Origin of the sequence: Cellvibrio sp. ARAG 10.3 (assembly GCF_051846955.1) — a bacterium.
Taxonomy (GTDB): Bacteria; Pseudomonadota; Gammaproteobacteria; order Pseudomonadales; family Cellvibrionaceae; genus Cellvibrio.
This window is the reverse complement of the sequence record NZ_JBPYCU010000009.1, coordinates 1-57,671: the sequence shown is the minus strand read 5'-3', so window position 1 is coordinate 57,671 and position 57,671 is coordinate 1. Positions and strand designations below refer to the sequence as shown.

Below are 57,671 nucleotides of genomic sequence, written 5' to 3'. Positions count from 1 at the left end.
ACAAGCGTTTTTCATTTAAAGAAAGTAAACAATGAAACCTTCTTCTGCAGCCCTTACATTCGTTGCTATAACGATAATATATGTTGGGGTTCTGCTGTTTCTTGACCTTTCTAGTTTTTCCGGTGTGCGGGATATGTTGCAACTATTCCCTTTCCTGGTGACATTGGCTTTCTGTTCGTTCCTGTTGCGTTACTTGCGTTGGTACTGGTTGCTCTGGCGAGCGCAATGTACCATACCATTCTGGGAAGGATATTTATGTTATTTGTCTGGCTTTGCTTTTACTGCTTCTCCTGGAAAAGTAGGGGAGCTGGTAAGAGTCCGATACTTACTTAATCACAATGTGCACCCATCGGTTACGATATCTGCTTTCATTTATGAAAGAGCACTTGATCTATTGGTTGTGCTATTAATCGGATCATTAGTCGCTTTAGTCTTTGATTTTTTTGTATGGATTGCTATTTCTATTGTGCTAATCATTGTCGCTATTATTTTTGTTGTACGTTATCCGCATTTTCTACGGATGATAGTATTTTTTTTGAGGCGGTTTGGGTTTAAGCGTTTATCAATCTTGATGCGCTTGTTTACGAAAGGCATTCGAGGCATTAGTCGATGGTTGACATTTAAAGACCTTGCGGTCTCTTTGATATTGGGAGCGACAGCCTGGTTAATTGTTTCATTATCTTTTGTTTGGCTACTAAATCATATTGGTGAAGGCTTGCCGATCTATACGGCTATCTCTATCTATCCCGTCGCGATGCTCGTTGGTGCATTATCTATGCTGCCAGGTGGTATAGGTACGACAGAAGCAGCGATCACTTTTCAGCTTGTGTTCTACGGGGTGTCTACTGTTATGGCCGGGTTACTGGCTATCTGCATAAGGATATCAACTCTATGGTTTGCAATAATCTGCGGAATGCTCTCCTTAATAGCTCTTGAGCTTAAATCGATGCCTCAAAAAGAACTTCCACATTGATGCTGAGAAATATATGAGATGTCGGAAGCCTTTTCTCGAAGCGTTCCCACCATAATGGAGAATTTTTAAGTCTGGCAAAAAGATGATTTTTCCTATTTTCCGGAGGCGGATGGAAAGATCAAAATCTTCAAAATACATAAAGTACGTTGAATCAAACCCTCCTATTTTTTTTAAGTGCAGGGTCCTGCAAAACATAAAACAGCCGCTGGCAAGTTCTATTTCATATGGCGTGTCGGTTGGCATGACATCTCTGTACTCATAACGCTTCATATCTTTTTCAAAAACTCGCTCAAGAAAGCGAAGCTTTAAGGCCCTGGCTAGCAACACGTGGAGTTGAGGTGCACGTTTTGCGAGGAACAGCATGTTGTTATTTTCATCTGTTGCATTTGGTGCAAGAAGGACAACGTCAGGATGAGCTTCCATGTACTCTACAGCTAGACCCAAATTATTAGGAGCTAAGGTCACATCCGGATTAATAATCAAATGAAAAGTGGAATTAACCGCATTGATTGACAGATTATGGCCGCCCCCGTAGCCGAGGTTGCCATGACCCGAAAAAATATTGATTTGATCAAAAGAACTTTGATATTGATATTGAATTTTTCTCAACACTTCCAGGTTGGTTTGATCTGGTCCATTGTCAATTAAATCCAACCTGAGGCATTTTAACTTATGCTGCCTTTTCGCTGTTCGATAGGTATCGGCTAAAGACTGTATGGTGGCTTGTAGTAGATTTACATCTGAGTTAAATGTGACGCAAGAGGCACTGACTACTATTTCGGTGGTTGCCACAAAGATTACTCTGCCAATAGCCTTTTTTCATCGTTACTTGAGACAAGCACCAGTTTTTTCTGGTTATCTTTTCTGGTTTTATAGAGTAAGTCATTTAATTCATACACTGGATTAAATTCTACACCGGAATCAATAATTAACGCATGAAGCTCCTGAATTTTATACGCTTCGCAATATTCATATGCATTTCTGAACAATTTCTCCATTTCTTCTTCTGTTATTTTTTTCTCGTTAGCCCTCATTATTCGAGGGTGTTGAGTTCCTTCACAATTTTCACCGCACAATAGCTCTTCATAGAGCTTCTCTCCAGGTCTTAATCCGGTGTATTTGATATCGATGTCACCGTTAGGGTTGTTTTCATCTTTGATGCTGTATCCGGCCAGTAAGGCCATTTCACGGGCCAGGTCGGCAATTTTTACCGGCTCGCCCATATCAAGTACGAAAACCTCTCCGCCTTGAGCCAAAGATGCTGATTGAATGACTAACTGTGCTGCTTCGCTTATTGTCATAAAATAACGAACGATATCTTTATGCGTCACCGTTATAGACTCTCCGTTCTTCAGTTGTTCCCTGAATCGGGGAACCACTGAGCCTGAAGAGTCCAGGACATTACCGAAGCGGACCATGGAAAAAGTTGTTGAGGACGACCTTTCAGCTATGTTCTGTATGAACATTTCCGCTAATCGCTTCGTCGCACCCATGATGTTTGTAGGCCTGACTGCTTTATCAGTAGAAATCAATACAAAGCTATGAACTCTATTTTCCAGAGCAGCCTCTGCGACGTACTTGGTTCCAAAAAGGTTATTCTTAATACCTTCAATTAAGTTGTGCTCTACAATAGGAACGTGTTTATACGCTGCGGCATGATAAATAATATGGATATCGAATTGACGCATCACCATATTAAGCAAAGATTTATTTTGGACCGACCCTAACAAAGGAACTAGTTCTGTCTTTAGCTCCTTTGTTTTTATGGTTTCTGAAAGCGTTTTTTCGATCTTATACAGGTTAAATTCATTTTGTTCGAATAACACAATTTTTAAGGGCTGTAATAGGATTAATTGGCGGCACAATTCCGAACCAATTGATCCTCCTGCTCCAGTTACCATCACTACCTTGCCCGTGGTGTTTTTTTCCATTAGTGACATATTTGGGGCAACGGGGTCCCTTCCGAGCAAGTCTTCAATCTGGATGTTTCTTAATTCATTAATACGGGCGATACCTTTAACAATATCCGTCACAGGCGGTATTGTTTGAACCTGTACAAGTAATGGTTCCAAATAACGAATAATACGAATACGCTCTTGGCGACTAATGTTGCCCAAGGCTAACAATATGCGAGTTACTCCGTGTTCTTCAATCAGTGAGGCAAGTTTATGGGGATGATAGACCGTAAGCCCCCGTAAAACACTGCCTTGTAATTTACGGTTGTCATCAACGAATGCGACTGGATTAAATTCGGGGCTTGATTCAAGTTGCGCCGCCAGGTTATTTCCACTTTCTCCTGCCCCATAAATAATAACCTTGACATTCCCTTTGGGGATTAGCATATGGATGATATTGCGAAAAGCGACGCGAGGTATACCAATTAAAATCAGGCTGGTAAAAATATAGATGATAGGTACCGACCTGGGCAGAAATGCGTGTAAGAAAAAGCCACTCGTTGCCATAGCTATGCTGGATATCAGAATGCCCATAACGATGGTGAGCATCGCTTGTTGAGTCATATAACGTAATATGGCTCGATATAGCCCTGTTCGTATGAAGACGAAGATGGAAACTGCTAATGTGAACAGCCAGCACCCAAGGAGCGCCCTATCGATATCGATAGTAACTGTACCCATTCTGAGTGTATAAGCGAGGTAAAATGAGAGGGTAATTGCCACGCAGTCATAAACAATGGAAATGGCGCGTTTGACTGGCCGGGGCGCATTAAGAAATTTGTTTAATAAAGGGGATTGATTCAAATGCGTATTCCTTGCTGGAACTTGACAGAGGCTATGTTACCAATTTGAAATATGCATTAGTAGCTTAAGTTGTAACAAATTGTTAGCGATAACAGCCCTATTTTACTGGACTTCGGGGTAGAACGACTTTCTAATGTGTGGATTTTGCGACGTATGTGGGTCAGCTAACATACGGAGCATGGATGGCTTCTTACTTCGACTGCCCGGCTTTTATTTTTAAACAGATAGCTACTAGCGGAGCGTATGCAACAACAGTAATCAGAGGGCTAAATGGAGAAAGATGGGTTGAAATAAGGGCGAGAGGTAAAAGCCAGAAAATATTTACTAAAGTCATCCAGAAGCTAACTTTGGCATGGGATAGCTTCTCTGCCAGTTTTTGATATGCATGGCTCCGGTGCGCCTTAAACCATTGTTGCCCTGTTGCCATTCTGGTAATCAAGGTTAACGTGGCATCACACAGAAAAACAGCGGCAAGAATTAGGCAACTCCAGATAGAGATACCAAGCTTGATGGCTATCAGCATTAAACACCCAATTAATAACCCTAGGTAAGTGCTTCCTACATCACCCATGAAAATCTTAGCTGGAGACCAGTTCAGCAGCAGGAACCCAGCAGCAGGCATTGCAATTAAAAATATCAACCTTGACCAGCTATTTTCTTCATTATTTAGTGACAGCAAAAGTGCCAATGATAAAAGGATAAAGATCGCTTCTGCCGCAGCAATACCGTCAATGCCATCCATAAAATTAAACAAATTTATCAACCACACTATGGCGATTGTCAGGATGATTGTAACGGCTATTGTTAACGCAGCCGTTTCGACAGGGAAGGGGGCCACAACAGTTACAACTACCGAGGCAAGGATGACTTGGAAGCAAAAGCGGGTCCTATTAGAAAGGCTGAATAAATCATCAATGAGTCCTATTACCGAGAGGAATAGGGCTGGAAGCATGAGTGCCAGGATCAGGTGCGGCGGTGAGGCGTGAACAAAAAGTTCTATTGCCAGAATAATGGTAATTATCGCTACAAATCCTAATCCACCGATACGTGGTGTAGGTTTGCTGTGTGAACTTCGCTCATTGGGTTGGTCAAGAATATTGTTGCGCGTAGCAATATATAAAACGACTCGTGTGGCGAGATATCCAAGCAGTACATACAAGCAGGCGAGCACCGCGAATGCGATCATTAATTAATCCTTTGGCGACCAGTTAAGCGTTTGTCGAGTATGGCTAATATCCACTTCGAGATTGCCCGTCAGCTTTTGAATTTTTGGTTTTAAGGGTGGAATGTAGCCAAGCCACTGGTATAGCGTGTTTGGTATCGAAACGAGTTTAGCTTTCCTACAGGACTGTCGCTCCAGCATTTGGATAATTTGTGCTGTAGATCGGGGTTTGCCATCACTAGCCAAAAATACTTCCCCATTGGCTCCAGGGTGATCGCAAGTTGCTGAGATTAATGAACAGAGATTCTCTACGGAAATGATATCCCTCTTATTGTTAATATTCTTAAAGGGTAAAGGTACACCTTTATTTATCAATTTCAGTAGCGTCTTTAGATTACCTTTGGGGTTTTCCCCAAAAATCAGCGGCGGGCGGATAACGACAAGCGCTGTTTTGGATGCTGCTAGTAGATCTTTAAGTTGGCATTCGGCCTCCCATTTGCTTATTCCGTAGGCGTCTTGGGGAGCTGGTGTGTCGTTATGCCGAAAGGGCCGCGTAGTTTCTTCGCCATTAACTTTGATGCTACTTATATATATAAACCGTTTTGCGCCAGCATCTATGGCTAATTGAGCAAAATAACAGCTTAGCGCGACATTATCACGACGATAAATATCAAGAACAGCTTTGGATTCGTCCAGATGATGCGTGCGTGCCGCCAGATGGATGAAGCAATCTTGATTATCAAGAGAAGATATCGGAGCGGGGTGTGGAATTACCAGGTTAGTGCAGTCGGGCAGGGTAAATGGACTGCGTGTGATGGTTGTTACCTGATGACCAGCCTTTGTTAGAAATTGGCACAGCGTCGTCCCAACGAAACCATTTGCCCCGGTAACCACTATTCTCACCTCAGATTTCCTCAAATAGTTGTGAGTAGGTAAGTGCTATAAGCATCTCACTGCCACGAAAAGGTGACAATAAGTGTTGTTAGGGTGGCTAAATAAAAAACCCCGCCGAAGCAGGGTCTTTGTATGGCTGCAAGCCAAATTTGGTAGGACTACCCGGACTCGAACCGGGGACCTCTACCATGTCAAGGTAGCGCTCTAACCAACTGAGCTATAGTCCTAAGAATCAGGGCGCGAACTTTAGCAAATGGAGAAGCATATCTCAAGCATAATTATCGTGGCGTATGGCGCTTCCTTAGTCGTACTCTCCCCTTGAATTCCTCCCCACCAGCCCCATCTTCCGCACATGCTTTTATCTGCCAGTCTGGCAGGTTTTCACTATTGATCGGAATGTTTTTCAGGAGCTTTTCATATGACTGTTGATGCACGCAAAGAGACCCGGGGTTTCCAGACCGAAGCCAAGCAATTACTGCATTTGATGATCCACTCGCTGTATTCCAACCGCGAGATTTTCCTGCGGGAACTGGTTTCTAACGCCTCGGATGCGGCGGATAAACTGCGATTTGAGGCGGTTTCCAACGGGGATCTTTACGAGGGTGATACTGACCTGAAGATTCGCATCAGCTTTGATAAAGAAGCCAAGACCCTCACCATCAGCGATAACGGTATCGGGATGTCGCGCGATGAGGTGGTCGATAACCTGGGGACTATCGCCAAGTCGGGAACGGCGCAGTTCATGCAGAAGCTGAGCGGCGATCAAAAGAAAGATGCGCAGTTGATCGGCCAGTTTGGTGTGGGCTTCTATTCCGCCTTTATCGTGGCTGACCGCGTGGTGGTAACCTCCCGCCGCGCCGGTGCGCCTGCCAGTGAAGGGGTGCGCTGGGAATGTTCCGGTGACGCCGAGTTCAGCGTCGAGACTGTGGAGAAGGCGGCCCGTGGTACGACCATTGAGTTGCATCTGAAAAGTGATGCCCTGGAGTTCGCCGATAACTGGCGTTTGCGTTCCATCATTAAAAAATACTCCGACCATATTGCGATCCCGGTGGTGATGCAGAAGCCGGTCGCCATTGATGAGGAGAACAAGGATAAAGAGCCGGAAGATGAGGTGATCAATACCGCGACCGCGCTATGGACCCGTTCACGCAGCGACGTGACCGACGAAGAATATAAAGAGTTTTACAAACACGTCAGCCATGACTTTACTGATCCGCTGACCTGGAGTCACAACCGCGTGGAAGGTAATCTGGATTACACCAGCCTGTTGTATGTTCCGGCCCGTGCGCCTTTTGATCTTTATAACCGCGATGCTTCCCGTGGCTTGAAGCTGTATGTTCAGCGCACCTTTATCATGGATGACGCCGAGCAATTCCTGCCCTTGTACCTGCGCTTTATCAAAGGTGTGGTGGATTCCAATGATCTTTCCCTGAACGTATCGCGTGAGATCCTGCAAAAAGACCCGAATATCGACACCATGCGCTCGGCCCTGACCAAGCGTGTATTGGATATGCTGGCCAAGCTGGCGAAAGAACCGGAACAATATACCGGTTTCTGGAAGGAATTTGGGCAGGTGCTCAAAGAAGGTCCGGCGGAAGACTTTGCCAACCGTGAAAAGATCGCCAAGCTATTGCGCTTCTCGTCAACCCATACGGACAAGCCGGAGCAGGATCAATCCTTGGAGGATTATGTTGCCCGCATGAAGGAAGGGCAGGAGAAGATCTTCTATATCGCAGCAGAAAATTTCAATACCGCGAAGAGCAGCCCGCATCTGGAAGTGTTCCGTAAAAAAGGCATTGAAGTCTTGTTGCTGAGTGACCGCATCGACGAGTGGCTGATGAGCCACTTGTCCGAGTTCGACGGCAAATCATTCCAGGACGTCGGTAAAGGCGAACTGGATCTGGGCAAGCTGGACAGCGAAGAAGAAAAGCAGGCCCAGGAAAAAGTTGCCGAGCAACTGAAGCCCTTGCTGGAGCGCGTGAAGACTGCGCTGGATGATCAGGTGGCTGAAGTGCGCATTACGCACCGCCTGACCGACTCACCCGCCTGTGTGGTGGTGGCCGAGCACGACATGGGCGCACAGATGCGCCGTATCCTGGAGGCCGCCGGGCAGAAATTGCCGGAAACCAAGCCGATCTTTGAGCTCAACCCTGAGCATCCACTGGTCAAGAAACTGGAACAGGAATCCAGCGAAACGCGTTTCGCGGATCTGGCCCACGTGCTGTTTGATCAGGCGAATCTGGCGGAAGGCGCTCAGCTGCAAGACCCCGCAGCTTATGTACAACGCTTGAACAAACTCTTGCTTGAGCTTAGCCATTAATCTTAAATAGCAATATCCTTCCTTGAACTCCGGCCTGACATTTGTCGGCCGGAGATTTTATTTTTTAGCGATCCGGAGCCGACCATGGAATACAAAAAAGTCATCCTGCCCGCAGCCAAAAATATTGCCTTGGTGGCCCACGATAATAAGAAGCAGGATATCGTTGCCTGGTGTAAAAAGCACCGCGCCGATCTGGCTGGGCACACACTTTACGCCACTGGCACCACGGGTCTGATTATCGAAAAAGAAACCGGATTGCCGATCAATAAACTCATCAGCGGCCCCTTAGGTGGCGACCAGCAGGTGGGCTCCCTGATTACCGAGGGCAAGATTGATTTCCTGATTTTTTTGTGGGACCCCTTCGAGCCCATGCCGCATGATCCCGATGTAAAAGCCCTGTTGCGCATCGCCGCCGTGTGGAATATTCCGATTGCCTGTAACCAGATTTCCGCTGATTTCCTGGTGGCTTCTCCGTTATTTAATGCTGAATGCGAACGGGGTGTGCCGGACTACGAAAGCTATATGGCCAAACGCGCGCAGCTGCCGACATCTGTGTAAGTGTTAAGTGAAACCCGAGGGGTGATGATGAGTGATAAGCAGGCAAAGTTAGAGCAGGTATACGCGCAGGCAGATTGTTTGTATACCCTGGCCGAGGTTGAGCAAGCCCTGGATAGAATGGCGGATCAGATTAATCGGGATTTTGCTGATAAATATCCATTGGTGTTGGGCGTGATGAATGGTGCGCTGTCCACCCTGGGTTATCTGTTGCAGCGTTTGCCCTTTTTGCTGGAAGTGGATTATCTCCATGCAACGCGCTACACCGGTCAGCTTGAAGGCAGCGATGTGGTGTGGAAGCGTTATCCGGAAGTTTCTATGGAAGGGCGACATATTTTATTGGTTGATGACATCCTTGATCGTGGTATTACCCTGGCCGCGATTGTGCAGCATTGTAAAGCGGCTGGAGCGGCGGACGTTCGTATTGCGGTACTGACGGAAAAGTTGCTGGCCAATCACACGCCGGCTATCGCGGCTGATTATGTGGCCTTGCAAGTGCCTGATCGCTATGTGTTTGGGTACGGTATGGATTATGAAGACCACTGGCGCAACGCGCCGGGAATCTTCGCCTGCAAATAACTCACTGGCCTGATTTTTTCAAGCGCCTTTTCTTTATTGTTTATCCTTAAGTGCAATATTGTCTAAACATCACTTCGTTACTTTTCTTTACTTATAACGAAATAGGCTAAAAACTCTCATTTTTGTTGTTTTACTCTGGACAATAGCTGCCAATTCCCGTACAAATACGACCCACGGATGCTGTATTTATGCTCCATAGAAAAGCTCTGCTGTCCGATGGCATAGATGCCTTATTCGAATGCTGAGTTGTGGAGACAAAAATATTAAATGGATAGGGACAAGCGAATCGCGAACATAAAAATAAGAGGTCTCAGTATGGCTGGTCGTGAATCAGGCACAGTAAAGTGGTTTAACAACGCACGCGGTTACGGGTTTATTACTCGTGGCGAGGGTAGCGACGATATCTTTGTTCACTACCGTAATATTCGTGCAGATGGCTATCGTTCGCTCACCGAGGGTCAAGTCGTTGAATTCGAATTGATGCAAGGTGAAAAAGGTTTACAGGCGGAAGATGTTGTTCCGCTGGGTTAATGGTAGCGATTGGTTAATCTGACAGTCGAGCCACCTGAAAAAACACCGGCATATGCCGGTGTTTTTTCAGGTGGCTGCGTTGTAATTAATTTTAGCTCAAGGTGTTGTAAGGCCCGCACTCGCCGGCGGGGGATTGTAAGGCGTGATCTGGATAATCAGGCCGAATAATGGATGATCCAGGTAGTGCATCTCACTGCTGCGCATGCGGCGCTCCTGTTCCATTAACACAATTCTTTTTGTCAGATAGGGCTCGCTGAGATTTGATAGCGTTGCTTCCGTTGTCGGTGTATTCAGGCTCGACCACTGGTCAAAATCAGACATTTCAGACGCGGATTCCGCGCGATCATCCGCTAATATTTCTGCCCGCAGTTGATTGGGTGATTGTGGAAGCTGCGGCCATTCTCCGGGCGCCTGCCCGTAATTGATTTCAAATTCACTGAACCACAAATTGGTTCGCAATTGCAGATATTGCGCAACACTCAGAGTGATGCTGCCTTCCAACTCACGATGATTGCCAAACGCATTGCCCCCTTTGATCAGGATAGCCGGTGCACGCTTTTGATCGCCGATAAATTGCCGCCAGGCATGATGCGCAAGGATGCGATAACGCGGGTCCCGTTGCAGCGCAGCGGCATGGTTCCGCAATTTTTTATCGCTATCAGGTAGCAGGTAAAAGGGATCGCGCAACAGGTCCACCGAAGGTTGCGCTACTGCAGAGGCATCCGTGGACTTGGTTTGGCTGGGGCTATCGGGGTTTTTCAGCTCCACCCAATTCAGTGGATAGCCCAATTTAATATTGGTGGGCCAGTACTCCTGGCTATCCGGGGTTTGCCGGGCAAATACCACCATCTCGACCTGGTACCAGCGCTGGTTATTGGTCTGCGCCTGGCTCCAGGGGCTTAAGCCGGCCATGATGACCGCACCGAATAAGGCAAACTGGCGCAGCGTTTTAAATGCGATGAAAAACCTGTTGTTGGTATTCTCGTTGATCATTTCTTTGCTGTTTCCTTGAGGGATTTTGGTTTGGGCGTAATGTCTTGAGCGGCTTCCTTCGGCGTTAGCCGATCCAGTAATTCATCGACTGTTTGCAGGCGCTTTTCCGTGGTTTCCATATCCAGCGTAAACTTCAGGAAATTTGCACCTTCCAATTTATATATATGCGGCTGCTTTTGTACCAGCTGAACAATAGTGTAAGGATCGACCCGGGTTTCGCTGGAGAATTCAATGCGCCCGCCGCGTGCACTCGCTTCCAGCTTGGTAATACCGATGTGTTGTGCCTTGATCTTGATGTGCGTTACGCGGAACAGGTTTTTGGTTTGTTCCGGCAGAAGCCCGAAGCGGTCGATCATCTCCACTTGCAGCTCGCGCAAATTCTCTTCGGTTTCGGCGCCAGCCAGGCGTTTGTACATCACCAGGCGCGTGTGAACATCGGGTACATAGTCCCCCGGAATCAACGCCGGAATGCGCAGGTTTACATCAATCACATCCTCCGACATATTGATGCTTGGCTCTTTGCCCTGGCGAATCGCTTTGACGGCGCGATCCAGCATATCCATATACAGCGAGAATCCCACTGTTTGAATCTGGCCGGATTGCTCTTCACCGAGCAGCTCGCCGGTGCCCCGGATTTCCATGTCGTACGTAGCCAGCGTAAACCCTGCACCAAGATCCTCGGCACTGGCAATCGCTTCCAGGCGCTTGATCGCGTCGGCGGTCATGGAGCGTTTATCGGGCGTCAGTAAATAGGCGTAAGCCTGGTGATGCGAGCGGCCGACACGACCACGTAATTGATGCAATTGTGCGAGGCCGAATTTATCGGCGCGATCAATAACAATGGTATTGGCGCTGGGCACGTCGATGCCGGTTTCAATAATGGTCGTGCACAATAAAATATTGAAACGCTTGTGGTAAAAATCCGACATCACCCGTTCCAGGTCGCGCTCACGCATTTGACCGTGGCCAATGCCGATACGTGCTTCCGGAATCAGGGCTTGCAAATCCCGCGCAACTTTTTCAATCGTCTTGACTTCATTGTGCAGGTAGTACACCTGACCGCCGCGTAAAATTTCCCGCAGGATGGCTTCTTTAATGGCGGCTTCATCGTATTGCCGCACAAAGGTTTTCACCGAAAGTCGGCGTGCTGGCGGCGTGGCAATAATGGATAAATCGCGGATGCCGGCCATAGACATGTTCAATGTGCGCGGGATGGGTGTGGCGGTTAAGGTGAGGATATCGACTTCTGCGCGTAATGCTTTCAGCTGTTCTTTCTGACGCACACCGAAACGGTGTTCTTCGTCGATGATCAGGAGCCCGAGGTTTTTGTATTTGATATCCGGCTGCAGCAATTTATGTGTGCCCACCACGATATCAATCTTGCCTTCAGCCAAACGCTGCTGAACTTCTTCCACTTCTTTGTTGGTACGGAAGCGTGATAGCACTTCGATAGTAATTGGCCAATCGGCGAAGCGGTCTTTTAACGATTCATAATGTTGTTGCGCCAGCAGTGTCGTGGGCGCAAGGATAACGACTTGCTTCCCGCTGTGGGATGCGATAAACGCGGCGCGCATCGCGACTTCGGTTTTCCCGAAACCTACATCACCGCATACCAGCCGGTCCATGGGTTTGGGAGAGAGCATATCCGCGATAACCGCTTCAATCGCGCGCTGTTGATCGGGGGTTTCTTCAAACGGAAAGGCGCTGGCGAAATTATCGTAGGCTACTTTGGGGTCTTCAAAGGCATGACCTTTACGGGCAGCGCGGCGCGCATAAATATCCAACAGCTCGGCAGCCGTATCGCGTATTTGCTCCGCTGCTTTGCGCTTCGCTTTTTGCCAAGCTTCGCTGCCGAGTTTATGCAGCGGGGCCAGGTCTTCATCGGAACCGCTGTAGCGGCTGATTAAATGAAGATTGGTCACCGGCACGTAGAGTTTTGCTTCGTCGGCGTATTCCAGGGTTAGAAATTCATTGGTCTGGTCATCGATGGTAATAGTTTCCAGGCCGCGATAACGGCCCACACCGTGGTCAATATGGACAACCGGTGCGCCGGGTTTTAATTCGGTCAGGTTCTTGACGATGAGGTCAGCGTTGTCTTGCACCTGTTTGCGGCGGCGCTGCTGTTGAACCCGCTCGCCGAACAGTTGCGATTCCGCGATCAATGCCAGGGCAGTTTGTTTGCCTTGGGCGGTTTGCAGCAGGCCTTGTTCCAGTGGCGCTACGGTGATGGCGAGCTTATCGGTTGCGGTGGCAAAATCATGCCAGTTTTCAACAACTTTAGGCAGTTTGCGTATCCGCCCCAACAGTTCCAGCAATGTTTCCCGCCGACCGGCTGAGTCGGCACAAAATAATACCCGGCCATCAAACTCCATTAAAAAAGCTTGCACGGCGGCGAGTGGGTTATCGGACTGCGCACGAATCGGCAGGCTGGGTGGTGGACTGGTGGAGAAATTAAAGTGACCGGCTTTTTGCTCTACCGGCGCCGCATCAACAAAAATGCGGGAGAAGGGTTTTAACTGCGAAAATAATTCTTCGATGGGCAAATAAATATCGCGCGGCGGTAATATCGGGCGCTGCGGATCAACACGTCGGCTTTCATAGCGGCGGTAGAGCTCGGTCCAGAAATTTTCAGCGGCCTTTTCGATGTCGCCCAAGGCATAGATACAGGTTGCGTCCGGCAAATAATCAAACAGGGTGCTACAGGCTTTGAAGAATAACGGCAGGTAATACTCAATGCCCGGTGGTGAAATACCGGCGTTAACGTCCTGGTAGACCGGGCAATCCTTGGAGTTAACATCAAAACGTTCGTGCCATTGCTGGCGAAAAAATTGAATACCATTTTTATCGAGCGGGTATTCCTTGGCCGGTAACAACTGAATAGCGTCTACCTGTTCGATGGTCAACTGCGTTTCCGGATCGAAGGTGCGCAGGGTATCGATTTCGTCATCGAACAAATCAATACGATAGGGTAGATCGCTGCCCATAGGGTAGATGTCGATCAGCGAGCCGCGCACCGCAAATTCACCGTGTTCGAACACCGTATCAACGCAGTGGTAACCGGCTTTTTCCAGGTTGCGCCGCAAGGTGTTGATATCGATTTGCTCGCCGCAGCGAACCATCAGGCTGTTGCCGAGCAAATAATCCTGGGGCATCAGGCGCTGTAGCAGCGTGGTGATAGGCGTGACCAGGATACCCTGTTTAACCGAGGGTAATTTGTACAGCGTACTCAAGCGCTCGGAGATGATGTCCTGGTGCGGCGAAATGGTGTCGTAGGGCAGGGTTTCCCAATCCGCCAGGTGCAGCACCGGTAACTGGTGTTCGGCGCTGGTAAAAAAACGTAATTCATTTTCAATGCGAATCGCACTGCTGGTATCGGCAGTAACGACCAGGCTCAAACCGGGGTATTGGCGTGCTGCATTGGCAATGGCGAGGGTTTGGGCGCTGCCGTGAAGTTGTCCCCAGAACTGTCGGTCGCCCGGTTTGGCCAGTGAGGGGAGGGCATTGGGCTGGTATAAAGTCATAGTCAACAACGCATAAATCTGAAAGGCGGCATTGTACCCGTCTTTGTTCGGGGCCTGTACCCGTCTGTGGAGGCGGATGCTGGAATTGAGGAATTCTGCGTGTTCAGTCGCGTTGAACGCGCAAAATCCGGTTCATTAAAACCCCTTGTTCTCGCCGATGGGGTTTTTAATGCATAAAAAGAGAGCATCGCTCTGGCCTTTGCCGGTCACCATCTTTATAATTGCCGCGTTTTTATGGGCCACTAGCTTGTCAGTATGCGGTGTATGCTGGGGGTCACCTTGTGCAGCTCCGGGTCGGTATAACCGACATTGACATCCTTGGCCTAGTGCCGGCGTATAAGACAGCAGGGTTTTATACCGCCAACCAGGGGACTAACGCGCAGCTTCCGATATCTTCCTAACTCAATCGGGTTCCAGCATTTGCAGATAATGTTGGTTGAGAATATGCCGCGCGTTCAATATTCCTCACATAAGAGGCTCAGGCTTCGCTGAGCTAACATTATCCAACGAGTGATTAGGCAGAGTCGTATGATAAAGATCCGTCGGGGATTGGATTTACCTATATCCGGTGCACCCGAGCAGACCATCGTTGATGGTCCCAAGGTCCGCTCTGTTGCTGTTATTGGCTTCGATTACCACGGTATGAAGCCGACGATGGCAGTGCAGGCAGGGGACAAGGTCAAGCTCGGGCAGCTACTATTTACTGACAAGAAAACGGAAGGCATCAGATACACCGCCCCGGCTGCGGGTACCGTATCGGCCATCAATCGTGGCGAAGGACGTGTGCTGCAATCAGTCGTTATTGATGTTGAAGGTGACGATGCAGAAGTTTTCCCAAACTACGGCGCTGCTGAGCTTGCCGGTTTGTCCGCCGACACCGTGCGCGACAACCTGAATAACGCCGGGCTGTGGACAGCGCTTCGCACGCGTCCGTTCAGCAAGGTTCCCGCGCTCGACAGCAAGCCTCACTCTCTCTTTATTACCGCTACTGATACCAATCCTCTCGCCGCGCAACCGGATGTTGTTATCCGTGAGCATGCAGAAGATTTTATCCACGGTATCACGGTGCTCTCCCACCTCACCGAAGGCAAAGTGTTCCTGTGCAAAGCGCCGGGTGCTGATATCCCTGCGCCTAACAACGAGCGTGTGGTGGTGAAAGAGTTCGGTGGTATCCATCCGGCGGGTAATGCCGGTACCCATATTCACTATCTCGACCCGGTCAGTGCTACCAAGACGGTGTGGACCATTGGCTATCAGGACGTCATTGCTGTCGGTAAATTGTTTACCACCGGCACGTTATTTACTGATCGCGTTGTGTCCCTGGCGGGCCCGCAAGTTGAACAACCACGCCTGGTGCGTACCCGTCTGGGCGCAAGCCTGGAAGAGTTGGCGGCCGGGCAACTCAAGCCCGGTATAAACCGTATTATTTCCGGCTCGGTTTTTGGTGGCCGTACCGCGCGCGGTCCGTTTGCCTTTTTGGGCCGTTACCACAACCAGGTGTCGGTATTACTGGAAGGTAATGACCGTCCGATGCTGCATTACCTGCGTCCCGGTTTTGGTTTCTTCTCTACCTTGCGCATCTACACCTCAGGTCTGATCAAAGGTAAGAAATTCGGCTTCACTACCACGACCAACGGCAGTGAACGCGCCATGGTGCCGGTAGGCACTTACGAAAACATCATGCCTCTCGACATCCTGCCAACCCAGTTGTTGCGCTCGCTGATTGTCAGTGACACAGAGACAGCTCAAAAGCTCGGTGCCCTGGAGTTGGATGAGGAAGATCTGGCGTTGTGTACCTTTGTATGTCCCGGTAAATATGAATACGGCCCGATCTTGCGTGACAACCTCACCCTTATCGAGAAGGAGGGTTAATAGATGAATTTCCTGCGTAATTTTCTCGATAAGATCGAGCCAAACTTTCACAAAGGTGGCAAGCATGAAAAGTGGTATGCGCTTTACGAAGCGGTAGATACCATTTTTTATCGTCCCGCTGATGTGACCAAAACCACCTCTCATGTGCGTGACGGTATTGACCTCAAGCGCATCATGATCACCGTGTGGTTGTGTACTTTCCCCGCCATGTTCTACGGCATGTACAACGTTGGCTTCCAGGCTAACACCATCATGGCCGATATGGGCCTGACGGCGGTAGAAGGCTGGCGCGGTGCGTTTATTGGCTTGTTTGCCGGCTACGACGCCCAGAGTATCTGGGATTGCTTCTGGCACGGCGCGGCTTACTTCCTGCCCATCTACTTTGTGGTATTCGTGGTAGGTGGTTTCTGGGAAGTCCTGTTCGCGATGATCCGTGGCCACGAGGTAAACGAAGGTTTCTTTGTAACCTCCGTCTTGTTTGCCTTGATTTGTCCGCCGGACGTTCCTTTATGGCAGGCGGCTTTGGGCATCAGCTTCGGTGTGGTCATTGGTAAAGAGGTATTTGGCGGCACGGGTAAAAACTTCCTTAACCCGGCGCTGGCGGGACGTGCGTTCCTCTTCTTTGCCTATCCGGCAGAAATGTCAGGCGATAACGTCTGGACGGCTGTTGATGGTTACTCGGGCGCAACCGCACTGTCCATCGCTGCACAAGACGGCATGGCGGCGCTGAAGGGCGGCTTGACCTGGATGGACGCGTTCCTGGGTAACATGCACGGCTCTATTGGCGAGACCTCAACGCTGGCTATCTTTATCGGTGGTGCCGTTCTGTTGTTCATGGGCATCGCTTCCTGGCGTATCGTGCTGGGTGTGATGGTTGGTATGGCGGGCACCGCGCTGCTGTTCAACCTGGTTGGCAACCCGGAAAGCAACCCCATGATGGCTATGCCCTGGTATTGGCACATGGTGGTGGGTGGTTTTGCATTCGGCATGATCTTCATGGCCACCGACCCGGTTTCTGCTTCTATGACCAACGTGGGCAAACTCTGGTTTGGTGCGCTGATTGGTTTTATGGTGGTTATTATCCGTGTGGTAAACCCGGCCTTCCCGGAAGGCATGATGTTGGCCATCCTGTTTGCCAACCTCTTTGCCCCGCTGATTGACCATTTTGTTGTACAGGCGAACGTTAAGCGGAGATTGGCACGTGTCTAATAATGATTCCATTAAAAAGACGATCATAGTTACCGTACTGCTGTGTATCGTTTGTTCTGTGATTGTGTCTGCTGCTGCCGTTCTGTTGCGTCCGGCGCAGGTGGCCAATAAGTCGCTGGATTTCAAGCGCAATATTTTGTCGGCGGCCGGTTTGCTTGAGCCCGGAAAGAACGTTGACGCTATCTTCAATGAGCGTGTAGTTACGCGTGTTGTCGATTTGAAAACCGGTAAATTTACCGATGCGGTTGATCCTGTGTCTTACGATCAGCGCCGCGCCAGCAAGGACCCGAGCCTTTCGACCAACCTCAGTGCTGATGAGGACCTCGCAAAGATTTCCCGTCGCGAAGATTACTCTGTGGTTTACCTGATCCAGGATGAAAACGAGCAACTGCAAAAGATCATCCTGCCAGTAAAAGGTTACGGCTTGTGGTCGACACTTTACGGTTTTCTGGCGCTGGAAGCGGATGCCAACACCGTTGTCGGTCTGGTGTTCTACGAACACGCGGAAACTCCAGGCTTGGGTGGTGAAGTGGATAATCCGGTATGGAAAGCGAAGTGGGTCGGCAAAGAAGTTTACGATGAGGGTGATGTGGCTATTGCCATCATTAAAGGCTCCGTTGATTCGTCTTCAAGCAATGCCGTACATCAGGTGGATGGGCTGTCCGGTGCAACCTTGACCAGCCGCGGTGTTCACAACTTGTTACATTTCTGGTTGGGTGATAATGGCTACAAGCCGTTCCTGACCAATCTCAAAAACGGGGAGGCTTAAGAAATGAAAGTGAAAGAGCTTCTGTTTGATCCGGTCTTTAAGAATAACCCGATCGCATTACAAATCCTGGGTATCTGCTCTGCATTGGCGGTAACCAGCAGTTTGAAAGTCACGCTGGTTATGTGTATCGCACTGACCACGGTGACGGCGTTTTCAAACTTCTTCGTTTCCCTTGTGCGCAATCATGCACCGAACAGCATCCGTATCATCATCCAGATGGTGATCATTGCGTCTCTGGTTATTGTGGTTGACCAGATCCTCAAAGCCGTTGCTTACGACGTTAGCAAGCAATTGTCGGTGTTTGTGGGTTTGATCATCACGAACTGTATCGTAATGGGCCGCGCGGAAGCGTTCGCCATGAAGAACCCGCCGATTCCGAGCTTCTTCGATGGTATCGGTAACGGTTTGGGTTATAGCGCCATGCTGATCGCTCTTGCCGTCGTTCGTGAGCTCTTTGGTTCAGGCAAATTGCTCGGCTACGACATCCTGTCTGTTACCACAGACGGTGGTTGGTATGTACCTAATGGCTTGCTGTTGCTGCCACCGAGCGCGTTCTTCCTGATTGGTTTGTTTATCTGGGCCTTGCGTTCCTGGAAAAAGAATCAGGTTGAAGCCAGCGAATTCAAAATCGCTCCCAACACCAAACCTCAGGAGGCTTGATCGTGGAATATTATTTAAGCCTTTTTATTCGGGCCGTTTTTATTGAGAACATGGCGTTAGCCTTCTTCCTGGGGATGTGTACGTTTATCGCTATCTCCAAAAAAATCGGTGCTGCTATCGGTTTGGGTATCGCGGTTATTGTTGTACAGACACTCACCGTACCCCTGAATAACCTGATCTACACCTACGTGCTGGCTAACGGCGCCCTGAGCTGGGCTGGTTTACCCAATGTCGATTTAAGCTTCCTTGGCTTGATTACTTACATTGGTGTAATCGCTGCGGTGGTGCAAATCATGGAGATGGTGTTGGATAAATATGTTCCCGCACTTTACAACGCACTGGGCGTGTTCCTGCCGTTGATCACCGTTAACTGCGCCATCATGGGTGGTTCTCTGTTCATGGTGGAGCGCGACTATAACTTCGGCGAGAGCATCGTCTACGGCGCAGGCTCTGGTGCCGGTTGGGCATTGGCTATCGTGATATTGGCCGGCGTGCGTGAGAAATTGAAATATAGCGATGTACCGGACGGTTTGCGTGGCTTGGGTATCACCTTCATTACTGTGGGTTTGATGTCTCTGGGCTTTATGTCATTCGGCGGCATCGATCTGTAATCAGCGGGGTATAACCACACATGAACATAGAAATTACATTGGGTGTTGTCATGTTTACGGTCATCGTGCTCGCGCTGGTGGCCGTTATCCTGATAGCACGATCTAAATTGGTCAGCAGTGGCGATGTCACTATTGATATCAATGGCGAGAAAAAACTGACCGTTCCGGCCGGTGGCAAGTTGTTGCAAACCTTGTCCGGCGCCGGCTTGTTCCTGCCTTCTGCCTGCGGCGGCGGCGGTACCTGTGCACAGTGCAAATGTATTGTGGTATCTGGCGGTGGCTCTATGTTGCCGACGGAAGAAAGCCACTTCACCAAGCGCGATGCCCGTGAAGGTTGGCGCTTGTCTTGCCAGACGCCGGTCAAGCAGGACATGGTGATTGAAGTTCCGGAAGATGTGTTCGGTGTAAAACAGTGGGAATGTACTGTCGAATCCAATCCTAACGTGGCCACGTTCATTAAAGAGTTGACCTTGCGTCTGCCGGAAGGTGAAAACGTTGACTTCCGTGCGGGTGGTTATGTGCAGTTGGAGTGCCCACCGCATCATGTGAAATTCTCGGATTTCTCTATCGAGCCGCAATTCCGTGGTGACTGGGAACGTTTCGGTTTCTTTAATCTGGAATCAAAGGTGACTGAGCCGGTGATTCGCGCCTACTCCATGGCGAACTATCCGGATGAGAAGGGCATCGTTAAGTTCAATATCCGTATTGCAACGCCGCCGCCCAAGTCACAAGGCATTCCGCCGGGCATTATGTCGTCTTACGTGTTCAGCCTGAAGCCGGGAGACAAGATCAAGGTGTACGGTCCCTTCGGTGAATTCTTCGCCAAGGACACTGACAATGAGATGGTCTTCATCGGTGGTGGTGCGGGTATGGCTCCCATGCGTTCGCACATCTTTGATCAGCTGCGCCGCATCAAGACCAAGCGTAAGATGACTTTCTGGTACGGTGCTCGCTCTCTGCGCGAACTCTTCTACAAAGAAGAATATGATCAGTTGCAAGAAGAGAATGAGAACTTCAACTGGTATGTGGCCTTGTCAGATCCACAACCGGAAGATAACTGGAGCGGCCTGACCGGGTTTATTCATAATGTTCTCTATGAAAATTACCTGAAAGACCACCCGGCACCGGAAGATTGCGAATTCTACATGTGCGGCCCACCAATGATGAACGCCGCAGTGATCAAGCTCTTGAAGAGCCTGGGTGTAGAAGACGAAAACATTATGCTGGATGACTTTGGTGGCTAAGATCGGTTTGTTTAAGTTCTTTTTACCAAACTGCGAAACGAGGTCAGCGTTGCTGACCTCGTTTTTGTTTTTTGGTGTGGTGTTATTAAGTGGCTGCGGTCAGGCAGAGCGGGACACGCTGCGGTTTGCCGGCGAAACCATGGGGACGACGTATCACATTACGTTGGTTGCTGATGAAGATGAGTCGCTCAAGGTAGATGCAACCACGTTACAAAAAGCAGTTGATGTTGAGCTGCAAAAAATTAATCAGCATATGTCGACCTATATCCCTGTTTCTGAGTTGATGTTGTTTAACTCGGCCAGTGCAGGTGAGTTGTACACCTTATCGAAACCACTGGAAGAAGTTTTGCGGTTGAGTCAGCAGATCAGCGAACGCAGTGGCGGTGCGTTTGATATTACCGTCGGCCCGCTGGTGAATTTATGGGGCTTTGGGCCCGGTAAACACGAGGATGATGTGCCTGATGCGGAAGCTATCGCTGACGCCAAAGCGATGATGGGGTATCACAAGCTGGAATTGGTGGATGGGCAAGCGCGCAAATTGGCTGATATCAAGCTCGATCTTTCTGCCATTGCCAAGGGCTACGGTGTGGATTGGATTGCGGATTATCTTGCGCAGCAGGGCATCAATCATTATATGGTTGAAATCGGCGGGGAAATTCGCGTCAAAGGCACCAATGGCAAAGGCCAGCCCTGGCGTATCGCTATTGAGCAGCCATCAATGGTGCAGCAGAGCGTGCACAAGGCTATTTCGCTGACTGATGTCGGTATGGCTACGTCGGGTGATTACCGCAATTATTTCGAGCAGGACGGCAAGCGCTACTCACACACCATCGATCCGCAAACCGGTTATCCGATTACGCATCGCCTCGCATCCGTCACGGTTATCGCCAGGACCTCAGCGGAAGCCGATGGTTGGGCTACCGCGATCAATGTGCTAGGTCCGGAGCGCGGCATGGAAGTGGCCAATCGCGAGAAATTAGCGGTTTACATGATTGTCAAAGAGGATGAGGGTTTCAGCGATCGTTATTCAACGGCTTTTGAACCTTATCGATGAATTATTGAGGTAAATATTATGGGTACGTTATTGGTAACGCTGGTGTTTATGCTGGTTGTGGTGGCCTTGATGTCCGTGGGTGTCATCTTCGGCCGCAAGCCCATTACCGGTTCCTGTGGTGGTGTCGGAAAGGCGCTGGGCGAAAAAGAATATGTGTGTGATATTTGTGGCGGCGATGAAAGCAAGTGTGAAGAAAAACAACAGACTGCCGCGAACGCAGAAAAATCTTTGGCTTACGAAGTAACAACTAATAAAAAATAACAATTGTGTCGGTAGCTTGGGGTGATTATTTGGTTATTCGGTTCAAGAGGAAATTAAAGTGGCTGACCATGTTTACGATGTCTTGGTGATCGGTTCAGGGCCGTCGGGTGAAAGTGCGGCGATTACGGCGGCCAAAGCCGGTAAGCGTGTGGGTGTAGTAGAGAATCGCCAGGTGGTAGGTGGAAACTGTGCGCATAAAGGGACCATTCCCTCAAAATCCCTGCGCCATGTTGTCAAACAAATTATTCATTACAAATCCAGTAATCTCTTTCGTGAAATTGGCGATAGTCGTCGCCTGACTTTTCCACGTATTCTGCAATCGGCCCGACAAGTGATTCCCAAACAGGTCGAACTACATACCAATTTTTATGTGCGTAATCGCGTGACCCTGCACATGGGTCGCGCTGCATTTGTTGATAATCATACGGTCACCGTTGACCTGCTGGACGGCGCGCGCGAAACCATTACCGCCGGCAGCATTGTCATTGCGACGGGCTCGCGCCCTTATCGGCCTGCTGACATCAATTTTGATCATCCGCGGGTTTACGACAGCGATACCATACTTGAAATGCAGCATACGCCGCGGCACCTCATTATTTACGGTGCCGGTGTGATCGGGTGCGAATACGCTTCGATATTTTCCGGGATGGGAGTGCGTGTTGACCTGATTAATAACCGTGATCGTTTGCTGTCATTTCTCGATGATGAAATCTCTGACGCCTTGAGTTATCACTTGCGTGACAGCGGTGTAACCGTGCGTCACAGCGAGGAATATGAAGCGATTGATGCGCGCGATAGCAGCGTCACTCTGCACCTGAAATCCGGCAAGCGATTAAAAGCTGATGCCATTCTCTGGTGTAACGGGCGCAGCGGCAATACCGATAACCTGAATCTGGCGGCTGTGGGTTTGCAGGCAGATCATCGCGGTAACCTGAAGGTGGACGATTGTTATCGCACGGCGGTTGACAATATTTATGCTGTGGGCGATGTGATTGGTTGGCCCAGTTTGGCCAGTGCATCATTTGGACAAGGGCGTTCAGTATCCGGCGGCATTATCGGTGGGGATTGTCCTCTGGTTGAGGATGTGCCCACTGGCATTTACACCTTGCCGGAGATCAGTTCGGTCGGTAAAACAGAAACCGAATTAACGGCGGCACGCGTGCCTTACGAAGTTGGGCGGGCGCTGTTTAAAAACACGGCGCGCGGCCAGATCAGTGGCGAAGATGTCGGCATGCTTAAATTGTTATTCCATGTCGATACCATGGAAATTCTGGGTGTACATTGCTTTGGTGCCGAGGCTGCCGAGATTGTCCACATCGGTCAGGCGATCATGCGGCAGAAAGGCGAGGGTAATACCATTCGTTACTTCCTCAACACGACATTTAACTATCCGACCATGGCGGAGGCATATCGTATTGCTGCCCTGGATGGGATCAACCGAATCAATCGCCGCTAGAACGGTCGATGGAAAAAGAAAAGCCGCGCGTTGGAATACCTGCGCGGCTTTTTTATTGGGCGGGGATTAATTTTTCTGGCGATGTTTGGCTACGCTGTGGATCACGTGGTCGTGTTCAAAATACACCACGAAGTCTGCATATTCCCAGGATGAAATGGGTGGATCACCTACCGGCCCTTGTTTGCTGATGGGCTCACCAAATTGCGCCTCGACAGCGGCCTTGGTGACACCGGTGCGCGGTTTGGCAATATCGGCTTGCTGACCCACGGGTACACGCACGGTTTCGGCAAGTGCTGGCAGTGTCAGCAAGGCGGAACAAGAGACAAGGATGATCAGTAATGTTTTTTTCATGGGCTTATCCTGCATGATCAGTATTGTTGTTTAAGTCGGCGCTCGGCCATTTGAGCACGCATGATCTGCTGGCCGATCAATTGTTGTTGTGAGTCGTTGATCCGATGAAATTTTGCCGCAATTTGATAGTCGCCAGCGCTACTCAGTTCACAGCGTATCACTTTGGCAAATAAAATCAGCCCGGCGTAGGACGGCAAAAACGTGAGCCGCATCGCGATAAAACTCTGTTGTGCAATAGGCTTTTCACACCCGAAGGCAATACCGCCTTCGCTCAGGTTCACCTGCCGGGTAATACGGGTCAGGGCGGCGGGTTTGTGTTCTGCCATCAGGCGTTGGGTAAGCAGTTCTATCTTGCGGTTGATATTGTGCAGGTATTCACCCAGCGCGCGGTTGTTATCCTTGATCTGATACAACAGCTGCGCGGTATCACTGTCGATTTTTTTCAGCTCGGCGTACAGCTTGATATCGGCAGCATCCTGGTAGAGCGTTTCCGGTTCACTGGAATTAGCGGTCTTTTCATCTACCTCTTTATATTCCAGCGCAATACTTTCATCGATGCGAAAAAAACTGCGGCGTTCAGACATGATCTTTATCCCGGTAACCAGCTTTCCATAAGATAGCACATCATCCCGCAACTGCTGCGGTGATTGTGTGTTGGCCGCTTGTGCTCCTTCGGGCATTAGGTTTAAATGCGCTCCATGCTGAAAAACATCCCCCTCTATATTGGTCTACGTTATACCCGCGCGAAACGTCGCAACCAATTCATTTCCTTTGTCAGCGGATTTTCACTTCTGGGTATGGCCCTGGGCGTGATGGCATTGATTATTGTGCTGTCTGTAATGAACGGTTTTGATCGGGAGATGAAGCAGCGCATCCTCAGTGTTATTCCCCACGGCTTTATTGATCAACACCCGCAAATGCGTGACTGGCAATCCGTTTCCCGGCAGGTTGAGCAACACCCGGAGGTGGTGGCCACGGCGCCTTACATTGGCGGCTTCGCCCTGATCAGCTATGACCGGGGCGTTGAAAGTATCCAATTGCAAGGCATCTTACCGGAAGCGGAAAACCGCGTTTCGGTACTGGAGCAGAACATGATCGTTGGCTCCAGCACAGACTTGCGACCCGGTGAATTTGGCATCGTCATGGGCCGCTTGTTGGCGCGCTCCCTCGGTATTGCTCCCGGAGACAAGGTGAACCTGACGCTCTCGGATATCAACATTACGCCGGCCGGTGTGTTTCCGCGTACGCGCCCGTTTACGCTGGTGGGTGTCTTCGAAGTGGGAGCCCAGGTAGACCAGACCCTCGCGATGATTCATATCGACGATGCCAGGCGCCTGTTTCGCTATCAGGGAGTGCAAGGCTTGCATGTGAAGGTGACCGATATTTACCGCGCGGGCACGGTGATGGGTGACATTGCGGGCGATTTCGGTGAAAGCTACACCGTCAAGGATTGGAGCCAGACCCAGGGCAGCCTGTTCCAAGCGGTGAAGATGGAGAAGATCGTTATTGCGGCCCTGTTGTGCATCATCATCGCGGTGGCAGCGTTCAATATCGTTTCCAGCCTGGTATTGATGGTGGCTGACAAGCGGTCAGACATCGCCGTCTTGCGTACCCTGGGACTCACCGCTCGACAAGTGATGGCCATCTTTGTGGTGCAGGGCAGTGCGGTGGGTGTCGCGGGGACGCTGATCGGTGCCCTTATCGGTTGCCTGGTGGCGCAGTCGCTCAATGCCATCATGGGGTTCTTCGAAGCCTTGTTTGGCTGGCAGATCTTTAACCCCGATGTCTTTTTTATCACCCAGCTTCCCTCGGTATTGATGTGGCAGGACGTTGCGTTTATCTGCGGCCTGGCACTGACCCTGAGTGTGGTCGCCACCTTGTATCCTGCATATCGCGCCGCGAAGATCGAACCGGCAGAGGCCTTGCGTTATGAGTAATCAACAGGCGGTCTTGACCTGCCATCAAGTCTATAAAAACTATTCCCAGGGGCCGCAACAGGTCAGCGTGCTGAATGGGGTAAACCTGCAAATCCATGCCGGTGAACGGGTGGCGATTGTGGGCGCATCCGGTTCGGGTAAGTCCACGCTGCTGAATATCCTAGGCGGATTGGATGTCCCTGATCAGGGTGAGGTGATTGTCGTCGGACAACAGCTGTCGCAGATGAGCGCTGACCAGCGGGGGCGCCTGCGCAATCGCAGCCTTGGCTTTGTCTATCAGTTTCATCATCTGTTGCCGGAATTTACCGCGCTGGAAAATGTATCCATGCCCTTGTTGATCGGCCGCCAGGCCACAGCGGCAGCCAAAGAACGCGCGTCAGCGATGCTGGCACGGGTTGGTTTGGCGGAACGGGTGCAGCACAAACCTTCGGAGCTGTCCGGTGGAGAGCGTCAGCGGGTGGCCATTGCCCGCGCCCTGGTGACTAACCCGGCCTGTGTGTTGATGGATGAACCCACCGGCAACCTCGACTCTCACGCCGCCGACAGTATCCAGCAGTTAATGCTGGAGCTGAACCAGACTATCGGCACCAGCTTTGTGGTGGTGACTCACGACCAGCGGCTGGCGGCGCGTATGGACCGTACCCTGACCCTGTCCGACGGGACGCTGGTGTAACCGTGCTTAATAAACTCACTTTCCTTGTCGGTGCGCGCTACGGTATTTCTCGCCGTCACAGCCAGTTGGTTTCGTTTATCTCTTCATTGTCCATCGCCAGTCTGGTGATTGGGGTGGCTTTGCTGGTGCTGGTCATGTCGATCATGAACGGCTTTGATCGCGAGCTCCGCGAGCGCATCCTGGGCATCATGCCTCAGGCGACCATTTATCAACGTTACGGCATTGAAGAACCGCAGCCGCTGATCGACGAGTTGGAGGCGCATCCGCAGGTTCTCGCGGCGGCGCCTTTTGTCCAATTGCAGGGGTTGTTGGCTCACCAAAAGCGGGTATCGCCGGTCAACCTGTTTGGTATTGATCCGGCGCAGGAAGCGCGTTTGTCCTCGTTAAAGGAGTATCTGCCCGAGCAGGGCTTTGAACAGTTAAGCCAGTCCAGCCAGGGCATCCTGATTGGTCGCGGGATCGCGGATACCTTGCAGGTGGAGCCGGGGGACTCGGTCAGCTTGATCATTCCGCGTACCGGCGGGGGCAATCCCACTCCGAACATCCGCATGCTGACGGTGCTGGCGATATTCGATAGCGGCACGGAGATTGATCATGGGTTAGCCCTGATGGGGCTGGAAGCCGCCTCGTCCTTGTCCGAGTTTCCCGGTACGGTGACCGGCATCCGCTTGCAGGTAAATGATCTGTTCAGCGCGCCCTCCGTCGTACGCCAGTTGGTCAACGCGTTACCGCCCGGCTTCTACGGTTCTGACTGGACCCGCACCCAGGGCAATCTCTATGAAGCGATTCACATGTCGAAGAATCTGGTGGAGATGTTGCTGTTTTTGATTATCGCCATCGCCGCCTTTAACCTGGTCTCGACGCTGATTATGGTGGTGGTAGACAAGCAGGGTGATATCGCTATCCTGCGCACGCTGGGTGCCTCGACCGGTGAGATTATCGGTATTTTTATGGTGCAGGGCGGTTTGATCGGCCTGATCGGAACGGCCCTCGGTGTCGCCGTGGGTGTGCTGTTATCGCTGTGTGTGACGGATGCCGTGCAGTGGCTGGAACGACTGCTGAATGTTCGCTTTCTGGAGTCTGATGTGTATCCCATCAGTTATTTGCCGTCGGACCTGCAATGGTCGGATGTAGCGCAAATTGCGGTCACCGCCCTGATCATCAGCTTTTTTGCGGCGCTGTATCCCGCCTGGCGTGCCAGCCGCGTTCAGCCAGCGGAAGCCTTGCGTTACGAATAATCCTGCTTGTCCGCCAGATCATCCTGTTTCAGCGCTTCATTAGCCGCCGCTTTGGGGCGTTTCTTCCGTTTGTTCCAGCCTTTTACGACATGCCAGCGCCAGAAAATCTGGATCGCCACATATCCCAGGGAGCCGAAGATCAAACCGCACAACAGTGACCCTACAATCAGCGGTTTCCAGATCAGCACGAATTCATTGACCAACCAGTCCCAGGACAATTCCAGGGACACGGAGATAGGTGGTACACCCAATATCCAGCGGCCCAGTTGATAGGTGGCGAAAAAAATTGCTGGCATGGTGAGTGGGTTGGTCAGCCAGACGAGGGCAACGGAGATCGGCAGGTTACAGCGCACCAGCAAGGCCGCTAAAGCAGCCACCGGCATCTGTCCCGGGATCGGAATAAACGCGATAAAAATGCCGACAAAGAAGGCTACCGAAACAGAGTGGCGATTAAGATGGAACAGGTTAGGATCGTGCAACAGATCGCCTAGAAAATGCAGCGAAGGGTTATTTTTAACCTTGGCTGCGGAGGGGAGGTAACGTCTGAATAACTTACGTGCCATTGGCGCCTGTTGCGTTAGTTACGGGTAAAGCTGTATCACAGCTGATGGAGGCGCGCATTATGCATCGAAATGATTGCCGACACTATGCACACCTGTCGCTCTGAAAGTTGAATCCCTGCAAGGTTCCACCTTGGCGTGTCGATCATTGTGGGCGCGAATTCCACCTTGATATCACACTTGTGTGATGCATAATCACGCATTACATGGATCTGGTTGCTCAAGGATGTTTGCATGCCCGTTTATCTCCTCGCCCTCGCGGGCGGTATCCTCACGGTTGGTTTTCTGCCGTATCTGCCGCCTATTCCATGGCTGCTTTCGCTGGTTCCGCTTCTGCTGATTGCGCTTCGTATTCCCCGCTTCAGGGTTGTGCTGGCTTATGCCATCGGCATTGGCTGGGGTGTGGTTTATGGCTACGGCATACTGGCCAATCAACTACCTCAGGATTTAGTGGGCCGGGACTTGATGGTGTCCGGACGCGTGGTGGATTTACCGGTGATTGATGAACGCCGCCAGCGGTTCGTATTGCAGGTTGATGCGGCATACCTTCTCGATGATGCCCACACTGCCATCGCCGACTTTCCGGAGAAGCTTCAATTGAGCTGGTATGCGAAGGACGCAGTCGTGGTGCGCAGCGGCGAGCGCTGGCAATGGCAGGTCCGCCTGAAACGACCGCGCGGTTTCGTCAATCCGGGCGGGTTTGATTATCAGGTCTGGCTAATGCGACGTGGTATTGGCGGTGTTGGTTATGTGCGCGAAAGCCGCTTGACCCAACGGATAGGGATGGCCGAAACGTGGGATATCGGCGCTCATCGGCACGCTTTGCGCGATTGGTTATTAGCTGGCACCGACAGTCCCCAGAGCGCGGTAATGTTGGCGCTGCTGATCGGCGACCGATCCATGATGGATGCTGAGCAATGGCGTCGCATGCAGTTAACCGGGGTTAACCATCTGGTGGCTATTTCGGGTTTGCATGTGGGATTTTTGGCCGTGGCTGGTTTCGTTCTGGGCAGCCTTATCGGGCGCTGTATTAACCTGATGTATCACCCGTGTCCGGCGTTAGTGCCAGGTTATCTTGGCGCTATGTTGTTCGCGCTGGGCTACAGTGCCCTGGCAGGCTTTACCCTGCCAACCCAGCGCGCTCTGGTGATGATCCTGGTGGTGCAACTGGTTTATCTGTGGCGGCGTTCTTACCGGGTCAGCCATATCTTCAGCCTCGCGTTGGTCAGTGTGGTGATCAGTGATCCCTTGGCGGCCTACGACATGGGATTCTGGTTATCCTTTGGCGCCGTGGCGGTGCTGTTGTTTTGCTTTGCCGGTCGCTATGGCGCAAGGCAATCTTTCGCACCCGTCCACTGGCTACGCGGGCTTGTTCGCAGCCAGTGGACCATCTTTATTGGCCTGCTGTTGCCCCTCGGCGTACTGCTCAACCAGGTCTCTCTCTTGGCGCCATTGGCCAACCTGATTGCTATTCCTTTGGTCACCATCCTGGTGGTGCCGCCACTGTTGTTGGCGGCGGTGATTCAGAGCATTTTTCCGTTATTGAGTCATTGGTTGCTTCAACTGGCAGACCTTGGATTGCGTGTCCTGGATGCCTGGCTGCAGAGCCTCCTCGACCTGGGCAGCACTCAATCAAACCCGGTTATCAGCCTACAGGGCTGGGCGTTGGTAATTGCCTTGATCGGCGTCCTGTTGCTCTTGCTGCCGCGCGGGATTGCCGGTCGTTGGCTGGGTTACCCCGCATTGCTCACCGCGCTGATCTTACCCGGGAAAATACCGCCGCCCCTCACGCTCACCATTCTGGATGTCGGGCAGGGCTTGGCTGTGGTGGTGGAGACACCGGATCACCGCCTGATATACGACACCGGCCCAGCCTACAGCGACAAGTTTGAAGCCGGCGGCGCCATCGTGGTGCCTTACCTGCGCCAGCGGGGTATTTCCCAGGTAAATAAATTGATTGTCAGTCATCACGACAAGGATCATTCCGGCGGTGTGCAAGGCATTATCAAAAATTTGACGATACAAGAAGTCGTGGCGGGAGAGCCGATAAAAGCAAAGGCCTTGCTGAACAATCAGGTGCCGATCCATAACTGTCACGGGTATGAAAACTGGCAATGGAATCAGGTGCACTTCAGCTTTGTGCCAACCGCAGAGGTATTTCGTGGGACATCAGGTAACGCGAATAATCACTCCTGTGTGCTGTTGATTGAATACGCCGGACAAAGGATTTTATTGCCCGGTGATATCGAAGGTCGGGTTGAAAACCGGTTGGTTAATCACGGCCATTTGCCGGAGGCACTTACCTTGGTGGTGGCATCGCATCACGGCAGTCGCAGTTCATCCACCTCGACATTTGTCAGCCATGTTCGGCCGGCATTTGTGGTGTACAGCGCGGGTTATCGCAGCCAGCACGGCCATCCGCATCAAGAGGTGGTTGCACGTTATGCCGCTCGCGGGAGTCGCGCCTTCAATACGGCGGAGGGCGGCGCCCTGGTGTTTTCCTGGCGTGAGGGGGTGCTCCAACCTGTGCGACAACAGCGTCTCTATCAGCCGCGCTACTGGTTTGATTAAGCTTTGTTCAGCCTCATGATCGGCTGCATGCAAAAGTCGTGAAAAACGAACCCCGGCATGGTTTTCTTCGTTGCTTATGGTAATGTACCGCCCCGAAAAACCTGCATTGGGTGCAGTCCGGCTTGAAGAGGAAGATGACGTGTTAGAAATCATTATGTCTGGCGGTTGGTTGATGATCCCCATCATTATTTGCTCGGTCGCTGTTATTGCTATCTGCATTGAGCGCTACTGGACATTGAACCCAGCCAAGATTGCACCGCGTCATTTGCTCGCCCAGGTGTGGAGTTGGATCAAGAACAATCAGGTCGATGCAACCAAATTGCGCGAACTGAAACAATCGTCCATGTTGGGCCAGATTCTGGCCGCGGGTTTGAGCAATTCCCGCCACGGCCGAGAAGTGATGAAAGACAGTATCCAGGAAGCTGCCACCCAGGTTGTGCACGAGCTGGAGCGTTATATCAGCGTGCTCGGCACCATCGCCAATATCGCGCCCTTATTAGGCTTGCTCGGCACCGTTATCGGTATGATCCAGGTGTTCAATGCCATCATGATACAGGGCACAGGTAATACCGAAGTGCTGGCCGGTGGTATTTCTGTTGCGCTGGTCACCACCGCTGCCGGTTTGATTGTGGCGATTCCCGCCATGATTTTTCATCGCTTCTTTTTGCGTCGCATCGATTCCATCGTCGTCACCATGGAAGAGGAAGCCATCAAACTGGTGGATGCTTTGCACAGCGACCGCCGCGTTGATGTGAAAGTGGTTTAATCCTTGAATCCATTGAGCCCGAGGATGACGCCATGAAATTCCGTCGCCAGCCCAGAGAAGAAGAGGGCGTTAACCTGACGCCGTTGATTGATGTGGTCTTTATTCTGTTGTTGTTTTTTATGGTATCGACCACCTTTACCAAAGAAACCCATTTGAGTGTGGATTTACCGGAAGCGGTGGGCGAGCCCAGCACCGAAACCCAGGAACAGCTGGATGTTGTCATCAGTGCGCAAGGGCATTTTTCGGTGAATGGCCACAGCCTGGTCAATAACAAAGTGGAAACCCTGAAGTCCGCGCTGGAAAAATTATCCCAGGGCAACACCAAGCTGCCGCTCAGTATTACAGCGGATGCCAACACGCCGCATCAGTTCGTTGTAACGGCGATGGATGCCGCCGGTCAATTGGGTTTTGTCCAGCTCAGTATTACCTCGCGTCAACCCGACCCGGAGACGGAATAAGTTTTCTGCCGCACAGGTACTCACGTGTCCCAGCAATCACACAACCTTTGGCTTGATGCCTGGTACGGCAAGCGCAGATGGACTTTTGTGCTCTTGCCCCTGATGTGGTTGTTCCGCCTGATCGCCAGCGCACGCCGCTTTTATTTACGTCGTTTTGCACAACACATCTTGTCAGTGCCGGTGATTGTCGTGGGCAATATTTCAGTGGGTGGCACGGGCAAAACCCCGCTATTGATTGCCCTGGTGAAACACTTGCAACACCAGGGGTTTAATCCCGGTGTTATCAGTCGCGGGTATGGCGGGCACGCTGACCATTATCCTCTGGTGGTCACTTCGGCCACGGATGTTAAAGAAAGCGGCGATGAACCCCTGAGTATTTTTCAGCAGACCGGTTGTGCCGTGTGTGTCGATGCGGATCGTGTGCGGGGTGCGCGCGAACTTGAGCGGCTTGGCTGCAATATCCTGCTGAGTGATGATGGCCTGCAACATTATCGTCTGGGGCGTGCGCTGGAAATCATTGTGGTTGATGGTCAGCGGGGCCTTGGCAATGGTTTTTGTTTGCCGGTGGGCCCTTTGCGCGAACCCATGTCGCGTTTGCAGTCTGCAGATTTTGTTGTGGTCAACAGTGCGCAGCAACCTTTGTCGTTACCTGTCACCCAAACTTATGCCATGCGCATTGTTCCCCACGCCTGGCACTCGTTGATTGACGGGCAGGCGCACCCGGTCGATTATTTTTCCCGTGGCAATAAAAAATCGGTAAATGCTGTAGCCGGGATTGGTAATCCACGGCGCTTTTACCAGACGCTGGCTGAATTGGGATTGCAGCCTGTCGAACACGATTTTCCCGATCACCACGCATATCAACAAGGTGACTTTTCCTTTGCAGAGTCGCTACCCGTCGTCATGACCGCTAAAGACGCGGTGAAGTGCCGGGATTTTGCACAACCCGATTGGTTTTATCTCGCCGTGGGCGCGGAATTGCCCGACTGTTTCTGGCATGACTTTGACGTTAAGATAGCCGGATTAAAACCCTAGTATTTCAGGATTTCCCCATGAGTTTTTACGTTGTGATTCCCGCGCGTTATGCGTCGACTCGGCTGCCCGCCAAACCCTTGCGGGATATCGCCGGTAAGCCGATGATCCAGCATGTCTACGAGCGCGCCTGCGAGAGCGCCGCCCGCCAGGTGATTGTTGCTACCGATGACACACGGATAGAAGCCGTGGTCAAAGCGTTTGGCGGGCAAGTATGCATGACGTCCGCGACTCACAATTCCGGCACGGATCGTTTACAGGAAGTCGCCCAACAACTCGCATTGCAGGGCGATGATATCGTGGTGAATGTTCAGGGTGATGAACCGCTGATACCGCCGGCGGTGATCAATCAGGTCGCTAACAATCTGGCGAATACACACGCTGCCAGTGTCGCCACCTTGAGTGAACCGATTCATTCACTGGAGGATTTTCGCAATCCCAATATTGTAAAGGTGGTGGCCGATAAAACGGGCAGGGCGTTATATTTCAGCCGCGCGCCTATCCCTTGGCCGCGCGATCATTTTGCCGCTGCACAGGTGCAGGATTTGCCGCTGAATTTTCCGTGTCAGCGTCACATTGGTATCTATGCTTACCGCGTTGCATTGCTTAATCGTTTTGTGGGCTGGCCCCAGGCGCCACTGGAACACATCGAATCGCTGGAACAATTGCGCGTGCTGTGGCACGGCGAAACCATTCATATTGACGAAGCCTGCGCGGCAGTGCCCGGTGGCGTGGACACGGAAGCGGATTTGCAGCGCGTCAGGCAATTGCTGGAGTCTTAGGTTGTGGATACCAGGATACTGTTTGTCTGCCTCGGTAATATTTGTCGCTCGCCCACGGCGGAAGGTATTTTTCGCAAAGTGGTAACCGACGCGCGAATGCAGGACCGCATCTTTATCGACTCTGCCGGGACGGGTGGTTGGCATATCGGTAAATCGCCGGACGCACGCGCAGTCAGCGCAGCAAAAGCGCGCGGGTATGATTTATCCAGCTTACGTGCACGACAAGTTGCCGCCGCAGACTTTGAGGAATTTGATTTTATTCTGGCGATGGACCACGCCAACCTCAGTGATTTGCAATCTATGAAGCCTGATCATTATCAGGGACACCTTGGCTTGTTTTTGGATTTCGCTGAACACTCGCGCCACCGTGAAGTGCCGGACCCTTATTACGGAGGCGCTGCCGGCTTTGACCTGGTGCTCGATTTAATCGAGGACGCCTCCGCCGGTTTGTTACGCCAATTGCAACAGCGCCATCGCGCCTGACGGGATTATTGTGCCGCTTTTTCTGCCGAATTTTGATCTGCAACATTACAACACCCTTGGCGTGCCGGTGAAGGCGCAGGTATACGTGAGTGTGGCCGATGAAACAGAATTGGTTGAGGCATTGCGCTACGCCGGTCATGAAAAGCTGCCGCTGTTAATCCTGGGAGGTGGCAGCAATATTGTGCTGTGTGATGACTTCTCCGGCCTGGTGATTCATATCCGTTTGCACGGCAAAACGCTGATCGCAGAAAACAATGAATTTATCTGGCTGCGTGTGGCGGCCGGTGAGAACTGGCATGAGCTGGTGGAATATTGCCTGGACTTTCATTACTGGGGACTCGAGAATCTATCGCTGATTCCCGGCAGTGTCGGCGCCGCACCGATCCAGAATATCGGCGCCTACGGTGTCGAATTGAAAGATGTCTTTGAAGAACTTACAGCCATTGATATTCGCTCGGGGCTGCCGGTGACATTTACGAAAGAGGCGTGCGAATTCGGTTATCGCGACAGTATTTTCAAAGGCCGATTGCGCGACCAATACGTTATTACCGCAGTCACCTTCAAGTTGCGCAAGCAGGCACACCTGGTTTTATCCTATCCCGCGTTGCGTGATGCACTGACGCCACAACTGAGTGACAGCGTCACGCCGAAAACCGTCAGCGACATTATTTGCGCGATTCGGCGCAGTAAATTACCCGATCCTGCACAGGTGCCGAATGCCGGGAGTTTTTTTAAAAATCCTGTCATACCTGTCGCGCATTATGAAAGCTTGCGTCTACAGTACCCGCAGCTGGTGGCTTATCCCGTGGATGAGCAGCAGGTAAAACTGGCGGCAGCCTGGTTGATTGATCATGCTGGTTGGCGCGGGCAGGTTTGCGGGCCGGTTGCTGTGCATGGACAGCAGGCGTTGGTGCTTACGAATCCGGGGCGCGCGAAAGGCAGCGCGGTGGTAGCCCTGGCGGAAAAAATCCAACAGTCTGTGTGGGAAAAATACGGTGTGGCCCTGGAGCCGGAGCCGCGTTTTTATCCGTAACCGGCAGAAATGGGATGTTCAACGACAGTGGGTTTACCCAACATAAAAATTCATTGCGCAGGTTATGCCAAAAGCGCTTAATGCCCCGATGACATCGGCCCGACAAACAACACTGTTTGATTCACCCGTCTGCGAAACCCTGCTGTCGCTGGATGGTGATGTGCGTCTGTATCGTCATTGGCTGCCAACCGCCATGGCCGATACCTGCTTGCGGGATTTAATCACCACGTTGGAATGGCAGCAGTCGCGCATTCGCATCCACGGCCAGGAGCATGCGATCCCGCGCCTGAATGCGTGGTATGGCGATCCGGGCTGTGCTTATCGGTACTCCGGGGTGCGGTTTGATCCTTTGCCCTGGACCGAGACGTTGGCTGATATCCGCCAGAGACTGGCAGCCACCCTGGGGATTGCCTTTAACAGTGTGCTCGCCAACCGTTATCGCGATGGTCGCGACAGTGTGGCCTGGCACAGTGATGATGAGCCGGAGCTGGGGCACAAGCCGGTCATCGCGTCGGTCAGTCTGGGGGCAACGCGACGTTTTACGCTCAAGCACAAATCCCGCAAAGAGGTGCCAACCCTGGCGGTGGACTTGACCCACGGTTCCCTACTGGTCATGGCGGGGCCTACGCAGCACCATTGGCTTCACCAGGTGGCAAAAACGACCCGGATAGTTGATGAGCGGGTGAATTTGACGTTTAGATATATTTTTCAATAGTTTGCTGATGAGTTTTCATGTGGATTGTTCAAAGTTTCCCAGGGCAATCCCGGCAAGGTACGCAGGTTAGTGCTACTTTATTGACAGGTGGTAGCACTTTGCGATGGCAGACTCTACAATCTCCCGCAAGCTGTCTTTACGTTTAATAACAAAGGTGTGACTCCGGTTTGGCCGGATTGGGGGTTTGGTTTGACAAAGATACTTGTTGTCGATGATCACGATTTAGTGCGTATGGGAATTGTGCGCATGCTGGCAGACGTGAATGGATATCAAGTAGTCGGTGAGGCCAAAAGTGGGGAAGAGGCAGTAGCCAAGGCGCGCACCTTGGTACCGGACGTTGTGCTGATGGATGTGAAGATGCCCGGTATGGGCGGTCTGGAGGCAACCAAGAAATTGTTGGCGATTAATCCCGGTATGAAGATTATTGCTGTCACGGCGTGCGATGACAATTTATACCCGACCCGCCTGATGCAGGCGGGCGCCGTGGGGTACGTAACCAAAGGCGCTGAATTTACCGAGATTACCGATGCGATTAACAAAGTCATCCGCGGTGATTTGTACATGAGCAACAGCATTGCTCAGCAGCTCGCGCTCAAAAACTTCAGCGGTAACAGCAGCCAGGAATCGCCCTTCGAAAAACTGTCCCAACGCGAATTGCAAACGGCGATGCTCATTGCCAATGGTCAGAAAGTGAATGATATTGCGACGACCTTTTGTGTCAGTCCCAAAACCGTTAACAGCTATCGTTACCGGATCTTTGAGAAACTGAATATCAACAGCGATGTCGAATTGACGCTCCTGGCGGTCAAGCATAACTTTCTCGATCCGGAAGCCGTGGTGTAATCGGCCGCTTTTATTGACTGGCGGGCAATGAGGCAATTGCCTGCGTTATATTTTTGTACTCAAAAACTGCATGGTTACTGACAGCAACGCAGCACCCGCTGAACCCTTTGACTCCACTCGTTTCCTCGCTAATGTCACCCAACAACCCGGTATCTACCAGATGTTTGGTGAAGACGGGGTTATCCTCTATGTGGGTAAAGCCAAAAATCTTAAAGCGCGTCTCGCCAGCTATTTCCGCAAATCCGGTTTAAGCGTTAAAACCCAGGCGCTGGTGGCGAAGATTCGCCAGATCGAAGTCACGGTGACCGCCAGTGAAACCGAAGCGCTGATCCTGGAACAAAACCTGATCAAGGCCAACCGGCCGCCGTATAACATCCTGCTGCGTGACGATAAATCCTATCCCTATATTTTTATCTCCAGCGGTGAAGACTTTCCGCGCATCAGTTTTCATCGTGGCGCCAAGAAAAAACGCGGTGAATATTTTGGGCCCTATCCCAACGTGGGTGCCGTGCGTGACAGCCTGAATTTTCTGCAAAAAACATTTCGTATACGCCAGTGTGAAGACAGTGTTTTCAGGAATCGCTCACGCCCGTGTTTGCAATATCAAATCAAGCGCTGCACCGCACCTTGCGTCAATTTTATTAACCCGGATGAGTACGCGAATGATTTGCGTCACACGCGCATGTTCCTGACCGGCAACAGCGATACATTGATGCGCGAATTGGCCAATCAGATGGATGCCGCATCGCAAGGTCTGGAGTTTGAAAAAGCCGCCGATTATCGTGATCAGATCATGGCATTGCGCAACATCCAGACCCAACAGGTGATGGAAGAAGGCAAGGGCGATGTCGATGTTATTGCGGCGGCGATGCAAGGGCTGGTGATTTGCGTCCATGTGCTGTTTATTCGCCAGGGGCGGATTCTGGGCAGCCGCAGCTTTTATCCGCAGGCCGGCTTGACCGAATCGCCAGCGGAAGTCCTCACGCAATTTTTGCCGCAGTTTTATCTCGCCAGTGAAGGGCGGGAGATTCCGCGTGAAATCATCACCAGTCACGCTATTGAAGAAGCGGACCTGCTGTGTGCCGCCTTGCAGCAAGCTACCGGTCGACAGGTGTTTTTAACGAGCAGTGTGCGCAGCCACCGCGCGCAATGGTTGCAAATGGCAGCCACCGCTGCACAACAAAACCTGACCAGCCACCTCAACAGCAAAAAGAATTCACAAGATCGCTTCCTGGCCTTGCAGGATGCGTTGGAGCTGGACGAGATGCCTCAGCGCCTGGAGTGCTTCGACATCAGCCACAGCAGCGGCGAGTTGACCGTCGCATCCTGCGTTGTGTTCGACACCAACGGGCCGCTCAAGTCGGACTATCGCCGGTTTAACATCGACGGCATTACACCGGGTGATGATTACGCGGCGATGGAACAGGCGCTACAGCGACGCTACACCCGTTTACAAAAAGGCGAAGGCAAACTGCCGGATATCCTGCTCATTGACGGCGGCAAGGGTCAGCTTGCCAAGGCGGTAGCGGTGCTCGCCGAGCTTGGTGTGAATGATGTCCTGATGATCGGTGTGGCCAAGGGCACAACCCGCAAGGCGGGCTTTGAAACCCTGTTCAACGCACAGACCGGCGCAGAGATCGTCTTGCCGGGCGATTCACCGGCGTTGCACCTGATCCAGCATATCCGCGACGAAGCGCACCGATTCGCTATCACCGGCCACAAACAGCGCCGCGACAAAAAACGCAAAACCTCCACGCTGGAAGACGTACCGGGCATTGGGGCAGGGCGTCGCCGGGAGCTACTGCGTCACTTTGGCGGGCTGCCCGAAATCCGCAAAGCCAGCGTTAATGACCTCGCCAAAGTCCAGGGCATCAGCCAGCGGCTCGCCGAAGAGATTTACTCCTTTTTCCATAATGACTAGCCATGTAGTATGATCGCCACCTTGTATTGATCGGCGCCGCCATGGCACCGGCCAGCTGCAGTAGGGCAACTCGGCATTGCCTATTTTGAGAGAAGCGTTCATTACATGACTTTGGCTAACCAACTCACGCTCCTGCGTATCATTCTGATTCCCCTGTTTGTTGTGGTTTTTTACCTTCCCTTCAAATGGGCACATTTTGCTTCGGCCATGATCTTCAGTGTTGCGGCGATTACCGACTGGCTGGACGGTTATGTGGCCCGTAAATACAACCAAAGTACACCCTTTGGCGCCTTCCTCGACCCGGTTGCTGACAAACTCATGGTGGCAATTGCCCTGTTGTTATTGGTAGGGCTGCATCACGACTCCGCCTGGTTCGCGGCAGCCGCCGCGGTGATTGTGGGGCGCGAGATTGTTATTTCGGCCCTGCGCGAATGGATGGCGGAGCTGGGGCAGCGCGCCAGTGTAGCGGTGTCCTACATCGGCAAGATCAAGACCACCTTGCAGATGACCGCCATTATCGTCCTGCTGATGGACCTCCCGTTCCTGATGCTGATTGGCTATATTGCGCTCGCAGGCGCCGCCGTGCTGACCTTGTGGTCGATGGTGTTGTATCTGCGCGCAGCCTGGCCCTTTCTGCTGCCGGACGTGGATAATAAGTAATGTGACGCAGGCAGTGAGCCGGGCGATTAAATCCCGATCACGTGCAACAATCTCAGGTTAAGCCTCAGAAAACACTAGGATTTTTAAAACGATTCCGCTAGAATTCCGGCCCTCAAACGGCGCGATAGCAAAGCGGTTATGCTCTGGATTGCAAATCCAGCTAGTCCGGTTCGACTCCGGATCGCGCCTCCACTTTTCTTTTACCCGCCGAGGTAAAAGCACTCTGCCCGAGTGGTGAAATCGGTAGACACAACAGATTTAAAATCTGTCGATCGCAAGGTCGTGCCGGTTCAAGTCCGGCCTCGGGCACCATCTTCAAATTTATCAATAGCCCAGAACACCCAAGAACCCGCAGAAAAGCGGGTTTTTTTATGCTTTCCACATTCAACGATGGTGCTGTCTTTTTGGGACACGAACGGCGAACGTGTGACCAACATATTTGCGTGAAGCCAGAGTTATGGCGTTATAAAAATAAACATCAATGATCATTTCACAGCAGATTCGAACTGCTAATCGCAGGATCGAACAGTGCTCTCCTTTAAACGTCATGACATCATTTCTCCAGACAATTAAATGAAGCGGTGTTGAGCGGTCACCCAAGCTGCAAAAAAATTGATTCTGTGGTGATGCTATGGCTTACCCACTGGTCGCACCTCGTTAACTCGCTGTCTGAAGCCCGTCAGAAATGTAAACTTCTCGTTGCCTAAATACAGAGGTTATTTGCGCTCGTCTGCGGAGGTGTGTTGTTACACCTTCAAAACAATTTTTGTTTTGATTATCCATCAGTAGGTGGCTACGACTACAACCAGTGCTGCCAAGTTAACCTTCACAATAGAAAAATGGTCATAAAATGTTGATAGACAGGTTTCCCGTTGGAATTGAAATAGATATTTCCTACCCGAATTTCCAAGTCAGCCTTACGCTGCTTTCAGTTACCCAATTGAAGTTTGTAATTAAGGACGGGCCTTTTGCTCGAACCGAGGTCGTTGATACGCATGTTGTTCCACTTGGCAACAGCCTTTTCGCCGTGAGCTGGCAGGAAACCGATGGTGCGACAGTCACTAATGTTCAAGACTATGATCGCGGTCTGGTCCATTCCCACGTTACATTGCCTACCGGTGAGTTTCTGCAAATGACCGGCACAATCGCCGTTACCCGGCCCGCTGACCGTGTCTTTGATGATCGTCCCCAGCGCAATAAAGCCTTAGTGCTTGAGGCGATGACCGCGCTATTCCAACGTCATGATGCCTCGGCAGTAGAACGCCTCTATACGCCCAACTACATTCAGCACAATCCCAATATTCCCCAAGGGCGCGATTCATTGCAGATGATCGTTAATGATCTTTCGCAGGATGTTTACTACGAGCCAGGCCTAATCATTGCCGAGGGTGACTTGGTTGCGATACACGGTCGCATTCGCGGTTGGGCAGACGTACCACAAGTCGTGATCGATCTCTTCCGGATTGAAGATGGTAAGCTGGCGGAGCATTGGGATGTGCTACAAAACGAAGTGCCAGTGACGGCGACTCTTGGTGGTATTTCGATGTTCGATCCCGAGGAGGGCGTACATCACGCTCAACAGAGCATGGCGTAAGTGGCAGGCGTCTTAGGCAGAACAACGGATGGTTTTGGTTCGCGCATGAGTCTCTCCCAGCCATAGAAATATCTATTTGACATCTATGATATTGGAAGGATAACTAATGGCTGAAGCGAGTTTAGCGCAGACGATTGGACCTGCTATTGTCCTGTTAGGGGCAGCTGTTGTTGCCGTGCCGTTGTTCCGGCGGCTTGGTCTGGGGTCGGTTTTGGGTTACTTCACGGCCGGTGTATTGGTCGGACCATCGGTGTTCAGTTTTGTTGTTGATGCCCAATCCATCCTGCATTTTTCAGAGCTTGGGGTGGTGATGTTCCTGTTCGTCATCGGGTTGGAATTGCGCCCGCCCAAGTTGTGGGCGATGCGCAACCAGATTTTCGGGCTAGGCCTTGCACAAGTTACTGCGGCGACCACTGCCTTGATGCTGGCAGGCATATGGGTATTTGACCTTGCCGGTCCGGTTGCGTTTATTGCCGGGGCGGGCTTCGTACTTTCCTCGACGGCTGTAATTATGTCGGTGCTACAGGATCGAGGCGAGGTTTCAACCGCTGAAGGCCAGAAGTCAATCGCCATTCTTTTATTTGAAGACCTGATGATCATTCCGCTTCTGGCGGTGGTGGCATTCTTGTCACCATTGTCCCAGGGAGACCTGGGATGGACCGACATTCTGGTCGCGATTGCTGCGCTGCTGGTGCTCCTGGGCGTATCACATTGGGGACTTAATCCATTCTTTGCACTCCTGGCGCGAGCGCGAGCACGCGAAGTGATGACGGCGGGTGCACTACTGGTGGTTCTTGGTGCTGCATTACTGATGGATGTGGCGGGCCTTTCGATGGCGATGGGTACATTCTTTGCCGGCGTTATGTTGTCGAATTCCAGTTACCGTCACCAGATTGAAAGTGACATTGAGCCGTTTCGCGGTTTGCTGATGGGCCTTTTTTTCCTGGCCGTTGGTATGTCACTCGATCTTTCTATCGTCGCAGCAGAATGGCAACTTTTGCTGTTCATGCTTGCGGTATTCACGCTTGCGAAGGGCGTGGCGGTTTATTCAATCGCTCGCCTTTTCGGTGGCTCAAATCACCAGGCATTGCACCGGACATCCATGTTCTTACAGGGTGGGGAGTTCGCCTTTGTACTCTATGCTGCTGCGACATCGGGCGGTGTGATTGATGCGCGAGAAAATGCGCTCTTCACGACGGTGGTTATTTTTTCGATGGCGCTGACACCTCTGTTGATGATCGCAGCTGACCGTTTGTTGCGAACCGACGCCTCGATGGAAGGTGTTGATATCGCCCACAACCTGAAGGGCCAAGTACTCGTGATTGGTTTTGGCCGCTTTGGTCAAATCGCATCCCAGTTACTCTTGTCCAGGCGCGTTGACATTTCCGTGATTGACATCGACCCCGACCGAATCCGCGACGCGGGACGTTTTGGTTTCAAAGTTTTTTTTGGCGATGGTACGCGCCTCGACACACTCCGTCACTCCGGGGCAGGCGCAGCCCGCGCAATTATGATTTGCATCGACGACCGCAAAGCCGTTATGCAAATTGTAGAACTGGTGCAACACGAATTTCCCCAGGCAAAAATTCTTGCACGAAGTTATGACCGTGGACACGCGATGGATTTGATTCGTGCGGGCGTGGACTATCAGATTCGTGAAACCGTTGAGTCCGCTTATTTGATGGGTGCTGAAGGCTTAAAAGCGGTTGGCTTTGCCGATATTGATGTTGAAGAAGCCATGGAGGATATCCGCCAACGGGATGCGGATCGGTTGTCCCAACAAGTACAGGGAAACATTATGTCCGGTACCGACCGGCTGCATTTTCACCCCATTCCTGAGCCCTTAAATCCGGTGGCGACACCGAAGTAGATGGCGGCTCCTGGTTCGCTAATACTCAGGTAATGGTTTAAAAAATTACGTTACGAATACAGGTAGAAAAAAGATGAGCAATTTAACACAGCAAGTCGAGCAAGCTTGTGAAGTACAGGAAAGTAACGGTGTGATCCTCCGAATCCTTAAACCAAAAACGAAGGATCTCGGTGGCTTCTCTGTACGTCGCGTGCTGCCTACCGTTCACCATAAAAAAGTGGGGCCATGGGTATTTCTGGATCACATGGGACCGGTTACCTTTCCAGAAGGACAAGGCGTTGATGTTCGTCCACACCCGCATATCGGGCTTGCAACCGTCACGTATTTATTCGAAGGAGAAGTTCTGCACCGGGACTCATTGGGAAATGCTCTGAGCGTCCGACCGGGCGAAATTAATTTGATGGTTGCAGGGCGGGGAATTGTTCATTCAGAACGAAAAAACCCGGAAGCAAATAAGTCTGCTAACAAGCTGCACGGACTACAAATGTGGCTGGCGCTACCAGAAAACGAGGAAGACATTGACCCCGCTTTTTATCATTACGCCGAAAAAGATATTCCGTTAGTCAATGTCGATGGTGTTGTTGTGCGCTTATTGATAGGCGCCGCATACGGTGCGGCCTCCCCGGTAAAAATGTTCGCCGACACGCTTTACTATGAAGCCACGTTAAAGCAAGGCCAACACCTTGAAATTCCAGACGCAGAAGAACGAGCCATTTATATCGTTAGTGGGGAATTGAAGGTTGGCGATGCGGTTGTGCCTGAATACACGATGTTAGTGCTAAATGCGAAGCAAAAAGTTTTCATTTCAGCACTGCAGGAAACGCGTATTGCCGTTATTGGTGGAGAAAAAATCAGTCCTCGCTATATAGACTGGAATTTTGTATCCAGTCAGAAAGAAAAAATAGAACTTGCAAAACAGAAATGGAAAGCCGGGCTCTTCGAAAGAGTTCCCGGTGATGAACTTGAGTTCATCCCGCTTCCAGAATAATTTTTTTTTAAACGACACGGGAATATTCAATGAAAGCAGCAATACTCAAATCATTTGGCGGCCCGGAATCGTTCGAAATCTGCGACGTGCCCAAGCCAGTACCGCAAGCGGGGCAAGTCTTGGTCCGCGTCCACGCAACCTCTGTCAATCCACTGGATTATCAGGTCCGACGTGGCGATTACCCGGATCTGGTGCCACTGCCAACCATTACCGGACACGATGTATCCGGTGTCGCCGAGGAAGTCGGGCCGGGTGTGACGACCTTCGTACCAGGCGATGAAGTCTGGTACACCCCACAAATATTCGACGGGCCAGGAAGTTATGCCGAGTACCACGTCGCTGCCGAAAGTATTATCGGGAAGAAGCCTCCCTCACTGAGCCATCTGGAGGCAGCCAGCCTGACCCTGGTTGGCGGTACGGTGTGGGAAGCACTGGTCGTACGCGCGGCGCTCAGAGTAGGGGAGAGCATCCTGATACACGGTGGTGCGGGAGGCGTCGGACATGTGGCAATCCAGGTGGCAAAAGCCATAGGCGCCAGGGTGTTCACGACCGTGCGCGAAACTAACCTTGAGTTCGCACGCAGTCTGGGGGCGGATGTGGTAATCGACTACCACAAAGAGGATTACGTCGACGCCATCCTGCGGGAAACCGCTGGCAAGGGCGTCGATGTGGTGTTCGACACCATCGGCGGCAACACCTTGTCGCGCAGCCCCGACGCACTCGCACAACTTGGTCGCGTGGTCTCTATTGTAGACATTGCGCAACCACAAAACCTTGTTCAGGCCTGGGGCAAAAATGCGAGTTACCACTTCGTTTTCACCCGACAAAACCGCGGCAAGCTTGATGAACTGAGCGCTTTGATCGAGCGCGGTCAGTTGCGGCCCCATGTTGGCGCGGTCTACTCGCTGGCTGACATTGCTCTCGCCCACGCCCTGCTGGAGAGCCCAAACAACGGGCTCCGGGGCAAAATCGCGATTGCGGTCGAGCCACGGGCTCATCTCATTAGCGCGAAGGTTTAACCTGGATATCATACCAAGGGAGCACCTCATGGTTTATGAAATCGCTCTGCTGCCCGTATCTGTTCGGGGACCCTCAAGATGAGAACTTATATACCTGCCAGGGGGCGCGGCAGATAGGGTTGGAGACTTGGCGAAGCACTCGATAAGAAGGTCGGTGAGGACCCGTATCTTCCGGGTGGGATACTGACCTGGCGGGCGGACGACATAGGCACCAGCCGGTGGCGGTGGATAGCGTGCCATAATCGGCACGAGAGCACCGGAGGCCATATATTCATGGGTGAGGCAATCCGGGAGGTAACCGATCCCGAGTCCCGCTACGGCGGCGGCGACCAATGCTGAGCCGTTGTCGGCCTTGAAACGCCCCTGCGGACGCACCGTGATGATCTTCTCGCCATCCATGAGCTGCCAGGTTTCGTTGCCTTGCATGACGGCTTCGTGGACGACGAGCTCTTCCGGTGTCTCGGGCGCGCCATGAGTCTTGATATAGCCCGGACTTGCAACAAGCTTCCCGTAGATCGGGCCAATGCGCCTTGCGACGAGGTTTGAGTCCTGAAGATAGCCCACCCGTATCGCACAATCGTACCCTTCTGCGATCAGATCAACGAAGCGATCTGTGTAACAAGTTTGGATATGCAACTCGGGGTGGCGTCGAGCCATTTCCGCGAGCATGGGAGCAAAATGAGTGGGGCCAAAGGACAGTGGCATAGCCACTCGCAAGCGGCCGCGAAGGTCGCCGGTGGGTAGTATCGTTTCCCGGGCATTGTCAATCTCGGCACAGACTCTGGCTGCATAATCGCGGAACGTAATGCCGGCTTCTGTAAGAGCAGCTCCGCGGGTCGACCGCGCAAGTAGCTGGACACCAAGTTCCTCCTCAAGCCGTAACAGCCGCCGGCTGACGATCGACTTGGACACGCCGAGCCGCTGCGCAGCAGGCGAAATGCCCCCCGCATTAGCTACTTCTACGAATGTCTGCAGTTCTTCAATGTTCATTTTGGTGTTCCTCATTTCGCGACACTGTGTGGCATAAAGGAAGGCTACCGCATCATGAACAGCGGTGTCATTATTTGTTGCGACGTCGCCGTTGGCGTATCTCTCCTGAAAAAACAACATCATTCATAGCGGCAAGAGAAGACGTATCCGTGATTGTTGTGACGGCCTTGTGCGCTTCTTCTCCCCAAAGACTCAGTCATTCTGGCTGATTCCTTAACAAGGAAAGGACAGTCATGAACAATATTCTCGTCATAAACAGCAGCCTTTCCGGCGACGCATCGATTTTACAGATTCTGGTAAGGGACGCCGTGCGGTGCTTGTTGGAAGTAAATCCCAAGGCAAGGCTTACGTATTGCCAGCTCAATCACGCGCCGTCCGCCATTGACGCAGGCGGCAGGGCCACCTTCGCACCGCAAACTGACTCAACAACGCAGGCACTTCCTGAGGAACTGGCCTCTGAATTGAAGACTGCCGACGTGGTCGTGATCAGCGCTCCAATGCAAGTCTGTGGTGATGAACTGGCTAAAGCGATTACGACCCATCTTTTTGCCAAACCATCCGGTGCTGATCGAAATTCCGGGGGTTTAGCCCCGTGGCAGCTACGACGGGTTATTGATTATATGGAGGCTTGCCTCCCCCAGCGAATTGAGCTGGCTTGCTTGGCTGCAATGGTGGGGTTATCACAAGCGCATTTTAGCCGTGCATTCAAGGCATCAACCGGACTCGCACCCTATCGCTGGCAACTCGACTCTCGAATCCGTGTGGCTCAGGAGCTCCTGATCAATACTACCGCCTCACTCGATCAAGTGGCTGAGGCTACCGGTTTTGCGGATGCCGTCCATTTTGGACGAACGTTTCGCAAACATATCGGCGTAACACCGGCTGTATGGCGTAATGACCGCAAAAATTGATCATCACTATTTAAACTTCTCTCTACCTAAAAACAGAATTTATTTGCCTAAGCCCGCCCTTGTTGCATTGATCTTTCGCTTAACGAAGACGCTGGATACGTCAGTGAGCTTTTGTTGAACCAGGCAGGAATAAGCACCATGAACACTTTCAGATTTAACAATTGCGCAACGTCAAATCAGAATTTCGATCCGGCACAGTCTTTAAAACCACGTGAGATAGTCACGTTTGTTGTACGCCACCGCGTAAAAGCTGGTGAGGTTGAGAAATATGAAGCATGGTTGAAACACATTATTGCTGTTGCGAGTGGGCGTGAAGGACATTTGGGTGTAGATGTGTTTCGTAGCCACAGCGACGGCCTGCCACTTTTTACTAGCGTATTGCGCTTCGCAAGCATCGAACACTTGCAAGCATGGATAAGCTCTGACGAGCGCAAGCGGCTGATTGCCGATGCCGAAGACTTGTTAGCGAGTGATGAGGTTCTTGAGATTAACAACGTGCCGGAATTCTGGTTTATTCCAGAAGAAGGTAATGAGGCTCCACGTCGTTGGAAGCAAGCGGTAATAACATTCATCATTATTTTACCGTTAAGCATTGGTATCCCTATTTTATGGCAGCCCGTATTCGCACACTTCCCGTGGCTTGGCGGTCACCTGCAAAGCAGTGTCGTCATTACCTTGAGTGTCGTGTTGCTAGTTGTTTATTTGTTTATGCCAGCTGCCACTCGCTTGTTTGCAGGTTGGTTGAAATCTGTTTAACGAAAACTTTTAGTAACTCAAACTTCATTATGTTTTCTTTCAATGCCGCACTTAGCCCGGCCTCGGAGAAGTTATGAATACAGCAGATGTAATCTTGCACAACGGTCGCATACATACGGTTGATAGTGAAAATCCCCATGCTACAGCGGTTGCGATTAAAGATGGAAAATTTGTGTTTGTTGGAAATGATGAAGAAACAATGAATTGGCGAGATGCGGACACGCAGATTATCGATTTGCGGCGTCGCGTGGTTGTCCCTGGCTTGATTGATTCACATCTTCACCTGATTCGCGGTGGACTTAATTACAATCTGGAATTGCGCTGGGAAGGCGTACCTTCACTTGCCGATGCGTTGCGCATGTTGAAATTTCAAGCTGACCGGACCCCGGCTCCGCAGTGGGTTAGGGTGGTTGGTGGTTGGAACGAATTCCAGTTTGCAGAGCGGCGCATGCCCACCCTGGCCGAAATTAATAAGGCGGCACCAGATACCCCGGTTTTTATTCTTCACCTTTATGACCGGGCATTGCTTAACAGGGCGGCCTTACGTGTGGTTGGCTACACCCGTGACACACCTAACCCTCCCGGTGGCGAAATTCAACGCGATGCCAACGGCGACCCGACCGGCATGCTAATCGCCAAGCCTAACGCAATGATTCTCTATTCGACGCTAGCGAAAGGGCCCAAGCTTCCACTGGAATATCAAGTGAACTCAACCCGCCAATTTATGCGCGAGCTCAATCGATTGGGCGTGACGAGCGCCATTGATGCGGGAGGCGGTTTTCAAAATTATCCTGATGATTACCAGGTTGTGCGTGAGCTGGATGAAAAAAATCAGTTGACTGTGCGCATCGCGTATAACCTGTTCACACAAAAGCCCAAGGAGGAACTGGCTGATTTCAAAAACTGGACTGGATTGGTCAAGCCGGGTGACGGAAGTGATTTCTTTCGTCACAACGGTGCTGGCGAGATGCTGGTTTTTTCTGCTGCTGACTTTGAAGACTTTCTTGAGCCTCGCCCGGATCTTCCTGATGCGATGGAACAGGAGCTCGAACATGTTGTGCGCCACTTGGTAGAACACCGCTGGCCATTTCGTCTGCACGCAACGTATGACGAGTCCATCACGCGCATGCTGGACGTTTTTGAAAAAGTAAATCGCGATATACCGTTTGCCGGTCTGCCCTGGTTCTTTGATCACGCAGAAACCATCTCACCCAAAAATATTGAACGGGTGCGCGCACTGGGTGGGGGTATTGCCATCCAGGATCGGATGGCGTTTCAGGGAGAATACTTTATTGATCAATATGGCGCGCAAGCGGCTGAGCAAACACCACCGATCAAACGAATGTTGGCCGAAGGTGTACCGGTTGGTGCCGGCACCGACGCTACGCGGGTGTCCAGCTACAATCCCTGGACATCACTGTACTGGTTAGTCAGTGGGCGCACGGTAGGAGGAATGGCGCTTTATCCCGAGGGGCTTTCGCGTACGGTTGCGTTGCAATTATTTACTCACGGCAGCGCCTGGTTCTCTTCAGAGCAACATAAAAAGGGGCAAATTAAAGAGGGGCAACTTGGCGATCTGATCGCACTGTCCGCCGATTATTTTGAAGTGGAGGAAGATGAGATCAAGCACATAGAGTCAGTGCTCACTGTTGTAGGCGGCAAGGTTGTATACGCCAGCGATGAATTCGATAAATTATCGCCGCCATCGATACCGGTAATGCCTGACTGGTCGCCAGTGGTTCACACACCTGGTCATTGGAAGGCGGGATCACCTCTGTTGAAGCAAGTTCACCAGTGCAGCGGCCCTTGCGCTGTTCACGCACACAGGCACGATAGCGTGCGCACTGCCAATGTTCCCGCAAACGACCTTACCCGTTTCTGGGGTGCGTTCGGTTGTTCCTGTTTTGCGTTTTAATCAGTAGAGTCAACCTATGCCCACTTCTCCCTGGAGTCCGTTGCGACACAAAACATTCCGCTGGTTATGGCTTGCGAGCATCGCGTCCAACATTGGCACTTGGATGCATGAAGTCGGTGCTGGTTGGCTAATGACATCTCTGTCAGCCAGCCCACTTCACGTAGCACTGGTGCAAGTCGCCGGTTCTGCACCGATGTTTTTTCTGGCGCTACCCGCAGGTGCGCTTGCTGATATTGTGGATAAACGACGGTATCTTTTGGTGGTGCAGTTATGGATGGCGTCCGTCGCCGTTGTGCTTGCATTGCTCACCTTGAGCGGCCACATGACAACCTCCCTTTTATTGTTCCTTTCCCTGGGGATGGGAATTGGTACGGCGATGATGATGCCCGCGTGGTCGGCGCTCACGCCGGAGTTGGTCGACAAGCAGGATCTAGCGGGAGCGATCGCACTCTCCAGTGTGGGCATTAATGTGGCGCGGGCGATTGGCCCGGCGATTGCGGGAGTGATAGTGAGTTTAACGGGCCCTTGGGCTACCTTTGCGCTTAATGCGTTATCTTTTTTAGGTGTCATGGTTGTGCTGCTAACGTGGAAAAGGGAAGTTGCTACACCAGTACTTCCCGCCGAGAGGCTGCTGGGAGCGATCAGAGCGGGATGGCGTTACACTCGCGCGTCCAAACCGTTACAAGCGACGCTCGTGCGGACAATGGCATTTTTTATTGGTGCGAGTGCTGGCATGGCGCTATTACCCTTGATTGTTCGTGGTGAGCTACAGGGCAGCGCTACGGACTTTGGATTGTTACTGGGCAGCATCGGTATTGGTGCAGTTGGCGGTGCCATGTTTCTACCGCGTTTGCGCGCACGCTTTTCGACCGAAGTGTTAATGTTCACCGCGAGTGTTGGATATGCCTTGGTGCTTTTTTCGTTGGCGTTGGTGCGCGATTTCACGCTGCTATTGCCTGTCATGTTACTCAGCGGGGCCGCCTGGATTACTGTCCTCTCAAGCCTGCAAGTAGCCACACAAACCTCAGTACCCAATTGGGTTCGCGCCCGCGCGGTGGCGGTGTACACACTCGTGTTCTTCGGATGCATGGCAGCAGGCGGACTACTGTGGGGTTTGATTGCTAGCCACAGTAGTCTGACCATCGCGCTGATCTGCGCGGGTTCGTTAATGCTGATCAATATTGCGGTGACGAAAAAATTTCGCTTACCGGTTACCGACCTTGAAGATGTTGCACCGTCATTGCATTGGCCACAACCGTTACTGACAAATCATCAAGAGCAAGACCCGGGCTCAGTCATGGTGACGCTGATATACGATATTGATCCTGTGTATGCCGCCGCGTTTCAGGAAGCTATGGTAGGTGTGAGTGATGCGCGTCGTCGTAATGGATCATTTTCCTGGGGGCTTGTGCAGGACAGCGAAAACCCCAGGCGTTGGCTTGAATTTTTTATGGATGAGTCGTGGCTCGAACACATGCGCCACCACGGACGCGTGACCGAAAGCGATAAGCGAATTGAAGCGCAGGCCCGGCGTTTTCAGACGGAGAATGTCGCCATTCAAGTTAATCACTACTTAATGCCTACCAAAAGACATTTGTTTGGAGCGTCAATCAAAAAGTAATATCCATCTGAACTTTAAAATAATTAATGTCTTTTCCACCCGCATTTTCTATCACTTCATCGGCGAAAAAATGGCTGTAACTGATATCAAAGCGAAAATGTCTATTTGCCTGGTAATCAAGGCTCAATGATGGAACATTGGTGACGCGATGACCATCAACTGTTGCGGTGTTGGCCAAAGGCCTTAAACCTGCGACGTAAACTGCGTCAGTTTTTTCCAGCCGCCAGAAAAAATTCCAATCAAAAGCAATTGAAAATTGCGGTGTTACGTTAAATGATATTTCCGGTTCTATGTTGTAGAAATTTTGCGGGGAAAGTACACCTGCTTCTTCAAAGTACCCGTAGTTAGGGAACAGTGGATTGAATGTGTTAATGGAGCGGTCATCTGAATCTCTATCGCCGCTGGCGATACTGGTCCCCAGCGCAATTCTTGGTGAACCAGGCAGGTCAACAAACCGGTAACCCATAATCGAAGCAAGAGTCCAGGCTTCGATATCGTACTCGGCAATGTCCCCTGTCTGATAAACGACTTCTATATTCCAATCGACACTGTCCCTCAGTCCGAATAATCGTGCACCCAATGAATGACGCTTTTCATCGGCTGCGGGAAGAGTGTTCATCAGGCTCTCGCGTTTAAGCCCGAGATAATAGAGATCCACATTGGTGGGATTAAACTTCGTGGTGGTGTAAATCCCCCAAAGTGTTTCACTGTCTGAACCTTTGTTGTTGAATGAACCATCGCGCGGTTCGACTGGGTTTAAATAGAATGTTTTAAGGTCAAATCTGTCGTCCGAACTCTCGAATAACACACCATCAAATGATAAGCGAATATTGGGGCCGTTCCTTAGGCTCACAAGCCTGCTGGAACCCAGCGACATCTCTTGTCTGCCGAGTCTTATTGCAAACTGGTCATAATTAAGTTGCGCAAATCCTTGCGACAGGTCTGGTTCATCGCGATCAAAAGGCCCGACATTGGAATTTTTTGCATCCGCAAAACTGACAGAAATTTCTGTGAAAATTCGGAAGTTTCTGTTCAATACCGTATCGGCATGAAAATAAAATCGTTGCTGGGCAAGCTGGTCTTTATGCTCATTTTGTAGCCCAAAACGTTTGTTTTCAAAAAAATCGATTCGGGAGCGGGCTGAGCCGCCGAAAGAAAGGTAAGCGCCATCATTCATTTCGCCTAGAGGAACGTATTTGAATTTATCATAAGAATCAGGATCTGGGTTCTGAGCCAGACTGCGATAATTTTCATTCCAGCGAAGCGCATTAAAAGCGGGTTCATCTGCTGCGTGTGTAAACGAAGAAAAAATAAAAAATGCGCTGGCATATTTGCCAGCGTATGGGAGGGTCTGAAAACTCCGGCACTTAAACATTGGCCGCTTGCGGTGGTAGAACCTGACCGTGTTTAACACGCTCTTCCGCTTTGTGAACCATGGTGTAAGCGTAGTCAACGCCCATCCCGTAAGCACCTGAATGCTCTTTTACCAAATCCATTACTGCATTATAGGTGTCACGATTTTTCCAATCTCGCTGCCATTCCAGTAACACCTGTTGCCAGGTTACTGGTACAACACCTGCTTGTATCATTCGCTGCATCGAATAATCGTGTGCGGCCAAGCTCGTACCACCGGACGCATCAGCCACCATGTAAATTTCGTAACCACCCTCTAACATCGCTGACAGCGCAAAGGTGGTGTTACACACTTCAGTCCAAAGCCCAGCCACAATGACTTTATTACGGCCGTTGGATTTTAAGGCGTCGCGTACCTTTTGGTCGTCCCAGGAGTTCATAGAGGTGCGTTCAAGGAGCGGAGCTTCAGGAAACACCGCCAAAATTTCGGGATAGGTGTGGCCGGAGAAACTTTCTGTCTCCACGGTTGTAATCGTGGTAGGAATGTTGAATATTTTGGCGGCTTTCGCCAAGCCAACCACGTTGTTCTTCAGCGTTTGTCTATCAATACTTTGCACACCGAATGCCATTTGTGGCTGGTGGTCAATGATGATCAATTGACAGTTGTGTGGAGTAAGGACTTCTAATTTCGAATTACTCATAGCAATTTTCCTTTGAGAGTTATTTAAGAATGCATCGTTGTCCTAGCAAGATGAACAGACTCTCTGTCAACAACAACGCTCGCAGTAATACCGGGCATTGCTACACGCCCGATTTGGCACGCGCGGCGAGAAGTTGCATCTCCCAGGCAAATGCAACCCCACTCGCGCCACCATGTTCGGCAAGAAGTTCTGCAAGGCCTGCGCCGGTCTCTTCACGAGCCCAGTCACGTTGCCACTCGGAGACGACAGCCATCCAGGTAATCGGGACAGCGCCGGCCTGAACCATGCGACGCACAGCCATTTCATGCGCTTCGAGTGAGGTACCACCAGAGGCGTCAGTGACAATAAAAACATCGTATCCTTCACCGAGAGCCTGAATCACTGGCATGGCCAGACAGATTTCGGTCCACAGGGCGGCGATGATCAGTTGTTTACGCCCGCTCTTTTTCACGATGTCCGTCACCTTTGGATCTTGCCAGGTATTGATAAAGGTGCGGTCAATTGGTTTCTGCTCGGGGAAAACGTCCTGCAGCCCTTTAATAAGGTAACCGCCGCGCTCTTCGATCACTGTCGTTAGAATGGTCGGTACATTGAATACTTTTGCACCCTTGGCGAGACCAACAACATTGTTGACGATCATGGTCGGTTCATGGCTATTCAGATTAGTGAATTGGTAAGGTTGGTGGTCGATAAGAACAAGGATGCTATCTTCTGGACGCAACAATGCATCAAGGCCAGATTTGGACATGGTGGTCTCCGGTGTTGTAGTGATAGTTGGATTGAGATTGAGGTACGAGGAAATGATCTCATGGTGCCTGACACGGGGCACTGCTCGATCCTGCGATTAGCAGTCCGAAACTGCTATGAAAAGATGATGGGCTTTTATGGTCGCAAAAATATGTTCACTAAAATAAGGCGGGTGCTGCGTCAGTATGGAATCTACTGATATCAAATGTCTGCAGCTACATAATAGTTATAACTGCAGACGAGAGAGGTGAATCTGATTATTATCAAAGGCAATACACAAGTTGATGTATTACAGGTTCTCCAAAAAACTATTTCATTTAATTAAAAGTTTTTCCGTTCGTTTTTTCTACCGTGTTGCCCAGGCACGATCACCCGGTTTGTAAGCAAGTGCCCCATCGTAGCGGCCGGGTATTGGTATGTGACGCAAAACCTGGGTGCCGCCGACTTCGGAGGTGAAGAAGCCGAACAGGGTGAGTTGTTTGATCATGGTGAAGTAGTGCATACCGCCGTTGAGGACGGTCGCGCGCGCGTCCTGGTCAAGTTGGTTGATATAGGCGGTGCGCTCTGCCGGTGTTAACGCCATAAAGCTGCGACCGTAGGTTTTGCGACATTCCGCTTCCAGCGTGAGCAAACCTTTGTGAAAGATGGCGCGCTCGTCGAGCGTGTAACAGTCGGTCACGTACACATTCATGAATTCGCCAACTTTTGCATCTTTGGCGCCGGGGGTGTCGGTGCGCGGCAAGATGGTTTCCGCAATTTCGTCCAGCAGCGCAATATTTTCCCTGGAAAAATTGGCCGGTGCTGGCGCGGTGGTGGCGCAGCCGCTGAGGAGTGCGGTGCTGCCGATCATGGCGGTGCCCGTGGCGGCGGTAATCAGGGCGAGGAGTTCGCGGCGGTTCATTTCAGGTTCCCCTTTTTCAGTTCTTTCACGGCGTGATCTGCTGCGCGTGCGGTAAGTGCCATGTAGGTCAGTGATGGGTTTACGCAGGATGCGGAGGTCATGGCCGCACCGTCGGTAACAAACACGTTGGGTGCGTCCCACACCTGGTTAAAGCCATTGAGTACGGAGGTTTTGGGATCGCGTCCCATGCGTGCGGTACCCATTTCGTGAATGCCCATACCCGGGGCGTAGCCCCAGTCGCTGCCTCCCACATTCTTGACGCCCGCGGCTTCAAGCATGTCTACCGCGTCCTGCAGCATGTCTTTGCGCATGGCCAGTTCGTTTGCGCGGATTTCTACATCCATCGCCAGTACGGGCAGGCCCCATTTGTCTTTAACGCTTCGATCCAGGTAGATGCGGTTGTCGTGGTGCGGCAGCATTTCACCGAAGGCTGTCATGCCGATGGTCCACGCGCCCGGTTCAGCAAGGGCATTTTTCAGGTTGGCGCCTATGCCTAATTCGGCGATGTTGCGATCCCAACCTTCGCGGCTCGCGGCACCCTGATAGCCAAAACCACGCAGGTAATCGCGCTTTTCATCCCCCAGATTACGGAAGCGGGGGATGTAGAAACCGGCGGGACGGCGACCGTAGTAATACTTGTCGTCAAAGCCTTCCACTACACCGCCCGCGCCGACGCGGAAGTGGTGATCCATGACGTTGTGGCCCAGTTCACCGCTGCTGCTGCCCAAACCATCAGGCCAGATGTCAGTGGCGGAATTCATCAGAATCCAGGTGGAGTTAAAGCTGGAGGCATTAAGGAAAATAACATTTGCCGTGAATTCGTAGGTTTGGTTGGTTTCCGCATCGATCACCTCTACGCCGCGTGCACGCTTTTTGTCTTTGTCGTAAAGCACCTGACTGACAATAGAAAAGGGGCGCAAAGTAAGGTTGCCGGTTTTCATGGCAGCGGGCAGGGTAGATGATTGGGTGCTGAAGTAGGCTCCAAAGGGGCAGCCTAGCCAGCACTTGTTGCGATATTGGCAGTTGACCCGCCCCTGTTCCGGCTTGGGTTCGGTGATATTGGCGGTGCGGCTGTTGATCATTAATCGCTTGCCGCCATAGGCTTTTTTGATGCGGGCGGCGACATCTTTTTCCACGATATTGAGTTCAATGGGCGGTAGAAATTGGCCGTCGGGCAAGTGATCAAGGCCTTCGCGCGTGCCCGCAATACCGGCGTAGCGTTCCACGTAGTCGTACCAAGGCGCCATGTCTTCGTAGCGAATGGGCCAGTCAACAGCGATGCCTTCGCGCAGGTTGGCTTCAAAATCCCGCTGACTTAAACGGTAGCTTTGGCGGCCCCATAACAACGAGCGGCCACCCACATGGTAACCGCGGTACCAGTCAAAGCGTTTTTTCTCGACGTAGGGGTTTTCCTGCTCGTTGGCCCACATGCCCTGGGTTTCTTCATTAAGCACGAAGTCGCGTTGCAGCACGGGGTGCTTTTCTTTCATTTCCTGGGTGGGGCGACCGCGATGCTCATGGTCCCAAGGTTCTTTGGTGGCGTTTACATAGTCTTTGATGTGTTCAATATTGCGCCCGCGTTCGAGCAGCAGGACTTTCAGCCCTTTTTCAGTGAGTTCTTTAGCGGCCCAGCCGCCACTGATACCGGAGCCAACGACGATGGCGTCAAAATGTTGTGTAGACATGGCAATACTCTTCAAGTGGATCAAACATCGCAAATACGAATAGCGGCCTGCAAGGATTCAATTTTCTCTGCCGTGGTAGCGCGGTTGGGCATGAATTCCTGCGCGACATAACCGGTAAAACCTGTTGCCTGAATGGCGCGTGCTATGGCCGGGTAGTACAGCTCCTGGGTGTCATCTATCTCGTTGCGTCCCGGCACACCGGCGGTGTGATAGTGACCAAAATATTGATGATGGTTCTGGATAGTGCGAATGATGTCGCCTTCGCTGATCTGCATGTGGTAGATGTCGTAAAGCAGCTTGAAATTGGGCGAGTCCAGGCGTTTGCACAGTTCAATACCCCAGGCGGAGTTATCGGCAAAATAATCGGGATGGTCGACCTTGCTGTTAAACAGCTCCATCTGTAACACCACACCGCGCTTTTCAGCTTGCGCGAGTATTTTTTTCAAACCTTTGGTGGCCTGTTTCAGGCCCGCTTCCGGATCTGCACCGCGCTTGTTGCCACTAAAACAAATCAGGTTTTTGTAGCCGGCATCGGCGACCAGATCGATGTGTTCGCGATAGCGCTCAATGAGGGGTTGATGAAACTGGCTATCGCCCCAGCCATCCTCCAGATTCAGCTCGGCGCCGTTACACATGGAGGAGTCCACACCGTGCTGTTTGAGGATATGCCACTCGTTGGGGCCGACCAGGTCAATGGCGGAAAAGCCCAGGCGCCGGACGACCAGGGAGAGTTCTTCAAGGGTGAGGAAATTGAATGTCCAGCGCGCGACCGAGTGGCGAATATTGCCTTTCAGGGCTGCTTGACTGGTGTTCTGTGTGGATGGGGTGGTTGACTGCGCTTTCGTACCCAGCGCCGCCAGGCTCGAAAGCCCCAACGCACTGGCAACAGCGCCGCGCAACAGGGCGCGGCGGTCTAATGGATTACTCATATATATATTGACCTAATGTTGTTGTTATTGGGTTGCTACATACGCTCTCTGCGATCAAGACTAGAGGTTAGCCTGCTATATATTGCTTGGCCACGAGATCTACGCATCTTTACAAGTCCTTAACAACATCTACAGTTCGACATCCAGGTGGATTACTGGGTGAAGAAAATGCCGCGGCCGTTACCGCTAAAAAACACCCGGCCAACAATATTGTGATCGGCGGCCAGGGTGCCCATGCCGGCAAA

The 57,671-nt window shown here is 51.5% G+C and carries 53 protein-coding genes and 3 tRNA genes (1 of these 56 running past the window's edge); 39 read left to right on the top strand and 17 right to left on the bottom strand.

What is annotated here, in order from left to right; all coding sequences use genetic code 11:
* Together ACSV5M_RS12700 and ACSV5M_RS12695 are read left to right on the top strand one after the other, a co-directional pair.
* A protein-coding gene (locus ACSV5M_RS12700; protein WP_439176607.1) for a GtrA family protein crosses the window boundary here: on the top strand, nt 1-35 show its end. It extends 379 nt beyond the left edge of the window; 35 of the gene's 414 nt are visible here — the last part of the coding sequence; the start codon falls outside the window, past its left edge; the stop codon is at nt 33-35.
* A complete protein-coding gene (locus tag ACSV5M_RS12695) occupies nt 32-973 on the top strand; it encodes a lysylphosphatidylglycerol synthase transmembrane domain-containing protein (protein ID WP_439176606.1) in 942 nt (313 codons plus the stop codon). Before ACSV5M_RS12700 ends, ACSV5M_RS12695 begins: the two co-directional genes overlap by 4 nt.
* Here ACSV5M_RS12695 and ACSV5M_RS12690 read toward each other — a convergent pair.
* From ACSV5M_RS12690 to ACSV5M_RS12670, 5 genes are all read right to left on the bottom strand, one after another.
* The gene (locus ACSV5M_RS12690; RefSeq protein WP_439176605.1) at nt 923-1,765 is read right to left on the bottom strand and encodes a glycosyltransferase; all 843 of its coding nucleotides are present in this window, start codon (nt 1,763-1,765) and stop codon (nt 923-925) included. The two genes, ACSV5M_RS12695 and ACSV5M_RS12690, sit on opposite strands and share 51 nt — an antisense overlap.
* A 5-nt stretch (nt 1,766-1,770) precedes the next feature.
* Nucleotides 1,771-3,732, bottom strand: coding sequence for a polysaccharide biosynthesis protein (locus tag ACSV5M_RS12685; protein WP_439176604.1), 1,962 nt, complete (start codon nt 3,730-3,732; stop codon nt 1,771-1,773).
* A gap of 190 nt (nt 3,733-3,922) precedes the next feature.
* The gene (locus ACSV5M_RS12680; RefSeq protein WP_439176603.1) at nt 3,923-4,918 is read right to left on the bottom strand and encodes an MraY family glycosyltransferase; all 996 of its coding nucleotides are present in this window, start codon (nt 4,916-4,918) and stop codon (nt 3,923-3,925) included.
* A gap of 3 nt (nt 4,919-4,921) precedes the next feature.
* A complete protein-coding gene (locus tag ACSV5M_RS12675) occupies nt 4,922-5,797 on the bottom strand; it encodes an NAD-dependent epimerase/dehydratase family protein (RefSeq protein WP_439176602.1) in 876 nt (291 codons plus the stop codon).
* Nucleotides 5,798-5,938: 141 nt separating this feature from the next.
* A tRNA-Val gene (locus tag ACSV5M_RS12670) sits at nt 5,939-6,015 on the bottom strand.
* A 191-nt stretch (nt 6,016-6,206) separates the two neighbouring features.
* Here ACSV5M_RS12670 and htpG point away from each other — a divergent pair.
* From htpG to ACSV5M_RS12650, 4 genes are all read left to right on the top strand, one after another.
* On the top strand, nt 6,207-8,108 hold the full coding sequence (gene htpG / locus ACSV5M_RS12665) for a molecular chaperone HtpG (RefSeq protein WP_439176601.1): 1,902 nt from the start codon (nt 6,207-6,209) through the stop codon (nt 8,106-8,108).
* 84 nt (nt 8,109-8,192) lie between these two features.
* Nucleotides 8,193-8,666 carry a methylglyoxal synthase gene (locus tag ACSV5M_RS12660; RefSeq protein WP_439176600.1) on the top strand — a complete coding sequence of 158 codons (474 nt, stop codon included), beginning with the start codon at nt 8,193-8,195 and terminating at the stop codon, nt 8,664-8,666.
* 27 nt (nt 8,667-8,693) lie between these two features.
* Entirely contained in the window at nt 8,694-9,242 is a 549-nt protein-coding gene (locus ACSV5M_RS12655; protein ID WP_439176599.1) for a hypoxanthine-guanine phosphoribosyltransferase, read from the top strand.
* A gap of 315 nt (nt 9,243-9,557) precedes the next feature.
* A complete protein-coding gene (locus ACSV5M_RS12650) occupies nt 9,558-9,773 on the top strand; it encodes a cold-shock protein (RefSeq protein WP_439176598.1) in 216 nt (71 codons plus the stop codon).
* Nucleotides 9,774-9,869: 96 nt separating this feature from the next.
* Here the strand turns inward: ACSV5M_RS12650 and ACSV5M_RS12645 are convergent, their stop codons facing one another.
* Nucleotides 9,870-10,766, bottom strand: a complete 897-nt coding sequence (locus ACSV5M_RS12645; protein ID WP_439176597.1) for a CsiV family protein — start codon at nt 10,764-10,766, stop codon at nt 9,870-9,872.
* The gene (gene mfd, locus ACSV5M_RS12640; RefSeq protein WP_439176596.1) at nt 10,763-14,287 is read right to left on the bottom strand and encodes a transcription-repair coupling factor; all 3,525 of its coding nucleotides are present in this window, start codon (nt 14,285-14,287) and stop codon (nt 10,763-10,765) included. The genes ACSV5M_RS12645 and mfd overlap by 4 nt, the downstream gene beginning before the upstream one ends.
* A gap of 528 nt (nt 14,288-14,815) precedes the next feature.
* Between mfd and ACSV5M_RS12635 the strand changes: the two genes are divergently transcribed.
* The 9 genes from ACSV5M_RS12635 to sthA are packed head-to-tail and all read left to right on the top strand — an operon-like array spanning nt 14,816 to nt 23,423.
* The gene (locus tag ACSV5M_RS12635) at nt 14,816-16,159 is read left to right on the top strand and encodes a Na(+)-translocating NADH-quinone reductase subunit A (protein ID WP_439176595.1); all 1,344 of its coding nucleotides are present in this window, start codon (nt 14,816-14,818) and stop codon (nt 16,157-16,159) included.
* 3 nt (nt 16,160-16,162) lie between these two features.
* Entirely contained in the window at nt 16,163-17,368 is a 1,206-nt protein-coding gene (locus ACSV5M_RS12630) for an NADH:ubiquinone reductase (Na(+)-transporting) subunit B (protein WP_439176594.1), read from the top strand.
* The gene (locus tag ACSV5M_RS12625; protein ID WP_439176593.1) at nt 17,361-18,137 is read left to right on the top strand and encodes a Na(+)-translocating NADH-quinone reductase subunit C; all 777 of its coding nucleotides are present in this window, start codon (nt 17,361-17,363) and stop codon (nt 18,135-18,137) included. The genes ACSV5M_RS12630 and ACSV5M_RS12625 overlap by 8 nt, the downstream gene beginning before the upstream one ends.
* Nucleotides 18,138-18,140: 3 nt before the next feature.
* Entirely contained in the window at nt 18,141-18,797 is a 657-nt protein-coding gene (locus tag ACSV5M_RS12620) for an NADH:ubiquinone reductase (Na(+)-transporting) subunit D (protein ID WP_439176592.1), read from the top strand.
* A 2-nt stretch (nt 18,798-18,799) separates the two neighbouring features.
* Nucleotides 18,800-19,408 (top strand): NADH:ubiquinone reductase (Na(+)-transporting) subunit E, encoded by a 609-nt coding sequence (nqrE, locus tag ACSV5M_RS12615; protein WP_439176591.1) that lies wholly within the window; start codon nt 18,800-18,802, stop codon nt 19,406-19,408.
* A 20-nt stretch (nt 19,409-19,428) separates the two neighbouring features.
* Complete coding sequence (gene nqrF / locus ACSV5M_RS12610) at nt 19,429-20,652, top strand: NADH:ubiquinone reductase (Na(+)-transporting) subunit F (RefSeq protein ID WP_439176590.1); 1,224 nt, start codon at nt 19,429-19,431, stop codon at nt 20,650-20,652.
* 49 nt (nt 20,653-20,701) lie between these two features.
* The gene (locus tag ACSV5M_RS12605) at nt 20,702-21,706 is read left to right on the top strand and encodes an FAD:protein FMN transferase (RefSeq protein WP_439176589.1); all 1,005 of its coding nucleotides are present in this window, start codon (nt 20,702-20,704) and stop codon (nt 21,704-21,706) included.
* An 18-nt stretch (nt 21,707-21,724) separates the two neighbouring features.
* Nucleotides 21,725-21,967 carry a (Na+)-NQR maturation NqrM gene (nqrM, locus tag ACSV5M_RS12600; RefSeq protein WP_439176588.1) on the top strand — a complete coding sequence of 81 codons (243 nt, stop codon included), beginning with the start codon at nt 21,725-21,727 and terminating at the stop codon, nt 21,965-21,967.
* Between the two features lie 58 nt (nt 21,968-22,025).
* Nucleotides 22,026-23,423, top strand: coding sequence for a Si-specific NAD(P)(+) transhydrogenase (gene sthA / locus ACSV5M_RS12595; RefSeq protein WP_439176587.1), 1,398 nt, complete (start codon nt 22,026-22,028; stop codon nt 23,421-23,423).
* A 66-nt stretch (nt 23,424-23,489) separates the two neighbouring features.
* Here sthA and ACSV5M_RS12590 read toward each other — a convergent pair whose 3' ends face one another.
* A complete protein-coding gene (locus tag ACSV5M_RS12590; protein WP_439176586.1) occupies nt 23,490-23,774 on the bottom strand; it encodes a hypothetical protein in 285 nt (94 codons plus the stop codon).
* 17 nt (nt 23,775-23,791) lie between these two features.
* Nucleotides 23,792-24,358, bottom strand: coding sequence for a PilZ domain-containing protein (locus ACSV5M_RS12585; protein ID WP_439176585.1), 567 nt, complete (start codon nt 24,356-24,358; stop codon nt 23,792-23,794).
* Between the two features lie 114 nt (nt 24,359-24,472).
* Between ACSV5M_RS12585 and ACSV5M_RS12580 the strand changes: the two genes are divergently transcribed.
* From ACSV5M_RS12580 to ACSV5M_RS12570, 3 genes are read left to right on the top strand one after another with little or no spacing between them, the layout of a single operon-like run.
* On the top strand, nt 24,473-25,711 hold the full coding sequence (locus ACSV5M_RS12580; protein WP_439176584.1) for a lipoprotein-releasing ABC transporter permease subunit: 1,239 nt from the start codon (nt 24,473-24,475) through the stop codon (nt 25,709-25,711).
* Nucleotides 25,704-26,384, top strand: coding sequence for a lipoprotein-releasing ABC transporter ATP-binding protein LolD (lolD, locus tag ACSV5M_RS12575; RefSeq protein ID WP_439176583.1), 681 nt, complete (start codon nt 25,704-25,706; stop codon nt 26,382-26,384). Before ACSV5M_RS12580 ends, lolD begins: the two co-directional genes overlap by 8 nt.
* A 2-nt stretch (nt 26,385-26,386) precedes the next feature.
* Nucleotides 26,387-27,622: a lipoprotein-releasing ABC transporter permease subunit gene (locus ACSV5M_RS12570; RefSeq protein ID WP_439176582.1), complete on the top strand. Its 1,236-nt coding sequence runs from the start codon at nt 26,387-26,389 to the stop codon at nt 27,620-27,622.
* Here ACSV5M_RS12570 and ACSV5M_RS12565 read toward each other — a convergent pair.
* Nucleotides 27,613-28,185, bottom strand: a complete 573-nt coding sequence (locus ACSV5M_RS12565; protein ID WP_439176581.1) for a DUF2062 domain-containing protein — start codon at nt 28,183-28,185, stop codon at nt 27,613-27,615. The two genes, ACSV5M_RS12570 and ACSV5M_RS12565, sit on opposite strands and share 10 nt — an antisense overlap.
* A gap of 231 nt (nt 28,186-28,416) precedes the next feature.
* Between ACSV5M_RS12565 and ACSV5M_RS12560 the strand changes: the two genes are divergently transcribed.
* From ACSV5M_RS12560 to ACSV5M_RS12480, 17 genes are all read left to right on the top strand, one after another.
* Nucleotides 28,417-30,753, top strand: coding sequence for a DNA internalization-related competence protein ComEC/Rec2 (locus ACSV5M_RS12560; protein ID WP_439176580.1), 2,337 nt, complete (start codon nt 28,417-28,419; stop codon nt 30,751-30,753).
* Nucleotides 30,754-30,892: 139 nt separating this feature from the next.
* Complete coding sequence (locus ACSV5M_RS12555; protein ID WP_087468923.1) at nt 30,893-31,519, top strand: MotA/TolQ/ExbB proton channel family protein; 627 nt, start codon at nt 30,893-30,895, stop codon at nt 31,517-31,519.
* Between the two features lie 32 nt (nt 31,520-31,551).
* Nucleotides 31,552-31,977, top strand: a complete 426-nt coding sequence (locus tag ACSV5M_RS12550) for an ExbD/TolR family protein (RefSeq protein ID WP_439176579.1) — start codon at nt 31,552-31,554, stop codon at nt 31,975-31,977.
* A 24-nt stretch (nt 31,978-32,001) separates the two neighbouring features.
* On the top strand, nt 32,002-33,012 hold the full coding sequence (gene lpxK, locus ACSV5M_RS12545) for a tetraacyldisaccharide 4'-kinase (RefSeq protein ID WP_439176578.1): 1,011 nt from the start codon (nt 32,002-32,004) through the stop codon (nt 33,010-33,012).
* A 17-nt stretch (nt 33,013-33,029) separates the two neighbouring features.
* Nucleotides 33,030-33,791 carry a 3-deoxy-manno-octulosonate cytidylyltransferase gene (gene kdsB / locus ACSV5M_RS12540; RefSeq protein WP_439176577.1) on the top strand — a complete coding sequence of 254 codons (762 nt, stop codon included), beginning with the start codon at nt 33,030-33,032 and terminating at the stop codon, nt 33,789-33,791.
* A gap of 3 nt (nt 33,792-33,794) precedes the next feature.
* Nucleotides 33,795-34,274, top strand: coding sequence for a low molecular weight protein-tyrosine-phosphatase (locus ACSV5M_RS12535; protein ID WP_439176576.1), 480 nt, complete (start codon nt 33,795-33,797; stop codon nt 34,272-34,274).
* A gap of 10 nt (nt 34,275-34,284) precedes the next feature.
* Nucleotides 34,285-35,307, top strand: a complete 1,023-nt coding sequence (gene murB / locus ACSV5M_RS12530; protein ID WP_439176575.1) for a UDP-N-acetylmuramate dehydrogenase — start codon at nt 34,285-34,287, stop codon at nt 35,305-35,307.
* Nucleotides 35,308-35,371: 64 nt separating this feature from the next.
* A complete protein-coding gene (locus ACSV5M_RS12525) occupies nt 35,372-36,022 on the top strand; it encodes an alpha-ketoglutarate-dependent dioxygenase AlkB family protein (RefSeq protein ID WP_439176574.1) in 651 nt (216 codons plus the stop codon).
* Nucleotides 36,023-36,211: 189 nt separating this feature from the next.
* A complete protein-coding gene (locus ACSV5M_RS12520; RefSeq protein ID WP_439176573.1) occupies nt 36,212-36,865 on the top strand; it encodes a response regulator in 654 nt (217 codons plus the stop codon).
* A 70-nt stretch (nt 36,866-36,935) separates the two neighbouring features.
* Complete coding sequence (gene uvrC, locus ACSV5M_RS12515; protein ID WP_439176572.1) at nt 36,936-38,786, top strand: excinuclease ABC subunit UvrC; 1,851 nt, start codon at nt 36,936-36,938, stop codon at nt 38,784-38,786.
* Between the two features lie 105 nt (nt 38,787-38,891).
* Nucleotides 38,892-39,446, top strand: a complete 555-nt coding sequence (pgsA, locus tag ACSV5M_RS12510) for a CDP-diacylglycerol--glycerol-3-phosphate 3-phosphatidyltransferase (protein WP_439176571.1) — start codon at nt 38,892-38,894, stop codon at nt 39,444-39,446.
* Nucleotides 39,447-39,564: 118 nt separating this feature from the next.
* Nucleotides 39,565-39,638 (top strand) — tRNA-Cys (locus tag ACSV5M_RS12505).
* Between the two features lie 33 nt (nt 39,639-39,671).
* Nucleotides 39,672-39,758 (top strand) — tRNA-Leu (locus ACSV5M_RS12500).
* Between the two features lie 538 nt (nt 39,759-40,296).
* A complete protein-coding gene (locus tag ACSV5M_RS12495; RefSeq protein WP_439176570.1) occupies nt 40,297-41,040 on the top strand; it encodes a nuclear transport factor 2 family protein in 744 nt (247 codons plus the stop codon).
* 106 nt (nt 41,041-41,146) lie between these two features.
* Nucleotides 41,147-42,910, top strand: a complete 1,764-nt coding sequence (locus ACSV5M_RS12490) for a monovalent cation:proton antiporter-2 (CPA2) family protein (RefSeq protein ID WP_439176569.1) — start codon at nt 41,147-41,149, stop codon at nt 42,908-42,910.
* A 73-nt stretch (nt 42,911-42,983) separates the two neighbouring features.
* The gene (locus ACSV5M_RS12485) at nt 42,984-43,898 is read left to right on the top strand and encodes a pirin family protein (protein ID WP_439176568.1); all 915 of its coding nucleotides are present in this window, start codon (nt 42,984-42,986) and stop codon (nt 43,896-43,898) included.
* Between the two features lie 29 nt (nt 43,899-43,927).
* Nucleotides 43,928-44,917: a zinc-dependent alcohol dehydrogenase family protein gene (locus ACSV5M_RS12480; RefSeq protein ID WP_439176567.1), complete on the top strand. Its 990-nt coding sequence runs from the start codon at nt 43,928-43,930 to the stop codon at nt 44,915-44,917.
* Between the two features lie 33 nt (nt 44,918-44,950).
* Here ACSV5M_RS12480 and ACSV5M_RS12475 read toward each other — a convergent pair whose 3' ends face one another.
* A complete protein-coding gene (locus ACSV5M_RS12475; RefSeq protein ID WP_439176566.1) occupies nt 44,951-45,907 on the bottom strand; it encodes a LysR substrate-binding domain-containing protein in 957 nt (318 codons plus the stop codon).
* Nucleotides 45,908-46,140: 233 nt separating this feature from the next.
* Here ACSV5M_RS12475 and ACSV5M_RS12470 point away from each other — a divergent pair, with 233 nt between their 5' ends.
* From ACSV5M_RS12470 to ACSV5M_RS12455, 4 genes are all read left to right on the top strand, one after another.
* On the top strand, nt 46,141-46,818 hold the full coding sequence (locus tag ACSV5M_RS12470; protein WP_439176565.1) for a helix-turn-helix domain-containing protein: 678 nt from the start codon (nt 46,141-46,143) through the stop codon (nt 46,816-46,818).
* A gap of 138 nt (nt 46,819-46,956) precedes the next feature.
* Entirely contained in the window at nt 46,957-47,574 is a 618-nt protein-coding gene (locus ACSV5M_RS12465; protein ID WP_439176564.1) for an antibiotic biosynthesis monooxygenase, read from the top strand.
* A gap of 73 nt (nt 47,575-47,647) precedes the next feature.
* Nucleotides 47,648-49,489 (top strand): amidohydrolase, encoded by a 1,842-nt coding sequence (locus tag ACSV5M_RS12460; protein ID WP_439176563.1) that lies wholly within the window; start codon nt 47,648-47,650, stop codon nt 49,487-49,489.
* 16 nt (nt 49,490-49,505) lie between these two features.
* Entirely contained in the window at nt 49,506-51,110 is a 1,605-nt protein-coding gene (locus ACSV5M_RS12455) for an MFS transporter (protein WP_439176562.1), read from the top strand.
* Here the strand turns inward: ACSV5M_RS12455 and ACSV5M_RS12450 are convergent.
* The 6 genes from ACSV5M_RS12450 to ACSV5M_RS12425 all read right to left on the bottom strand — a co-directional run bounded on the left by ACSV5M_RS12450 (nt 51,100) and on the right by ACSV5M_RS12425 (nt 57,426).
* A complete protein-coding gene (locus ACSV5M_RS12450; protein WP_439176561.1) occupies nt 51,100-52,524 on the bottom strand; it encodes an alginate export family protein in 1,425 nt (474 codons plus the stop codon). The two genes, ACSV5M_RS12455 and ACSV5M_RS12450, sit on opposite strands and share 11 nt — an antisense overlap.
* Entirely contained in the window at nt 52,478-53,164 is a 687-nt protein-coding gene (locus ACSV5M_RS12445) for a hydrolase (protein WP_439176560.1), read from the bottom strand. The genes ACSV5M_RS12450 and ACSV5M_RS12445 overlap by 47 nt, the downstream gene beginning before the upstream one ends.
* 100 nt (nt 53,165-53,264) lie before the next feature.
* Entirely contained in the window at nt 53,265-53,912 is a 648-nt protein-coding gene (locus ACSV5M_RS12440; protein WP_439176559.1) for a hydrolase, read from the bottom strand.
* A gap of 345 nt (nt 53,913-54,257) precedes the next feature.
* Complete coding sequence (locus tag ACSV5M_RS12435; protein WP_439176558.1) at nt 54,258-54,812, bottom strand: gluconate 2-dehydrogenase subunit 3 family protein; 555 nt, start codon at nt 54,810-54,812, stop codon at nt 54,258-54,260.
* Nucleotides 54,809-56,497 carry a GMC oxidoreductase gene (locus ACSV5M_RS12430; RefSeq protein WP_439176557.1) on the bottom strand — a complete coding sequence of 563 codons (1,689 nt, stop codon included), beginning with the start codon at nt 56,495-56,497 and terminating at the stop codon, nt 54,809-54,811. The genes ACSV5M_RS12435 and ACSV5M_RS12430 overlap by 4 nt, the downstream gene beginning before the upstream one ends.
* 20 nt (nt 56,498-56,517) lie before the next feature.
* Nucleotides 56,518-57,426 carry a hydroxypyruvate isomerase family protein gene (locus tag ACSV5M_RS12425; RefSeq protein ID WP_439176556.1) on the bottom strand — a complete coding sequence of 303 codons (909 nt, stop codon included), beginning with the start codon at nt 57,424-57,426 and terminating at the stop codon, nt 56,518-56,520.
* Nucleotides 57,427-57,671 lie beyond the last annotated feature (245 nt).

What these genes read in the sequence shown, in the direction of transcription:
- ACSV5M_RS12695 (WP_439176606.1), top strand. Translation starts at nt 32, where the DNA reads ATGAAACCTTCTTCTGCAGCCCTTACATTCGTTGCTATAACGATAATA.
- ACSV5M_RS12680 (WP_439176603.1), bottom strand. Translation starts at nt 4,918, where the DNA reads ATGATCGCATTCGCGGTGCTCGCCTGCTTGTATGTACTGCTTGGATAT.
- htpG (WP_439176601.1), top strand. Translation starts at nt 6,207, where the DNA reads ATGACTGTTGATGCACGCAAAGAGACCCGGGGTTTCCAGACCGAAGCC.
- ACSV5M_RS12660 (WP_439176600.1), top strand. Translation starts at nt 8,193, where the DNA reads ATGGAATACAAAAAAGTCATCCTGCCCGCAGCCAAAAATATTGCCTTG.
- ACSV5M_RS12655 (WP_439176599.1), top strand. Translation starts at nt 8,694, where the DNA reads ATGAGTGATAAGCAGGCAAAGTTAGAGCAGGTATACGCGCAGGCAGAT.
- ACSV5M_RS12650 (WP_439176598.1), top strand. Translation starts at nt 9,558, where the DNA reads ATGGCTGGTCGTGAATCAGGCACAGTAAAGTGGTTTAACAACGCACGC.
- ACSV5M_RS12645 (WP_439176597.1), bottom strand. Translation starts at nt 10,766, where the DNA reads ATGATCAACGAGAATACCAACAACAGGTTTTTCATCGCATTTAAAACG.
- mfd (WP_439176596.1), bottom strand. Translation starts at nt 14,287, where the DNA reads ATGACTTTATACCAGCCCAATGCCCTCCCCTCACTGGCCAAACCGGGC.
- ACSV5M_RS12635 (WP_439176595.1), top strand. Translation starts at nt 14,816, where the DNA reads ATGATAAAGATCCGTCGGGGATTGGATTTACCTATATCCGGTGCACCC.
- ACSV5M_RS12630 (WP_439176594.1), top strand. Translation starts at nt 16,163, where the DNA reads ATGAATTTCCTGCGTAATTTTCTCGATAAGATCGAGCCAAACTTTCAC.
- ACSV5M_RS12620 (WP_439176592.1), top strand. Translation starts at nt 18,141, where the DNA reads ATGAAAGTGAAAGAGCTTCTGTTTGATCCGGTCTTTAAGAATAACCCG.
- nqrF (WP_439176590.1), top strand. Translation starts at nt 19,429, where the DNA reads ATGAACATAGAAATTACATTGGGTGTTGTCATGTTTACGGTCATCGTG.
- nqrM (WP_439176588.1), top strand. Translation starts at nt 21,725, where the DNA reads ATGGGTACGTTATTGGTAACGCTGGTGTTTATGCTGGTTGTGGTGGCC.
- ACSV5M_RS12590 (WP_439176586.1), bottom strand. Translation starts at nt 23,774, where the DNA reads ATGAAAAAAACATTACTGATCATCCTTGTCTCTTGTTCCGCCTTGCTG.
- ACSV5M_RS12585 (WP_439176585.1), bottom strand. Translation starts at nt 24,358, where the DNA reads ATGTCTGAACGCCGCAGTTTTTTTCGCATCGATGAAAGTATTGCGCTG.
- ACSV5M_RS12580 (WP_439176584.1), top strand. Translation starts at nt 24,473, where the DNA reads ATGCTGAAAAACATCCCCCTCTATATTGGTCTACGTTATACCCGCGCG.
- lolD (WP_439176583.1), top strand. Translation starts at nt 25,704, where the DNA reads ATGAGTAATCAACAGGCGGTCTTGACCTGCCATCAAGTCTATAAAAAC.
- ACSV5M_RS12565 (WP_439176581.1), bottom strand. Translation starts at nt 28,185, where the DNA reads ATGGCACGTAAGTTATTCAGACGTTACCTCCCCTCCGCAGCCAAGGTT.
- ACSV5M_RS12560 (WP_439176580.1), top strand. Translation starts at nt 28,417, where the DNA reads ATGCCCGTTTATCTCCTCGCCCTCGCGGGCGGTATCCTCACGGTTGGT.
- ACSV5M_RS12550 (WP_439176579.1), top strand. Translation starts at nt 31,552, where the DNA reads ATGAAATTCCGTCGCCAGCCCAGAGAAGAAGAGGGCGTTAACCTGACG.
- kdsB (WP_439176577.1), top strand. Translation starts at nt 33,030, where the DNA reads ATGAGTTTTTACGTTGTGATTCCCGCGCGTTATGCGTCGACTCGGCTG.
- ACSV5M_RS12525 (WP_439176574.1), top strand. Translation starts at nt 35,372, where the DNA reads ATGCCAAAAGCGCTTAATGCCCCGATGACATCGGCCCGACAAACAACA.
- uvrC (WP_439176572.1), top strand. Translation starts at nt 36,936, where the DNA reads ATGGTTACTGACAGCAACGCAGCACCCGCTGAACCCTTTGACTCCACT.
- pgsA (WP_439176571.1), top strand. Translation starts at nt 38,892, where the DNA reads ATGACTTTGGCTAACCAACTCACGCTCCTGCGTATCATTCTGATTCCC.
- ACSV5M_RS12495 (WP_439176570.1), top strand. Translation starts at nt 40,297, where the DNA reads ATGTTGATAGACAGGTTTCCCGTTGGAATTGAAATAGATATTTCCTAC.
- ACSV5M_RS12490 (WP_439176569.1), top strand. Translation starts at nt 41,147, where the DNA reads ATGGCTGAAGCGAGTTTAGCGCAGACGATTGGACCTGCTATTGTCCTG.
- ACSV5M_RS12485 (WP_439176568.1), top strand. Translation starts at nt 42,984, where the DNA reads ATGAGCAATTTAACACAGCAAGTCGAGCAAGCTTGTGAAGTACAGGAA.
- ACSV5M_RS12480 (WP_439176567.1), top strand. Translation starts at nt 43,928, where the DNA reads ATGAAAGCAGCAATACTCAAATCATTTGGCGGCCCGGAATCGTTCGAA.
- ACSV5M_RS12475 (WP_439176566.1), bottom strand. Translation starts at nt 45,907, where the DNA reads ATGAACATTGAAGAACTGCAGACATTCGTAGAAGTAGCTAATGCGGGG.
- ACSV5M_RS12470 (WP_439176565.1), top strand. Translation starts at nt 46,141, where the DNA reads ATGAACAATATTCTCGTCATAAACAGCAGCCTTTCCGGCGACGCATCG.
- ACSV5M_RS12465 (WP_439176564.1), top strand. Translation starts at nt 46,957, where the DNA reads ATGAACACTTTCAGATTTAACAATTGCGCAACGTCAAATCAGAATTTC.
- ACSV5M_RS12460 (WP_439176563.1), top strand. Translation starts at nt 47,648, where the DNA reads ATGAATACAGCAGATGTAATCTTGCACAACGGTCGCATACATACGGTT.
- ACSV5M_RS12455 (WP_439176562.1), top strand. Translation starts at nt 49,506, where the DNA reads ATGCCCACTTCTCCCTGGAGTCCGTTGCGACACAAAACATTCCGCTGG.
- ACSV5M_RS12445 (WP_439176560.1), bottom strand. Translation starts at nt 53,164, where the DNA reads ATGAGTAATTCGAAATTAGAAGTCCTTACTCCACACAACTGTCAATTG.
- ACSV5M_RS12440 (WP_439176559.1), bottom strand. Translation starts at nt 53,912, where the DNA reads ATGTCCAAATCTGGCCTTGATGCATTGTTGCGTCCAGAAGATAGCATC.
- ACSV5M_RS12435 (WP_439176558.1), bottom strand. Translation starts at nt 54,812, where the DNA reads ATGAACCGCCGCGAACTCCTCGCCCTGATTACCGCCGCCACGGGCACC.
- ACSV5M_RS12430 (WP_439176557.1), bottom strand. Translation starts at nt 56,497, where the DNA reads ATGTCTACACAACATTTTGACGCCATCGTCGTTGGCTCCGGTATCAGT.
- ACSV5M_RS12425 (WP_439176556.1), bottom strand. Translation starts at nt 57,426, where the DNA reads ATGAGTAATCCATTAGACCGCCGCGCCCTGTTGCGCGGCGCTGTTGCC.